General features: G+C 71.4%; 60 protein-coding genes (1 of these 60 only partly in view). 24 read left to right on the top strand and 36 right to left on the bottom strand.

Going from position 1 to position 53,351, the window contains the following annotated elements; genetic code table 11:
• The 3 genes in view from SVTN_RS31500 to SVTN_RS31490 are tightly spaced (at most 28 nt apart) and all read right to left on the bottom strand, a layout consistent with a single transcriptional unit that may run on beyond the window.
• A protein-coding gene (locus tag SVTN_RS31500) for a 2-phosphosulfolactate phosphatase (protein ID WP_041132143.1) crosses the window boundary here: on the bottom strand, window positions 1-130 show its 5' end (the start). Its footprint begins 599 nt before the window's first position; the window shows 130 of its 729 coding nt (coding positions 1-130); its start codon is at window positions 128-130; the stop codon falls past the left edge of the window.
• A gap of 28 nt (window positions 131-158) precedes the next feature.
• On the bottom strand, window positions 159-1,796 hold the full coding sequence (locus SVTN_RS31495; protein ID WP_041134429.1) for an ABC-F family ATP-binding cassette domain-containing protein: 1,638 nt from the start codon (window positions 1,794-1,796) through the stop codon (window positions 159-161).
• Between the two features lie 13 nt (window positions 1,797-1,809).
• Window positions 1,810-2,259 carry a hypothetical protein gene (locus SVTN_RS31490; RefSeq protein WP_052499398.1) on the bottom strand — a complete coding sequence of 150 codons (450 nt, stop codon included), beginning with the start codon at window positions 2,257-2,259 and terminating at the stop codon, window positions 1,810-1,812.
• A 70-nt stretch (window positions 2,260-2,329) separates the two neighbouring features.
• Between SVTN_RS31490 and SVTN_RS31485 the strand changes: the two genes are divergently transcribed.
• The gene (locus SVTN_RS31485; RefSeq protein ID WP_041132142.1) at window positions 2,330-3,292 is read left to right on the top strand and encodes an FAD-dependent oxidoreductase; all 963 of its coding nucleotides are present in this window, start codon (window positions 2,330-2,332) and stop codon (window positions 3,290-3,292) included.
• An 82-nt stretch (window positions 3,293-3,374) separates the two neighbouring features.
• Here the strand turns inward: SVTN_RS31485 and SVTN_RS31480 are convergent, their stop codons facing one another.
• The 3 genes from SVTN_RS31480 to SVTN_RS31470 form a co-directional block, all read right to left on the bottom strand.
• Window positions 3,375-3,677: a hypothetical protein gene (locus tag SVTN_RS31480; protein ID WP_041132141.1), complete on the bottom strand. Its 303-nt coding sequence runs from the start codon at window positions 3,675-3,677 to the stop codon at window positions 3,375-3,377.
• 118 nt (window positions 3,678-3,795) lie between these two features.
• Window positions 3,796-5,103, bottom strand: a complete 1,308-nt coding sequence (locus tag SVTN_RS31475; RefSeq protein ID WP_041132140.1) for a M14 family metallopeptidase — start codon at window positions 5,101-5,103, stop codon at window positions 3,796-3,798.
• Entirely contained in the window at window positions 5,100-7,118 is a 2,019-nt protein-coding gene (locus SVTN_RS31470) for a Xaa-Pro dipeptidyl-peptidase (RefSeq protein WP_078908575.1), read from the bottom strand. The genes SVTN_RS31475 and SVTN_RS31470 overlap by 4 nt, the downstream gene beginning before the upstream one ends.
• Window positions 7,119-7,331: 213 nt before the next feature.
• On the opposite strand from SVTN_RS31470, the gene SVTN_RS31465 reads away from it, so the two are divergent.
• Complete coding sequence (locus tag SVTN_RS31465) at window positions 7,332-8,870, top strand: M1 family metallopeptidase (RefSeq protein WP_041132139.1); 1,539 nt, start codon at window positions 7,332-7,334, stop codon at window positions 8,868-8,870.
• Between the two features lie 346 nt (window positions 8,871-9,216).
• Here the strand turns inward: SVTN_RS31465 and SVTN_RS31460 are convergent, their stop codons facing one another.
• Complete coding sequence (locus SVTN_RS31460; RefSeq protein WP_245727698.1) at window positions 9,217-10,107, bottom strand: oxygenase MpaB family protein; 891 nt, start codon at window positions 10,105-10,107, stop codon at window positions 9,217-9,219.
• 97 nt (window positions 10,108-10,204) lie between these two features.
• Window positions 10,205-10,690: a F0F1 ATP synthase subunit B family protein gene (locus SVTN_RS31455; RefSeq protein ID WP_041132138.1), complete on the bottom strand. Its 486-nt coding sequence runs from the start codon at window positions 10,688-10,690 to the stop codon at window positions 10,205-10,207.
• A 125-nt stretch (window positions 10,691-10,815) separates the two neighbouring features.
• Between SVTN_RS31455 and sph the strand changes: the two genes are divergently transcribed.
• Window positions 10,816-11,844, top strand: coding sequence for a sphingomyelin phosphodiesterase (gene sph / locus SVTN_RS31450; protein ID WP_078908573.1), 1,029 nt, complete (start codon window positions 10,816-10,818; stop codon window positions 11,842-11,844).
• 13 nt (window positions 11,845-11,857) lie between these two features.
• Here sph and SVTN_RS31445 read toward each other — a convergent pair whose 3' ends face one another.
• Window positions 11,858-12,355, bottom strand: coding sequence for a hypothetical protein (locus SVTN_RS31445; protein WP_041132136.1), 498 nt, complete (start codon window positions 12,353-12,355; stop codon window positions 11,858-11,860).
• Window positions 12,356-12,450: 95 nt separating this feature from the next.
• Complete coding sequence (locus tag SVTN_RS31440; protein ID WP_041132135.1) at window positions 12,451-12,933, bottom strand: macro domain-containing protein; 483 nt, start codon at window positions 12,931-12,933, stop codon at window positions 12,451-12,453.
• A gap of 84 nt (window positions 12,934-13,017) precedes the next feature.
• Between SVTN_RS31440 and SVTN_RS31435 the strand changes: the two genes are divergently transcribed.
• The 3 genes from SVTN_RS31435 to SVTN_RS31425 all read left to right on the top strand — a co-directional run bounded on the left by SVTN_RS31435 (window position 13,018) and on the right by SVTN_RS31425 (window position 14,611).
• Complete coding sequence (locus SVTN_RS31435) at window positions 13,018-13,227, top strand: helix-turn-helix domain-containing protein (protein WP_030315760.1); 210 nt, start codon at window positions 13,018-13,020, stop codon at window positions 13,225-13,227.
• A complete protein-coding gene (locus tag SVTN_RS31430) occupies window positions 13,227-13,781 on the top strand; it encodes a Clp protease N-terminal domain-containing protein (RefSeq protein ID WP_041132134.1) in 555 nt (184 codons plus the stop codon). The genes SVTN_RS31435 and SVTN_RS31430 overlap by 1 nt, the downstream gene beginning before the upstream one ends.
• Before the next feature lie 95 nt (window positions 13,782-13,876).
• The gene (locus tag SVTN_RS31425) at window positions 13,877-14,611 is read left to right on the top strand and encodes a MerR family transcriptional regulator (protein WP_041132133.1); all 735 of its coding nucleotides are present in this window, start codon (window positions 13,877-13,879) and stop codon (window positions 14,609-14,611) included.
• On the opposite strand, the gene SVTN_RS31420 is transcribed toward SVTN_RS31425, so the two are convergent.
• From SVTN_RS31420 to SVTN_RS31405, 4 genes are read right to left on the bottom strand one after another with little or no spacing between them, the layout of a single operon-like run.
• The gene (locus tag SVTN_RS31420) at window positions 14,598-16,772 is read right to left on the bottom strand and encodes a 3-hydroxyacyl-CoA dehydrogenase NAD-binding domain-containing protein (RefSeq protein WP_041132132.1); all 2,175 of its coding nucleotides are present in this window, start codon (window positions 16,770-16,772) and stop codon (window positions 14,598-14,600) included. The genes SVTN_RS31425 and SVTN_RS31420 overlap by 14 nt on opposite strands.
• A gap of 33 nt (window positions 16,773-16,805) precedes the next feature.
• Window positions 16,806-18,020, bottom strand: a complete 1,215-nt coding sequence (locus SVTN_RS31415; RefSeq protein ID WP_041132131.1) for an acetyl-CoA C-acetyltransferase — start codon at window positions 18,018-18,020, stop codon at window positions 16,806-16,808.
• A 46-nt stretch (window positions 18,021-18,066) separates the two neighbouring features.
• Window positions 18,067-19,227: an acyl-CoA dehydrogenase family protein gene (locus tag SVTN_RS31410; RefSeq protein WP_041132130.1), complete on the bottom strand. Its 1,161-nt coding sequence runs from the start codon at window positions 19,225-19,227 to the stop codon at window positions 18,067-18,069.
• A complete protein-coding gene (locus SVTN_RS31405) occupies window positions 19,224-20,369 on the bottom strand; it encodes a CaiB/BaiF CoA transferase family protein (RefSeq protein WP_041132129.1) in 1,146 nt (381 codons plus the stop codon). Before SVTN_RS31405 ends, SVTN_RS31410 begins: the two co-directional genes overlap by 4 nt.
• Window positions 20,370-20,571: 202 nt before the next feature.
• Between SVTN_RS31405 and SVTN_RS31400 the strand changes: the two genes are divergently transcribed.
• Complete coding sequence (locus SVTN_RS31400; RefSeq protein WP_425429025.1) at window positions 20,572-21,777, top strand: saccharopine dehydrogenase family protein; 1,206 nt, start codon at window positions 20,572-20,574, stop codon at window positions 21,775-21,777.
• Between the two features lie 2 nt (window positions 21,778-21,779).
• Here the strand turns inward: SVTN_RS31400 and SVTN_RS41195 are convergent, their stop codons facing one another.
• The 4 genes from SVTN_RS41195 to SVTN_RS31385 form a co-directional block, all read right to left on the bottom strand.
• Window positions 21,780-22,091 carry a DUF6191 domain-containing protein gene (locus SVTN_RS41195; RefSeq protein ID WP_159026516.1) on the bottom strand — a complete coding sequence of 104 codons (312 nt, stop codon included), beginning with the start codon at window positions 22,089-22,091 and terminating at the stop codon, window positions 21,780-21,782.
• Between the two features lie 72 nt (window positions 22,092-22,163).
• The gene (locus tag SVTN_RS31390) at window positions 22,164-22,529 is read right to left on the bottom strand and encodes a VOC family protein (RefSeq protein ID WP_041132127.1); all 366 of its coding nucleotides are present in this window, start codon (window positions 22,527-22,529) and stop codon (window positions 22,164-22,166) included.
• Window positions 22,526-22,660: a morphogenic membrane protein MmpA gene (gene mmpA / locus SVTN_RS46240; RefSeq protein WP_281192586.1), complete on the bottom strand. Its 135-nt coding sequence runs from the start codon at window positions 22,658-22,660 to the stop codon at window positions 22,526-22,528. Before mmpA ends, SVTN_RS31390 begins: the two co-directional genes overlap by 4 nt.
• Before the next feature lie 49 nt (window positions 22,661-22,709).
• Window positions 22,710-23,405 carry an endonuclease V gene (locus tag SVTN_RS31385; RefSeq protein WP_041132126.1) on the bottom strand — a complete coding sequence of 232 codons (696 nt, stop codon included), beginning with the start codon at window positions 23,403-23,405 and terminating at the stop codon, window positions 22,710-22,712.
• A 103-nt stretch (window positions 23,406-23,508) separates the two neighbouring features.
• Between SVTN_RS31385 and SVTN_RS31380 the strand changes: the two genes are divergently transcribed.
• Window positions 23,509-23,808 (top strand): YciI family protein, encoded by a 300-nt coding sequence (locus SVTN_RS31380; RefSeq protein ID WP_041132125.1) that lies wholly within the window; start codon window positions 23,509-23,511, stop codon window positions 23,806-23,808.
• Between the two features lie 21 nt (window positions 23,809-23,829).
• Here the strand turns inward: SVTN_RS31380 and SVTN_RS31375 are convergent, their stop codons facing one another.
• Window positions 23,830-24,906 carry a WD40/YVTN/BNR-like repeat-containing protein gene (locus SVTN_RS31375; protein WP_245727966.1) on the bottom strand — a complete coding sequence of 359 codons (1,077 nt, stop codon included), beginning with the start codon at window positions 24,904-24,906 and terminating at the stop codon, window positions 23,830-23,832.
• 84 nt (window positions 24,907-24,990) lie between these two features.
• Here SVTN_RS31375 and SVTN_RS31370 point away from each other — a divergent pair, with 84 nt between their 5' ends.
• The 3 genes from SVTN_RS31370 to SVTN_RS31360 all read left to right on the top strand — a co-directional run bounded on the left by SVTN_RS31370 (window position 24,991) and on the right by SVTN_RS31360 (window position 27,962).
• A complete protein-coding gene (locus SVTN_RS31370) occupies window positions 24,991-25,476 on the top strand; it encodes a (4Fe-4S)-binding protein (protein ID WP_041132124.1) in 486 nt (161 codons plus the stop codon).
• A 155-nt stretch (window positions 25,477-25,631) separates the two neighbouring features.
• Window positions 25,632-26,048 carry a spore wall synthesis regulator SsgD gene (gene ssgD, locus SVTN_RS31365; RefSeq protein WP_041132123.1) on the top strand — a complete coding sequence of 139 codons (417 nt, stop codon included), beginning with the start codon at window positions 25,632-25,634 and terminating at the stop codon, window positions 26,046-26,048.
• Window positions 26,049-26,315: 267 nt separating this feature from the next.
• The gene (locus SVTN_RS31360) at window positions 26,316-27,962 is read left to right on the top strand and encodes an ABC-F family ATP-binding cassette domain-containing protein (RefSeq protein WP_041132122.1); all 1,647 of its coding nucleotides are present in this window, start codon (window positions 26,316-26,318) and stop codon (window positions 27,960-27,962) included.
• Window positions 27,963-28,056: 94 nt separating this feature from the next.
• Here the strand turns inward: SVTN_RS31360 and SVTN_RS31355 are convergent, their stop codons facing one another.
• The gene (locus SVTN_RS31355; RefSeq protein WP_245727696.1) at window positions 28,057-28,530 is read right to left on the bottom strand and encodes an ATP-binding protein; all 474 of its coding nucleotides are present in this window, start codon (window positions 28,528-28,530) and stop codon (window positions 28,057-28,059) included.
• A 180-nt stretch (window positions 28,531-28,710) separates the two neighbouring features.
• Here SVTN_RS31355 and SVTN_RS31350 point away from each other — a divergent pair, with 180 nt between their 5' ends.
• From SVTN_RS31350 to SVTN_RS31340, 3 genes are all read left to right on the top strand, one after another.
• Complete coding sequence (locus SVTN_RS31350) at window positions 28,711-29,562, top strand: helix-turn-helix domain-containing protein (protein WP_041132120.1); 852 nt, start codon at window positions 28,711-28,713, stop codon at window positions 29,560-29,562.
• A gap of 13 nt (window positions 29,563-29,575) precedes the next feature.
• Window positions 29,576-29,812, top strand: a complete 237-nt coding sequence (locus SVTN_RS31345; RefSeq protein WP_052499396.1) for a hypothetical protein — start codon at window positions 29,576-29,578, stop codon at window positions 29,810-29,812.
• Window positions 29,813-30,039: 227 nt separating this feature from the next.
• Window positions 30,040-31,014, top strand: coding sequence for an acyl-ACP desaturase (locus tag SVTN_RS31340; RefSeq protein WP_041132119.1), 975 nt, complete (start codon window positions 30,040-30,042; stop codon window positions 31,012-31,014).
• A 24-nt stretch (window positions 31,015-31,038) separates the two neighbouring features.
• On the opposite strand, the gene SVTN_RS31335 is transcribed toward SVTN_RS31340, so the two are convergent.
• On the bottom strand, window positions 31,039-31,296 hold the full coding sequence (locus SVTN_RS31335) for a WhiB family transcriptional regulator (RefSeq protein ID WP_052499395.1): 258 nt from the start codon (window positions 31,294-31,296) through the stop codon (window positions 31,039-31,041).
• Window positions 31,297-31,401: 105 nt separating this feature from the next.
• Between SVTN_RS31335 and SVTN_RS31330 the strand changes: the two genes are divergently transcribed.
• On the top strand, window positions 31,402-32,262 hold the full coding sequence (locus SVTN_RS31330) for a hypothetical protein (protein WP_041132118.1): 861 nt from the start codon (window positions 31,402-31,404) through the stop codon (window positions 32,260-32,262).
• Here SVTN_RS31330 and SVTN_RS31325 read toward each other — a convergent pair.
• The 6 genes from SVTN_RS31325 to SVTN_RS31300 form a co-directional block, all read right to left on the bottom strand.
• Complete coding sequence (locus SVTN_RS31325) at window positions 32,252-33,334, bottom strand: LLM class flavin-dependent oxidoreductase (RefSeq protein ID WP_041132117.1); 1,083 nt, start codon at window positions 33,332-33,334, stop codon at window positions 32,252-32,254. The genes SVTN_RS31330 and SVTN_RS31325 overlap by 11 nt on opposite strands.
• Window positions 33,335-33,337: 3 nt before the next feature.
• Window positions 33,338-34,201, bottom strand: a complete 864-nt coding sequence (locus SVTN_RS31320) for an ABC transporter substrate-binding protein (RefSeq protein WP_041132116.1) — start codon at window positions 34,199-34,201, stop codon at window positions 33,338-33,340.
• On the bottom strand, window positions 34,198-34,944 hold the full coding sequence (locus SVTN_RS31315) for an ABC transporter ATP-binding protein (protein ID WP_052499394.1): 747 nt from the start codon (window positions 34,942-34,944) through the stop codon (window positions 34,198-34,200). The genes SVTN_RS31320 and SVTN_RS31315 overlap by 4 nt, the downstream gene beginning before the upstream one ends.
• On the bottom strand, window positions 34,941-35,786 hold the full coding sequence (locus SVTN_RS31310) for an ABC transporter permease (RefSeq protein ID WP_041132115.1): 846 nt from the start codon (window positions 35,784-35,786) through the stop codon (window positions 34,941-34,943). Before SVTN_RS31310 ends, SVTN_RS31315 begins: the two co-directional genes overlap by 4 nt.
• Window positions 35,783-36,811 (bottom strand): ABC transporter substrate-binding protein, encoded by a 1,029-nt coding sequence (locus SVTN_RS31305; protein WP_041132114.1) that lies wholly within the window; start codon window positions 36,809-36,811, stop codon window positions 35,783-35,785. The genes SVTN_RS31310 and SVTN_RS31305 overlap by 4 nt, the downstream gene beginning before the upstream one ends.
• A gap of 148 nt (window positions 36,812-36,959) precedes the next feature.
• Complete coding sequence (locus tag SVTN_RS31300) at window positions 36,960-37,985, bottom strand: ABC transporter substrate-binding protein (RefSeq protein WP_041132113.1); 1,026 nt, start codon at window positions 37,983-37,985, stop codon at window positions 36,960-36,962.
• Window positions 37,986-38,488: 503 nt separating this feature from the next.
• Between SVTN_RS31300 and SVTN_RS31295 the strand changes: the two genes are divergently transcribed.
• Together SVTN_RS31295 and SVTN_RS31290 are read left to right on the top strand one after the other, a co-directional pair.
• Window positions 38,489-39,283 carry an IclR family transcriptional regulator gene (locus SVTN_RS31295; protein ID WP_041132112.1) on the top strand — a complete coding sequence of 265 codons (795 nt, stop codon included), beginning with the start codon at window positions 38,489-38,491 and terminating at the stop codon, window positions 39,281-39,283.
• A 52-nt stretch (window positions 39,284-39,335) separates the two neighbouring features.
• Window positions 39,336-40,007 (top strand): TetR/AcrR family transcriptional regulator, encoded by a 672-nt coding sequence (locus SVTN_RS31290; protein WP_041132111.1) that lies wholly within the window; start codon window positions 39,336-39,338, stop codon window positions 40,005-40,007.
• Window positions 40,008-40,325: 318 nt separating this feature from the next.
• Here SVTN_RS31290 and SVTN_RS31285 read toward each other — a convergent pair whose 3' ends face one another.
• The 3 genes from SVTN_RS31285 to SVTN_RS31270 form a co-directional block, all read right to left on the bottom strand.
• Complete coding sequence (locus tag SVTN_RS31285; RefSeq protein ID WP_041132110.1) at window positions 40,326-41,234, bottom strand: alpha/beta fold hydrolase; 909 nt, start codon at window positions 41,232-41,234, stop codon at window positions 40,326-40,328.
• 119 nt (window positions 41,235-41,353) lie between these two features.
• Window positions 41,354-42,382 (bottom strand): non-homologous end-joining DNA ligase, encoded by a 1,029-nt coding sequence (ligD, locus tag SVTN_RS31280; RefSeq protein WP_041132109.1) that lies wholly within the window; start codon window positions 42,380-42,382, stop codon window positions 41,354-41,356.
• A gap of 603 nt (window positions 42,383-42,985) precedes the next feature.
• Entirely contained in the window at window positions 42,986-43,210 is a 225-nt protein-coding gene (locus tag SVTN_RS31270) for a DUF7848 domain-containing protein (RefSeq protein ID WP_245727694.1), read from the bottom strand.
• A gap of 377 nt (window positions 43,211-43,587) precedes the next feature.
• Between SVTN_RS31270 and SVTN_RS31265 the strand changes: the two genes are divergently transcribed.
• Window positions 43,588-44,334, top strand: coding sequence for a DUF6879 family protein (locus SVTN_RS31265; protein WP_041132107.1), 747 nt, complete (start codon window positions 43,588-43,590; stop codon window positions 44,332-44,334).
• Between the two features lie 26 nt (window positions 44,335-44,360).
• On the top strand, window positions 44,361-45,209 hold the full coding sequence (locus SVTN_RS31260) for a helix-turn-helix domain-containing protein (RefSeq protein WP_041132106.1): 849 nt from the start codon (window positions 44,361-44,363) through the stop codon (window positions 45,207-45,209).
• Window positions 45,210-45,884: 675 nt separating this feature from the next.
• On the opposite strand, the gene SVTN_RS44410 is transcribed toward SVTN_RS31260, so the two are convergent.
• The 3 genes from SVTN_RS44410 to SVTN_RS31245 all read right to left on the bottom strand — a co-directional run bounded on the left by SVTN_RS44410 (window position 45,885) and on the right by SVTN_RS31245 (window position 48,043).
• Complete coding sequence (locus SVTN_RS44410; protein WP_159026515.1) at window positions 45,885-46,250, bottom strand: hypothetical protein; 366 nt, start codon at window positions 46,248-46,250, stop codon at window positions 45,885-45,887.
• A gap of 204 nt (window positions 46,251-46,454) precedes the next feature.
• Window positions 46,455-47,396, bottom strand: coding sequence for a hypothetical protein (locus tag SVTN_RS31250; protein WP_159026514.1), 942 nt, complete (start codon window positions 47,394-47,396; stop codon window positions 46,455-46,457).
• 77 nt (window positions 47,397-47,473) lie between these two features.
• Window positions 47,474-48,043 carry a hypothetical protein gene (locus SVTN_RS31245; protein ID WP_041132103.1) on the bottom strand — a complete coding sequence of 190 codons (570 nt, stop codon included), beginning with the start codon at window positions 48,041-48,043 and terminating at the stop codon, window positions 47,474-47,476.
• Between the two features lie 53 nt (window positions 48,044-48,096).
• Between SVTN_RS31245 and SVTN_RS31240 the strand changes: the two genes are divergently transcribed.
• From SVTN_RS31240 to SVTN_RS31225, 4 genes are all read left to right on the top strand, one after another.
• A complete protein-coding gene (locus tag SVTN_RS31240) occupies window positions 48,097-48,933 on the top strand; it encodes a hypothetical protein (protein ID WP_159026513.1) in 837 nt (278 codons plus the stop codon).
• A gap of 7 nt (window positions 48,934-48,940) precedes the next feature.
• The gene (locus SVTN_RS31235) at window positions 48,941-49,774 is read left to right on the top strand and encodes a hypothetical protein (protein WP_041132101.1); all 834 of its coding nucleotides are present in this window, start codon (window positions 48,941-48,943) and stop codon (window positions 49,772-49,774) included.
• A gap of 267 nt (window positions 49,775-50,041) precedes the next feature.
• On the top strand, window positions 50,042-50,353 hold the full coding sequence (locus SVTN_RS31230) for a DUF732 domain-containing protein (protein WP_041132100.1): 312 nt from the start codon (window positions 50,042-50,044) through the stop codon (window positions 50,351-50,353).
• Between the two features lie 12 nt (window positions 50,354-50,365).
• Window positions 50,366-50,722 carry a hypothetical protein gene (locus SVTN_RS31225; RefSeq protein WP_041132099.1) on the top strand — a complete coding sequence of 119 codons (357 nt, stop codon included), beginning with the start codon at window positions 50,366-50,368 and terminating at the stop codon, window positions 50,720-50,722.
• On the opposite strand, the gene SVTN_RS43350 is transcribed toward SVTN_RS31225, so the two are convergent.
• Window positions 50,712-51,535 (bottom strand): IS5 family transposase gene (locus SVTN_RS43350; protein ID WP_167352217.1). Its coding sequence is split into 2 segments (ribosomal slippage): window positions 50,712-51,181 and window positions 51,181-51,535, totalling 825 coding nucleotides; the frame shifts between segments, so codons are not numbered across the junction. The genes SVTN_RS31225 and SVTN_RS43350 overlap by 11 nt on opposite strands.
• A gap of 403 nt (window positions 51,536-51,938) precedes the next feature.
• Here SVTN_RS43350 and SVTN_RS31210 point away from each other — a divergent pair.
• A complete protein-coding gene (locus tag SVTN_RS31210) occupies window positions 51,939-52,496 on the top strand; it encodes a GNAT family N-acetyltransferase (protein WP_041132096.1) in 558 nt (185 codons plus the stop codon).
• Between the two features lie 14 nt (window positions 52,497-52,510).
• On the opposite strand, the gene SVTN_RS44405 is transcribed toward SVTN_RS31210, so the two are convergent.
• Window positions 52,511-52,666: a hypothetical protein gene (locus SVTN_RS44405; RefSeq protein WP_159026512.1), complete on the bottom strand. Its 156-nt coding sequence runs from the start codon at window positions 52,664-52,666 to the stop codon at window positions 52,511-52,513.
• Window positions 52,667-52,699: 33 nt separating this feature from the next.
• Window positions 52,700-52,951 carry a hypothetical protein gene (locus SVTN_RS31205; protein ID WP_041132095.1) on the bottom strand — a complete coding sequence of 84 codons (252 nt, stop codon included), beginning with the start codon at window positions 52,949-52,951 and terminating at the stop codon, window positions 52,700-52,702.
• Window positions 52,952-53,351: the final 400 nt, after the last annotated feature.

Below are 53,351 nucleotides of genomic sequence, written 5' to 3'. Positions count from 1 at the left end.
CGGCGGTGCCGCCCTCGACGGCGACGCCGACGGCCGTGGTGAAGGACAGCACGTCGACCACGACCACGCAGGCGGCCGCCGGGGCGAGGGCCCGCGCCTCGACGGGCCCCCAGCCGAAGGAGACCGTCACCGCGGACCGCGTACGGACGCGTCCGTGCTCACAGCTCGGTCACCTTGCCGTCGGCGACCTCGATGCGGCGGGTGGTGCGGACCGCGTCGAGCATGCGCCGGTCGTGGGTGACGAGCAGCAGCGTGCCGGTGTACGAGTCGAGGGCGGACTCCAGCTGCTCGATGGCCGGCAGGTCCAGGTGGTTGGTCGGCTCGTCGAGGACGAGGAGGTTCACGCCCCGGCCCTGGAGCAGGGCGAGCGCGGCGCGCGTCCGCTCGCCCGGGGAGAGCGTGGTGGCGGGCCGCAGCACGTGGACGGCCTTCAGGCCGAACTTGGCGAGCAGCGTGCGGACCTCGGCGGGCTCGGTGTCGGGCACGGCCGCGCAGAACGCCTCCAGGAGCGTCTCCGTGCCGTGGAACAGCTTCCGGGCCTGGTCGACCTCGCCGACGACGACGCCCGAGCCGAGGACCGCGTCGCCGGAGTCCAGCGGGAGACGGCCGAGGAGGGCGGCGAGCAGGGTCGACTTCCCGGCGCCGTTGGCCCCGGTGACGGCGACCCGGTCGGCCCAGTCGATCTGGAGGGTGACGGGGCCGAAGGAGAAGTCGCCGCGGCGCACCTCGGCCTCGCGCAGGGTCGCGACGACCGAGCCCGAGCGGGGCGCGGCGGCGATCTCCATGCGCAGCTCCCACTCCTTGCGGGGCTCCTCGACGACGTCGAGGCGCTCGATCATGCGCTGGGTCTGCCGGGCCTTCGCGGCCTGCTTCTCGCTGGCCTCGCTGCGGGCGTTGCGGCCAAGCTTGTCGCTGTCGGTGGCCTTGCGGCGGGCGTTCTTGACGCCCTGCGTCATCCAGGACCGCTGCATGTGGCCGCGCGCCTCCAGGGCGGCCTTCTTGCCGGCGTACTCCTCGTACTCCTCGCGCGCGTGCCGCCGGGCGGTGTCCCGCTCCTCCAGGTACGCCTCGTAACCGCCGCCGTACAGGGTGATCTGCTGCTGGGCGAGGTCGAGTTCGAGGACCTTGGTGACGGTGCGGGTGAGGAACTCGCGGTCGTGGCTGACGACGACCGTACCGGCGCGCAGCCCCTTCACGAAGGCCTCCAGGCGCTCCAGGCCTTCGAGGTCGAGGTCGTTGGTGGGCTCGTCGAGCAGGAAGACGTCGTAGCGGGAGAGGAGCAGCGAGGCGAGGCCTGCACGGGCGGCCTGGCCGCCGGAGAGGGCGGTCATCGGCTGGTCGAGGCCGACGGTGAGGCCGAGGGAGTCGGCGACCTCCTCGGCGCGCTCGTCGAGGTCGGCGCCGCCGAGGTTCAGCCAGCGTTCCAGGGTGGTCGCGTACGCGTCGTCGGCGCCGGGCGTGCCGTCGACGAGCCCCTGGGTGGCCTCGTCCATGGCGGCCTGGGCGGCGGCGACGCCGGTGCGGCGGGCGAGGAACTCCCGCACGGTCTCCCCCGCGCGCCGCTCGGGCTCCTGCGGGAGGTGGCCGACGGCGGCGGTCGGCGGGGAGAGCCGCAGCTCGCCCTCCTCCGGGGTGTCGAGCCCGGCGAGCAGCCGCAGCAGGGTCGACTTGCCGGCGCCGTTGACGCCGACGAGGCCGATGACGTCGCCGGGGGCGACGACGAGGTCGAGCCCGGCGAAGAGGGTGCGTTCGCCGTGGCCGGCGGCGAGGTCCTTGGCGACGAGGGTTGCAGTCATCAGGGAACGAATCCTAGGCGACGCGGCGACACGCCGAGGATTCGAGGAGCCGGAGCAGTACGGAGCGGTAGCTCGCGCCGTGGAAGCGGTACGGGCCGACGCCGGGGTAGCCCTCGCGTACGAGGTCGACGGCGGGGCCGGTCTGCCAGGCGAAGTCGCGCCAGACGACGTCCCCGCCCTCGCGTGCGACGACGGCGGTGACCGCGCCGCAGCCGGGGTCCTCGCAGTCGGGGCAGGAGTGGATCACCTGGCGGGTGCCGTCGGCGAGGAGCAGGCGGTGGGCGTGCTCGGGGCGGACGGTGGGCGGGAGGTCCGCCGCGAGGGGCGAGACGGTGTCGTGTCCGTCGGTCTCGTCGAGCCGGTGGAGCAGCGGCCTGCCGTCGACGAGGAAGTCGTGGTGGGGGCGGTCGCCGCCGGACGGGGCGGCGGGGACGAGGTCGAGGGTCGTGTACGGAACCGGCATGACTCCAGTGTTTCCGCCTTCCGTGGCCGCACCGTCCCGGAAATGTCATGGTCCCGGTACGGTCCCGGGCATGAAGAACGACGTGATCGTGGTGGGGGGCGGGGTCGTCGGCCTGGCGACGGCGACGCGGCTGGCGGAGCGCGGGCGTCGGGTACGGATCTGGTCCCGGGACGACCCGCAGGCGACGACCTCGGCGGTGGCGGGCGCCCTGTGGTGGCCGTACCGGATCGAACCGGCTGCCGAGGTCGGCGCCTGGGCGCTGAACTCCCTGCGGGTGTACGAGGAGCTGGCCGTCGATCCGGAGCGGACCGGGGTCGCGTTCGTGGCCGGGGTCCACGCGGACACGGCCCTCGACGGTCTCGGCCCGTGGGCCAAGGAGGTCGAGGGGCTGCGGCAGTTGCCGCCGGAGGAGGTTCCGGGGCCGTACCGCACGGGGCTCGCGGCGCGCCTGCCGCTGATCGACATGCCGGTCCATCTGACCTTCCTGCGGAGCCGTTTCGAGTCCATGGGCGGGATCTTCGAGCGGCACGGGATAAGCGACTTCGAGGAGGCGACGACGCAGGCGCGGGTGGTGGTCGACTGCACGGGGCTCGCGGCGCGGGAGCTCGTACCGGATCCCGGGCTGCGGCCGGTGCGGGGGCAGTTGGTCCTGGTGGAGAACCCGGGGATCGAGGAGTGGTTCACGGCGGCGGACGAGTCGGCGGGCGAGACCACGTACTACTTCCCGCACGAGGACCGGCTGGTGCTCGGCGGGACGGCGGAGGAGGGCGACGAGCGGCTCGCGCCGGATCCGGAGACGGCGGCGGCGATCGTGGCGCGGTGCGCGCGGGTGCGGCCGGAGATCGCGGGCGCCCGGGTCCTCGGCCATCGGGTGGGCCTGCGGCCCGCGCGGGCCGGCGGGGTGCGGATCGAGGCGGTGACGCCGCCGGGCGGCGGACGGCTCGTCCACAACTACGGGCACGGCGGCGCGGGGGTGACGGTCGCCTGGGGCTGTGCGGATGCGGCGGCGGAGCTGGCGACGGCGATGCTCTGACGACCGCGGGGCAGGACCGGGACGCCTGCGGGGCGGTTGCCGTCCTTTCGGATGGCAACCGCCCCGCGCGACGTACCGCTTCCTACTTCCAGAGCGGCGGCCTGCTGTTGTTGTCCGCGTCGGCGCACTGCTTGGCCCGGTGCTCCAGGGCGTCGGCATGGGCGAGGGCCTTGCGGGCCTCGGCCGGGGCACCGTCCCTCTTGAGTCGGGCGGCGCGGTCGCGCTCCTTGCGGGCGTCCGCCCGCAGCTTGGTGACGTTGCAGGTGACGGTCTTGGCGGCGGCCGGCTCGGCGGTCGCCGTCTGTCCGAGCAGCACGCCCCCGGCGAGCAGCGTCGTGGCGAGCAGGGCCGTCAGGGTACGGCGTGCGGGCTTGGTGTGGCGCATGGTGGTTCTCCAACTCCAGGGCTTCGTGGGCCCGTTCGAGGCATGGTCAGTACCAGCAGGTAACTTTACCTCGGCAAACATCGGAATCACGCCGCGCCGGACCGGGGGCACCCGATCGTCAACACTCCTCCACAGGACTCCCACTGACGAGGTGATAGGTCGCCCGCGCGTCCAGGAGCAGCGGGACGAGGGCGCGCTGGGACTGGCGCAGCGGCACGAAGACACCCGCGCCCTCCGCCCTCACGGTCACGCCGTGCAGGGCGAGTTCGTCGCCCACCTCGGCGTACTGAGCGGCGTCCAGGCGGTAGCCGCAGGGCGGGTCGATGAGGATCTCCGCCGGCTCGGCCGGATCGTTGTCGGCGCCGCCGAGGTAGACCGGACCCCGGTCGGCGAGGCCGGCGCCGCGGGCGAGGGCGGTGGCCGCCGTGAGCGGCCCGCGCCGCTCGTCGAGGTAGGCGAAGGCCCCCTTCAGGGCGGCGTGCTGGGTGGCGACGCGACGCCGGTGGTTGAGGGCCGGGTCGTCCTTCTCGGCCTGGTCGAAGGCGTTCACACGGGTCTCGACGAGCAGTCCGACGGAGTGCTTGATGCCGGCCGTGTTGCGCAGGATCCGCTCCTGGCCGTCACCGGCGACCTGCTTGACCGGCTCCCCCGTGAGCGGGTCGGTCCAGATGCCGTAGATGCCGCTGCTGTACCCGGCGAGCCCGGCGGCGGGCCGGACGTAGGACTCCGAGAGCCTCCGGGACTCGTCGTGGACGTGCGGGTCGGCGTCGAGGCTGCGGGGCCAGAGGGCGAGCAGGTCCTTGTCGTAGTAGCGGGGGGTGGCGCCGTACTCGTGGAGGTCGTAGACGAGTGCGGGCTTCCGGTCGCGGATGACGGCGGCGATCGCGCGCGCCTCGGCGGTCCGCAGGGCGAGGTGGTCGCGGTTGACGTCGACGCCGTCGCCGTTGCCGCGGGTGTCGGCCTCCCGGCCGTCGGGGTTCGCGGTGGGGACGACGAGGAGGGTGGTGCGGGCGAGGAAGCGCAGGGTCTCCTTGTCCCGGGCGTACGCGAGGTCGCGCACCGTGCTCAGACAGGCCTCCCGGCCGGCCGGCTCGTCGCCGTGCTGGCTGCAGACGAGCAGGACGGTCGTGCTGCCCGCGCCGAGGGTGGCGAGCCGCAGCGGGCGGCCCTGACCGGTGACGCCGATCTCGCGCAGCGCCACCCGGTCGCTCCCCCGCTGGACGGCCGCGAGGAACTCCCCCTCCTCGGCCTCGGTGGTCCACCGGGCGCCCCGGCTCTCCTCGAAGCCGGTGCGCGGGAGGGCCTGCGCGGGCGCGCTGTCCGCCGCCTTGGCGGGGACGGTGACGAGCGGCAGGGCGAGGGCGGCGGCGCCCACCACGAGGGCGAGCGCCCGCCGGGAACTCCGCTGACGGGCAAGGGGGTTCATCGGTCCTCCCCGGGCAGGCGCGGTCCGGTGACGGCGGCCGGCGGGACGGGGCCGGTCAGGGACGGGACATGGGTGGGCGGGGGCAGGGCCGGGGCCGGTCCCGTCGTCGCCCGGTCGAACGCCCCGGCGCCCCCGACGAGGGGCAGCTTCGCCCAAGTGCGGGCGAGGTCGAGGGTGAGGGTCGGGGTGGTCGACGGAGAGTCGAGGAGGTCCTTGTCGGTGCCTCCGACGATCAGGGCGAGCCGGTGGCCGGCCGGGACGACGTGGTCGGTCGGGGCGAGGTTCAGGGTCAGGGTGTACGCCCTGCCGGGGATCAGCGGGTGCTCCTCGCGCGGGTCGGCCCAGGTGCCGAGGTCGGCCCAGCCCCGGCTGACGACGTTGTACGTGACGTCCGTCGTGCGGGCGGCGGTCTCCTTGAAGCAGGCGCTGTCGCCCGCCGTGCTCGCGCCCCAGCAGCTGCGGTCGGTGAGGGTGGTGATGCCCTCGCCGGCGGCCCCGTAGTCCCGGATCGTGTCGGGTCCGAGGTCGACGAGGACGGCGGAGAGGTGCGCGGTGGAGGTGGTGGGGGTCGCGGTGACCGTCACCTTCGAGGAGCCGGAGATCCGCAGGTCCCGGGAGAGCGGGCGGGTGACGAACCCGGCCTTCTCAGGGGTGGCGTCGTCGATCCGGGCCGCCCAGTCCAGCTCGCCCAGGGCCGGGTCGTCGGTGAAGGTCGCGGTGGAGCCGGGGGCGGCGGAGGCGCGGCCGAGGACACCGGGTCCTGCGGCGGCTCCGGGGGCGGGGCGCAGGGTGGTGGTCGCGGTGGCGCGCGCCGGCCACTGCCGGTCGGTGGTCCAGACGTCCGGGGCGCGCTCGACGTCGGCGACGGGCTCGCGGTCGACGCCGTTGTCGTAGCCGAGGAGGTAGTGGTCGAACCAGCGGTGCAGGGTGCGGACCCAGTCGGCGCGCCGGAAGTCGAAGGGGTCGACGTGGCCGGTCTGGGAGAGCCAGATCTTCCGCTCGACGCCGTGGGCGGCGAGCGCGTCCCACCACTGGCCGAAGTGACCGGCGCGGACGTTGAGGTCCTGCTGCCCGTGGACGACGAAGACGCTGGCCCTGACCTTGCCGGCGTCCTTCACGTAGTCGCGCTCGGTCCAGGCCGGGGTCCAGTCGCCGCTGTAAGGGGTGCTCGCGGTGATCCGGTCCTGGACGGCGCCGCAGCGGCCCTGTGCCTCGGGGCTGTTCACGTACTCGGAGAGCCAGCTCGGGTTGGAGTTGTAGAGCGGGGCGCCCTGCGAGTGGTAGTAGTCGTACCAGGAGGAGATGGCGGCGATCGGAACGATCGTTTTCAGCCCTTCGACGCCGGTGGCGGCGACGCCGTTGGCGATGGTGCCGTCCCAGCTCTTGCCGATCATGCCGACGTTCCCGGTGGACCAGCCGGTGGCGCGGGCCGGGGTCGCGCCGGTGCGGGAGGTGTAGCCGCGGGCGCGGCCGTTCAGCCAGTCGACGACGGCCTTCGCGGACTGGACGTCGGAGCGGCCGCCGACGTCGTCGCAGCCGTCGGAGCGGTTGGTGCCGGCGAGGTCGACGGCGACGAAGGCGTAGCCGCGCGGGACGAAGTAGTTGTCGTAGAAGAGCGGGAGCTGGACGGGGTTCCCGTCGGCGTCGTAGGTCTTCTTCTGACTCTCGTTGCCGCGTCCGCAGCAGGCGTAGTACGGGCTGGCGTCCATGATGACCGGGATCTTCCGGCCGGCCGCCGCGGGCTCGCGGGGGCGCACGATGTCGACGGCGACCCGGTCGGTGCGTCCGTCGCCGTCGCCGTCGAGGCCGGTGTCCACCCAGACGGACTCGCGGACGGCGTCAGCGTACGAGTGGACCGGGCGGGACTCGCGCGCGAAGGGCGCGGCGGGCGAGGCCGGTTCCGGCTGGGCGCCGGCGGGGGTGACGAGGCTTGCGAACAGGGCGGCCGTGGCCGCGGACACGAGGGTTCCGTACGTCAGTCGGGCTCCGCGGGTTCTCCGCTTTCGCATCGGCATGCGCCGGAACGTACCCCGGTCAACTCCCGCGCAAAAGAGTGCTGGAGGCATTCGGGTGCGATTCGGGTGGCGGACGGTACATGTCGGCCGAATGGCGATCGTGTGACAGGGGGTCCTCTGGACGTGACGGTGCGTCGGGGGCTGAATAAGGTCCGAACTAAGGACCGACGACCACCCGTGCGTCTTACGTTTCTTATGACTTGGGGAGCACCTGTGCACCGCAGACTCATCGTTCCGAGCGCCCTCGCGGCCTCCCTGCTGCTGGCGATCCCGGCATCGGCCGCCTCCTTCACCCCGGGCGCCCCGGGCATCGGCGACTCCTACTACCCCGCCAGCGGCAACGGCGGCTACGACGTCTCGCACTACGACCTGCGCCTGAAGTACCAGCCGACGACGGACCTCCTGGAGGGCACGGCGACGATCCTCGCCACCGCCAAGCAGGACCTGTCCCGCTTCAACCTGGACCTCGGTCTGAAGGTCAGTGAGATCCGGGTGAACGGCCGCCTGGCGAAGTTCACCACCTCGGGCGACCACGAGCTGGAGGTCACCCCGGCGAGCCCGCTGGCGAAGAACACGCCGGTCACGGTCGTCGTCCGCTACGCGGGCAAGCCCTCCGAGTTCAAGATCGACGGCTGGTCGGCCTGGGCCCGCACCCCGGACGGCGGTGTCGCCGCGCAGGAGCCGGACTCGGCCGTCTGGTGGTTCCCGTCCAACGACCACCCGCTGGACAAGGCCACCTTCGACGTGTCGGTCCTGGTGCCGGACGGCGTCCAGGCCATCAGCAACGGCGTGCTGCAGTCGCAGTCCTCGCGGCTCGGCTGGACCCGGTTCAACTGGCGCTCCAACAAGCCGCAGGCGACGTACCTGGCGACGCTCGCCGTCGGCAAGTTCGACATCACGACGGACAAGACGGCGAACGGGCTGCCCGTCCTCAACGCGTACAGCAAGGACCTCGGCGACAACGCGGGCTCGGCGCGCGCCTCGATCGAGCGCACGACCGAGGTGGCGGAGTGGCTGGAGTCGGTCTTCGGGCCGTACCCCTTCAACTCCCTCGGCGGCTACGTGCCCAATGTGACCAGCGGTTTCGCCCTGGAGACGCAGACCCGCCCGTTCTACAGCCCGCGGCAGTTCGCCAACGGCGCGAACGTGTCGGTGGTCGTCCACGAGCTGGCGCACCAGTGGTACGGCGACAGCGTGTCCGTCAAGGACTGGAAGGACATCTGGGTCAACGAGGGCTTCGCCCGCTACAGCCAGTGGCTGTGGTCGGAGAAGGAGGGCGAGGGCACGGCCCAGGAACTGGCGGACTACGCGTACGCCACGCGGGCGGCCGACGACCCGTTCTGGACGGTGAAGCCGGGTGACCCGGGCGCCGACAACCAGTTCCACATCGCCGTCTACGACCGGGGCGCGCTGGCGCTCCAGGCGCTGCGCAACGAGGTGGGCGACGAGACGTTCTTCGCGATCCTGAAGGGCTGGCCGCAGGAGAACGCCTACGGCAACGCGCACGTCTCGGACTTCGTGACGTACGCGGAGCGGGTCTCCGGCAAGCCGCTGGCCGGCCTCTTCGACACCTGGCTGTACCAGCCGTCGAAGCCGGCCGCCTCCGCGGCGACCGCGGCCGGTCTGTCCGCGCCCGCCGCGGCACCGTCGGGCCGTACCGCCGCGAAGCCGGCGAAGCCCGCGCAGCCGAAGTCGTGGAAGAAGATCGCGGAGACGAACACGATCCACGAGAACGAGGCGCCCGGGCACTGATCCGGCACGCGTGCCCCCCGTCCACCCCCGTGTGGGCAATCGTCCCGCTGGGGCGGGACGGGTGGGCACACGGGACGGCGCCCATAGCGGCGCCTCCGCGTCCCGCGCCTGGACCCGCACCACCAGGGCGCCGTCACCTTCGGTGCGGGTTCAAGCTCGGGAGCCTCTGGCGCCGGCAAGGGCGCCGTCCGTTGTGCCCACCCGTCCCGCCCCGCGGGACGATTGCCCACAACGGGGGCGGGGGCACTGCCCCGGCGGGCGCGGCCCACAACGGGGTGGGCGCCGTCCGGGTGGGTGGGCACCGCCCCGGCGGATCGCAGGCCCACAACGGGCGGGGGCGCGGGCCCTACTGCTTGGCGCGGCGGGCGGTCTCGCGGGCCTTCCTGGCCAGGGGGAGGTAGCGCAGGCGCTCGGGGAGGGCGGGGACCACGGCCCGGACGGTCCGGGCGAAGCGGCGCAGGGCGCGCTCCTGCGCGTCCGTCCACTCCAGGCCGATGGCCTCCCGGGCGTCCGGCGGCATCAGGCCGACGGTGAGGAAGGCGCGCAGCCGCAGGAAGGGGCGGCGCAGGACGGGCCAGAGGAGGCGGAGGGCGAGCCGGAGCGGCAGCGGACCCCGGTCCGGGGCGGGCAGCGGCAGGTCGGTGTCGAGCAGCTCCCGTACGACGGTGGTGGCCTCGATCTCCTCGGCGAGGACCTTCCGGTAGTACGGCCAGAACGCCTCGATCGTCTGCGGCATGTCCCGGTCGTGGATGCCGAGGATCCGGCCGACCTGGAGCCACTCGGCGTACAGCTGCCGTTCCTGCGCCTCGGTGAGGGGGCGGGCGAGGAGGCGGAGCCCGTGCTGATAGATGGGGAAGCCGGTCGCGTGCACCCAGGAGTAGTAGGCCGGGGTGAGGGCGTGGTAGCGGCGGCCGTGGGCGTCGGTGCCCTGGATCGTCTTGTGCAGCTCCCGGAGGCGGCGGCCTTCCCGCGCGGCCTCCTCGCCGCCGTAGATCCACAGCTGGAGCGAGCGCAGGGAGCGCTCGCCGCGGCCCCAGGGGTCGGTGCGGAAGACGGAGTGGTCGTCGACGCCGGCGCCGATCGCGGGGTGGGCGACCTGCAGGGTGAGGGCGGCGGGCAGCATCAGGAGCGCCCGGACGTCCCCCGCGACGCTCCACAGCACTCCGCCGACGGGCGGCGGCAGGGGCTCGTGACCGGCCGGGGCCCGGTCGAGCGGCTTCACACGGTCCATGGCCATGGCCTTCTCCTCATGTGTCCAGGCTGCCACGCACGACGAAGGGGCCGTCGCCGGGGTGCTGCGACCCGGGCGACGGCCCCTTGCAAGAAGTACGAGGTCAGGCGCGGTCGGCGCCGACCGGCTCGCCGACGATGCGGGCGGCGAGGGCGTGGGCCCAGGCGTCGACGTCGGCGGTGAGCTCGCGCTCGGCGGCGGCGCGCTCCTCGGCGATCTTGGCGTGACCGGCGGCGAGGATCGCGTCGCGCTCGGCCTGGCCCTCGGCGCGGGCGGCGGCGATGGCGGCCGAGCCCTCCTCGGTGGCGGCGGAGCGGATGCGGGCGGCCTCGTGGCGGGCCTCGGCGAGCTCCGCCTCGTACTGCTCGCGGATCGCGGTGGCCTCGGAGCGCAGGTCGTCGGCGCGCTCGGTGCCGCCCTCGATGGCGTCGTCGCGCTCGTCGAGGGTGCGCTTGATCTTGGGAAGGATGCCCTTCGCCAGGATGAGGAAGGTGAGCCCGAACAGCACCGCGCCGAGGATGAGCTCGGCCCAGACGGGGTTGAGCGGACCGAGGTCGGTCTTGAAGACAGTGGAGTTCGCGAGGGTCATGCGCGCATTCTACCTGCTCCAAAACACGACAAATCAGACACCGGAACGAGAGTTGGCGTGATCTTGCGAGCTCGGCCAGATTCCCGGCATCCAAAGGCTACCGGAAGGTAACCCTGGCTGATTGTATGTGCGGCGCCAGCCCAACCCCCCACGTACTCACGGGAGTTCACGTGTCGTTCGCCGCGCTCCGCCGCGCCCCCGGCGCCGCCCTTTCGCTCGCGCTCGCCGCCGCCACCCTGGTGACGGCCGCCCCGGCCGCGTCCGCCGCCACCACCGCCGAGGCCCCGCGCCTGAAGGTGCTGACGTACAACACGTTCCTGATGTCCAAGACTCTGTACCCGAACTGGGGCCAGGACCACCGGGCCAAGGCGATCCCCGCCGCCCCCTTCTTCCAGGGGCAGGACGTCGTCGTGCTCCAGGAGGCCTTCGACAACTCCGCCTCGGACGCCCTCAAGGCGAACGCGGCCGCGCAGTACCCGTACCAGACCCCCGTCGTGGGCCGCAGCAAGACCGGCTGGGACGCCACCGGCGGGTCCTACTCCTCGACCACGCCCGAGGACGGCGGGGTGACGATCCTCAGCAAGTGGCCGATCGTCCGCAAGGAGCAGTACGTCTACAAGGACGCCTGCGGCGCCGACTGGTACGCGAACAAGGGCTTCGCCTACGTCGTCCTGAACGTGAACGGCAGCCTCGTCCACGTCCTCGGCACGCACGCGAACTCGACCGACCCGGGCTGCTCGGCGGGCGAGGCCGCGCAGAAGCGCAGCCTCCAGTTCAAGGCGATCGACGCGTTCCTCGACGCCAAGAACATCCCGGCGAACGAGCAGGTCATCGTCGCCGGTGACATGAACGTCGACTCGCACACCCCCGAGTACGGCACGATGCTCGCCGACGCGGGTCTGGTGGGGGCCGACGCCCGCACCGGCCACCCGTACTCCTTCGACACCCAGCTGAACTCGATCGCGAACTACCGCTACCCGACCGACCCGCGCGAGGACCTCGACTACGTCCTCTACCGGTCCGGGAACGCCCGGCCCGCCGGCTGGACCAACAACGTGGTCCTGGAGCAGAGCGCGCCGTGGACGGTCTCCAGCTGGGGCACGTCGTACACCTACACCAACCTCTCCGACCACTACCCCGTCACCGCGTACTGACCGGACCGCCCCCTCAGTAGGGGTACGTACCGAAGACGCCGTAGAGCCAGACACCGAGCACCGCGGCGACGCAGAGCAGGACGAACCAGGAACCCGGGCTGGTGTGCCGCTCCCTGCGGGGGCGGCGGCCGGGGCGGGCGGCACGAGCCGCCCGCCCCGGCCTTTCCCGCTTCTCCGGCCTGCCCGCCCGGGAGGGTCCCGACCCCGGTCCGGGCTCGGCGGCCGCGGCGACGTCGGCGAGCAGCCGGCGGCAGACGGCGGCGAGCTCCGCCGTCCCGGCCGTCAGGTCGACGACCACCTCCGTACGGGCCGGGGCGGTCGTCCCCCCGTCCAGGATCCGCCCGGCCCGCAGCAGGGCCCGGTCCTTGCCCCCGGTCGGGGCGAGACTGATCCAGCGGCGCACGTGCTCGCCCCGGATCACCACCCCGCCGCCCCGCTCCCGGTAGACGGTGTGCTCCCGCCACAGGATTCCGGCCAACTCCTCGGCCGTCTCCCTGAGTTGCACGTACATCTCTCTCCCCTGTGTTCCTGTGCCCCCGATGCGAACAGCCGTCGACTCTAGCCCGCCCGGCCGAACACCCTTACGACACCCCGCCCCCGCGCCCGTCATCCGCCGAAGTCGTACACGGTGACCGGTATCCCCCGCGCCGTCAGCCGCTCCCGGACCAAGGGCTCCACTCGGCCCCAGGTGCCCCCGGCGAGTCCGCAGCCGATCCGGGGCATGTGGACCGAGGCCCCCAGCTCGACGGCCTTGTCCGCCAGCAGGCCGAGAGCCGTGTCGATCGCCTCGTACCGCACGGGGACCCCACTGCTCCGGCCGGTGCGGATGCCCCGCTGACCCACCAGGTTCGCCACCCAGAGGTACGGCGAGACCTGCACGAACTGGGCCGCGCCGAGCCCGAAGTCGTTCCCCGCCCGCTCCCGGTGCCAGCGGCGGAAGGCCGCCTCGGGCTCCGGCCAGCGGCGCGAGACGGCGAGCACGAAGCCCTTGCCCCAGCCGCCCAGGTCGTTGCAGACGTGGGCGATGATCCGGACGCCCTTCCCCCGGGGTGCGGTGGCGTCCCCGCGTACGTATTCGATCACGGTCATGCGGTCACCGTACGAGGCGGCACCGACAGTTGGGCATGTCAACTGAGGTTGACATGCCTCCAGATGTCAACCTACATTGACAGCATGACCGATGCGACCGATCTCGCCGCACGGGCCGGCGACCGCGACCCCCGGGTCGGGCTGCGGGCCGTCTCCGCCCTGCGGCGCCTCCTTGAACAGCTGGAGGCCGTCCAGGTGCGCAGCGCGCGCAACCAGGGATGGTCGTGGCAGGAGATCGCGACCGAGCTGGGTGTCAGCCGGCAGGCCGTCCACAAGAAGTACGGGAGGCAGTGATGTTCGAACGGTTCACGAAGGCGGCGCGCGCCACGGTGAAGGAGGCGGCCGCGCACGCGGAGCGGGACGGCGCGGCCGTCGTCACCCCGGAGCACCTCCTCCTGGCCCTGCTCGACCGCGAGGACACCCGCGCGGCGGCGGTGCTCGGGCGGCTGTGCCCGCCGGAGCGCCGCCCGTCCCTGCTCGCCGCGCTCTCCGACGCGCGGCGCCGGGCCGGACTGTCCCGGGCGGACGCGGAGGCCCTGGCCGACCTCGGCATCGACGTCGGCGCGATCGTCGAGCGCGTCGAGGAGACCCACGGCGCGGGCGCGCTGGCCGGTGACCGCAAGGACGCCGGGTGGTGGTCGGGCCGCCTCACCTTCTCCCGCGAGGCGAAGACCGTCCTGGAGAAGTCGCTCCGCGTGGCCGTGGCCCGCAAGGACCGCGAGATCGGCGACGAGCACCTCCTCCTGGCCCTCACCGTCCTCGGCGGCGTCGTCGCGGAGGCGCTGGCCGACCACGGCGTCACCTTCGCCTCCGTCGACACGGGCCTGTCCTCCCCCACGCCCCTCTGATCCCCGGCCCGCCGGACGCCCGGCGGGCCGCCGACCGGTGGGACGAGCCCTTCAGGGGCTTTTACAGTCGTGGTGAGACAGCAATACTGTTGAACATGGAGCAGCTGAGCGACGTGCAGGAGCCCGTCTACACCGTGGACGAGCTGGCCGCGCGGGCCGGGGTCACGGTGCGGACCGTGCGGTTCTACGGGACCCGGGGGCTGCTGCCGCCGCCCGTCATCGGCGCCCGCCGGGTGGGGCGCTACGGGCAGGGCCATCTGTCGCGGCTCGCGCTGATCGAGGAGCTCCAGCGGCAGGGCATGACGCTGGCGGCGATCGAGCGGTATCTGGAGCAGCTGCCGGACGACCTCAGCGCACAGGATCTGGCCGTCCACCGGGCCCTGGTGGCCTCGTGGGCTCCCGAGTCAGCCGAGACGATCACCCGGCGCGATCTCGAGCGGCGTGCCGGGCGGGAGCTGACCGAGCGGGACGTGGACCGGCTGGCCGCGATGGGCGTGCTCGACCGGACCGAGGAAGCCGACACGTACCGGCTCGACGGGGCGCTGCTGCGGCTCGGGGTCGAGCTGCTCGACGTGCCCATCGAGCACGAGACGATCCTCGCCTCCCGGACCGTGCTCCTGGAGCACGCGCGCGCGGCCGCCCAGGAGCTCTCCCGGCTCTTCCGGGACGAGGTGTGGAGTCCGTACCGGGAGAGCGGGGAGGACCCGGACCACCTGAGCGCGATGAAGTCGCTCTCGGCGCACATGCAGCCGATGGTGGTCCAGGCCCTCCTCACCGCTTTTCAGCGCTCGCTGAGCGAGGAGCTGAGGACCGCTTTCAGGAGTCGGTGAAGGTCTCGCCGCGCTCGGCCTTCTCCACCAGGAGGGCCGGCGGGGCGAACCGCTCGCCGTACGTCTCCGCCAGTTCCCGGGTGCGCGCCACGAAGCCGGGCAGCCCTCCCTCGTAGCCGTTGACGTACTGGAGGATGCCGCCGGTCCAGGCCGGGAAGCCGATGCCCATGATGGAGCCGATGTTGGCGTCGGCGACCGAGGTCAGGACGCCCTCCTCCAGGAGCCGGACGGTGTCAAGGGCCTCGGAGAACAGCATCCGCTCCTGCATGTCGCGGAACGGGATCTCGTACCCCGGCTTGGTGAAGTGCTCGCGCAGGCCCGGCCACAGCTTGCCGCGCTTGCCGTCCTCGCCGTACTCGTAGAAGCCCGCGCCGCCGCTGCGGCCGGGGCGGCCGAACTCGTCGACCATGCGGTCGATGACGGCCTCGCCCGGGTGGGTGACCCAGGTGCCGCCCTCCTCCTCGACCGCCTTCTTCGTCTCGTTGCGGATCTTGCGCGGCAGCGTGAGGGTCAGCTCGTCCATGAGGGAGAGGACCTTCGCCGGGTAGCCGGCCTGGGCGGCGGCCTGCTCGATCGAGGCGGGCTCGATGCCCTCGCCGACCATGGCGACGCCCTCGTTGATGAAGTGGCCGATCACCCGCGAGGTGAAGAAGCCGCGCGAGTCGTTGACGACGATCGGCGTCTTGTTGATCTGGCGGACCAGGTCGAAGGCGCGGGCCAGGGCCTCGTCGCCGGTGCGCTCGCCCTTGATGATCTCGACGAGCGGCATCTTGTCGACGGGCGAGAAGAAGTGCAGGCCGATGAAGTCGGTCTGGCGCTCGACGCCCTCGGCGAGGACCGAGATCGGGAGGGTGGAGGTGTTGGAGCAGAGCAGGGCGTCAGGGGCGACGACGTGCTGGATCTCCTGGAAGACCTTGTGCTTGAGCGCCGTGTCCTCGAAGACCGCCTCGATGACCGCGTCGCAGCCGGCCAGGTCCGCCACCTCGGCGGTGGGCGTGATGCGGGCGAGGAGGGCGTCGGCCTTCTCCTGCGTGGTGCGGCCCCGGGAGACGGCCTTGGCGCAGAGCTTCTCGGAGTACGCCTTGCCCTTCGCGGCCGACTCGGCGGAGACGTCCTTGAGGACGACCTCGATGCCGGCGCGGGCGCAGGAGTACGCGATGCCGGCGCCCATCATGCCCGCGCCGAGCACGGCGACCTTGCGGACCTGACGCTTCTCCACGTCCTTCGGGCGGCTCGCGCCCGAGTTCACCGCCTGGAGGTCGAAGAAGAACGCCTGGATCATGTTCTTCGCGGTCTGGCCGATGACCAGCTCGGTGAAGTAGCGGGACTCGATGGTGATCGCGGTCTCGAAGTCGACCTGGGAGCCCTCGACGGCGGCGGCCATGATGGCCTTCGGGGCCGGGTAGGGCGCGCCGTTCAGCTGCTTGCGCAGGTTGGCCGGGAAGGCCGGCAGGTTCGCGGCGAACTTCGGGTTCGACGGGGTGCCGCCGGGGATGCGGTGGCCGGGGACGTCCCAGGGCTGGTGGGACTCCGGGTGCGCGTCGATGAAGGCGATGGCCTTGGCCATCATCTCCTCGGGGGTGGCGGCGATCTCGTGGACGAGGCCGTTGTCCAGGGCGCGCTTCGGGGCGTACTGGGTGCCCTGGAGCAGCACCTTGAGGAGGGCGTCGGTGATGCCCATGAGGCGTACGGTGCGGGCGACGCCGCCACCGCCCGGCAGCAGGCCGAGGGTGACCTCGGGCAGGCCGATCTTGGAGCCGGGGGCGTCGAGGGCGACGCGGTGGTGGGAGGCGAGCGCGATCTCGTAGCCGCCGCCGAGCGCGGCGCCGTTGATGGCGGCGACGACGGGCTTGCCGAGGGTCTCGATGCGGCGCAGCGCGTTCTTGATCTCGATGGCGCTGTCGAAGATGTCCTGGGCGTGCTCGGGGCCCGCCTTGATCATGTCCTTGAGGTCGCCGCCCGCGAAGAAGGTCTTCTTCGCGGAGGTGTAGATGATGCCGCGGATGGAGTCCTTCTCGGCCTCCACGCGGTCGGCGATCGCCTTGATCGAGGCCCGGAAGGCCTGGTTCATGGTGTTGGCGGACTGGTTGGGGTCGTCGAGGACGAGGGTGACGATCCCGGTCTCGTCCTGCTCCCAGCGGATGGTGGTGCTCTCGGTCATCGGGTTCTCTCCGTAAGGGTTCGGACGGGACGGTCAGACGCGCTCGACGACGGTGGCGATGCCCATGCCGCCGCCCACGCAGAGGGTGGCGAGGCCGTAGCGCTTGTCCTGGCGCTCCAGCTCGTCGACGAGGGTGCCGAGGATCATGCCGCCGGTGGCGCCGAGCGGGTGGCCGAGCGCGATGGCGCCGCCGTTGACGTTGACCTTGTCCAGGGAGAGGCCCATGTCCTTGACGAAGCGGAGGACGACGGCCGCGAAGGCCTCGTTGATCTCGACGAGGTCGATGTCGTCGATGGTGAGGCCGGCCTTGGCGAGGGCCTTGCGGGTGGCCGGGGCCGGGCCGGTGAGCATGATGGTCGGCTCGGAACCGGAGACGGCGGCCGAGACGATCCGGGCGCGCGGCGTGAGCCCGTACCGCTCGCCGACCTCCTTGGAGCCGACGGCCAGGAGCGAGGCGCCGTCGACGATGCCGGAGGAGTTGCCGGCGTGGTGGACGTGGTCGATCTCCTCGACCCAGTGGTACTTCTGCAGGGCGACCGCGTCGAAGCCGCCGAGTTCGCCGATGTCGGCGAAGGAGGGCTTGAGGCGGGCGAGGGTGTCGGCGGTGGTGCCGGGGCGGATGAACTCGTCGTGGTCGAGGACGGTGAGCCCGGCGCGGTCCTTGACGGGGACGATCGAGCGGGCGAAGCGGCCGTCCTTGACGGCGGCGGCGGCGCGCTCCTGGGAGAGGGCGGCGTACTCGTCGACGTCGCGGCGGGAGAAGCCCTCGATGGTGGCGATGAGGTCGGCGCCGATGCCCTGGGGGACGAAGTTGGTCTCCAGGTTGGTCATCGGGTCGGCGAACCAGGCGCCGCCGTCGGAGGCCATCGGGACGCGGGACATGGACTCGACGCCGCCGGCGAGGACGAGGTCCTCCCAGCCGGAGCGGACCTTCATCGCGGCCATGTTGACCGCTTCGAGGCCGGAGGCGCAGAAGCGGTTCTCCTGGACGCCGGCGACGGTGTCGGGCAGGCCGGCGGCGATGGCGGCGATCCGGGCGATGTCGGAGCCCTGGTCGCCGACCGGGCCGACGACGCCGAGGACGATGTCGTCGATGGCGGCCGGGTCGAGCCCGGGGTTGCGGGCCTGGATCTCCCGGATGAGGCCGACGACCAGGTCGATGGGCTTGGTGCCGTGCAGGGAGCCGTTGGCCTTGCCGCGTCCGCGCGGGGTGCGGATCGCGTCGTACACGTACGCTTCGGTGCTCACGGGAAGCCTTTCGCGGTGAGGGTTCTTCGAGGGGTGCGGGACGGGGTCAGCCGAGGAGGGAGCGGCCGATGATCTCCTTCATGATCTCCGTCGTACCGCCGTAGATGGTCTGGATCCGGCCGTCGGTAAAGGCGCGGGCGACCGGGAATTCGCTCATGTAGCCGTATCCGCCGTGCAGTTGCAGGCACCGGTCGGCGACGCGCTTCTGGAGCTCGGTCGCCCACCACTTGGCCATGGAGGCGTTGACGGGGTCGAGCCCGAGGCCGGTCGGGGCGCCCTCCTCGACGTGCTGTGCGATACATCGGTCCACGAAGGTGCGGGTGACGGCGCACTCGGTGGCCATCTCCGCGATCTCGAAGCGCACGTGCTGGAGCTTGGCGAGCGGCCGGCCGAAGGCCTCGCGCTCCTTCACGTAGCGGGTGGTGAGCTCCAGGAGGTGCTCGGCGCCGGCGATGCCCGCGACGGCGATGGCGAGGCGCTCCTGGGCGAGGTTGGTCATGAGGTGGACGAAGGCGCCGTTGAGCTCGCCGAGCAGGTTCTCCTTGGGGACGCGGACGTCCTTGAAGAACAGTTCGGCGGTGTCCTGGGACTTCTGGCCGATCTTGTCGAGGTTCCGGCCGCGCTCGAAGCCCTCCATGCCGCGCTCGACGACGAGGAGGGAGAGGCCGTGGGCGCCGCCCTCGGGCGTCGTCTTCGCGACGACGATCACCAGGTCGGCGAGGATGCCGTTGGAGATGAAGGTCTTGGAGCCGTTGAGGATCCAGTGGTCGCCGCGGTCCTCGGCGGTGGTGCGGATGCCCTGGAGGTCGGAACCGGCGCCGGGCTCGGTCATCGCGATGGCGGTGACGATCTCGCCGGAGCAGAAGCCGGGCAGCCAGCGGCGGCGCTGCTCGTCGGTGGCGAGCTTGGTGAGGTAGGGGCCGATGATGTCGTTGTGCAGGCCGATGGCGAGTCCGGGGGCGGCCGCCTTGGTGAACTCCTCGGCGAGGACGGAGGCGTACCGGAAGTCGGGGTTGCCGCCGCCGCCGTGCTCCTCCTCGACGGCGAGGCCGAGGAGGCCCTGCCGGCCGGCGGCGAGCCAGGCCTCGCGGGAGACGATGCCGTCCTTCTCCCACTGCTCGTAGTGGGGCAGCACCTCCTTCTCCAGGAAGGTGCGCACGACTGCGCGGAAGGCCTCGTGGTCCTCGGTGTAGAGCTGACGCTTCATGCTTCGGGCTCCTGAGTTTTCAGGGTGGGTACGGCCCAGTCGCGGGCGACCTCGGCGGTGTCGGCACCGGGCAGGGCGGGGCCCGTGCGGAGGGTGCCGGGGGTGACGGAGAAGCGGGGCGCGGGGGCGGGCTGGGCGATCCCGTCCCGCTCGGTGAAGGTGGCGCGGGCGGCCAGGTGCGGGTGGCCGGGTGCCTCGCGGAGGGAGAGCACGGGGGCGACGCAGGCGTCGCTGCCGTCGAAGACGGCGGTCCACTCCTCGCGGGTACGGCTCCGGAAGCGGTCGGCGACGGCCTTGCGCAGCTCGGGCCAGCGGGCGAAGTCACGGCGGGCTGGGGCGACCTCCTCGACGCCGAGGAGGCGGACGAACTCCGCGTAGAACTGCTCCTCCAGGGCGCCGACCGCCATGTGGCCGCCGTCGGAGGTCTCGTACACGCCGTAGAACGGGCAGCCGCCGTCGAGCAGGTTGACGCCCCGGCGGTCCTGCCAGCCGCCGGCCGCGAGCATGCCGTGGATCATGGTGGTGAGGTGCGCGGTGCCGTCGACGATGGCGGCGTCGACGACCTGGCCCTCGCCGTGCGTCCGGGCGTGCTGGAGGGCGGCGAGGACGCCGATGACGAGGTAGAGGGAGCCGCCCGCGTAGTCGCCGACGAGGTTGGCGGGGATGGTGGGCGGGCCGTCCGGGTCGGGGCCGATCATGCCGAGGGCGCCGGTGATCGCGATGTACCCGATGTCGTGTCCGGCGGTCGGGGCGAGCGGTCCGTCCTGGCCCCAACCGGTCATCCGGCCGTAGACGAGGCGCGGGTTGCGGGCGAGGCAGGCCTCGGGGCCGACGCCGAGGCGTTCGGCGACGCCGGGCCGGTAGCCCTCGACGAGGATGTCGGCCCGCTCGACGAGGTCGAGCACGGTGGCGGGGCCGTCCTCGGCCTTGAGGTCGACGAGGACGGAGCGCTTGTTGCGGTTGGTGAGGTCGCGGGCGGGGTCGATGCCGAGGCCGGCGCCGCCGGGGCGGTCGACGCGGACGACGTCGGCGCCGAGGTCGGCGAGGAGCATGGCGGCGAAGGGGCCGGGGCCGATCCCGGCGAGTTCGACCACGCGCACCCCCGTGAGGGGGCCGTTGCGGGCGGTGTGCGTCGTGCTCATCGAGCCCCCAGGAGTGTGTGACACCAATGATGTAACACCGGAGATGCTAGGAACGTGTTCCACTCGGCACAAGCCCCCAAGCCGAGCAAGCGCTTGGAAATTCCGGAGGCCGGGGCACGGGCGGGGGCCTGCCCGGGGTCCGCTATCCTCCGCCGACGACAACCGCGCGCGGCGGCGCGGTACGGCCGAGACGAGGGGCTTGATGGAGACAGGGGCGGGCGTGGGGCGCGAGACCGGAGCCAGACCGTACGACGTGGTCCTCTTCGGGGCGACCGGCTTCGTGGGCGAGCTCACCGCGGAGTATCTGGCCGAACACGCCCCGGCGGAGTGCCGCTGGGCGCTCGCCGGGCGCAGCCTCGGCAAGCTGGAGGCGCTGCGGGACCGGCTCGCCGCCGGGCGGCCGCACCTCGCCGCCCTGCCGCTGGTCGTCGCGGACTCGGCCGACCCCGGCTCGCTGCGCGAACTCGCCGAGTCCGCACGGGTGGTGGCGACCACGGTCGGCCCGTACGTCTGGCACGGCGAGGGTCTGGTCGCGGCCTGCGCGGAGGCGGGCACGGACTATCTGGACCTGACGGGCGAGGCCGAGTTCGTGGACCTCATGTTCGTACGGCACGACGCGCGGGCCCGGGAGACCGGCGCCCGGATCGTGCACGCCTGCGGCTTCGACTCCGTCCCGCACGACCTGGGCGTGTACTTCACCGTCCGGCAGCTGCCGGAGGACGTGCCCCTGCGGGTCGACGGCTTCGTCCGGGCCGGGGCCGCGTTCTCCGGAGGGACCTTCGCCTCGGCGCTGACCGCGTTCGGCCGGGGCCGGGAGATACTGCGGGCGGCGCACGAACGGCGCCTGCACGAACCGCGGTTGGTGGGACGCAGGGCCCGCGCGCCGCTCGGCGGGCCCCGGTTCAGCCGGGAGACGGGCACCTGGGCGCTGCCGCTGCCGACGCTCGACCCGCAGGTGGTGACCCGCTCGGCGGCCGCCCTCGAACGGTACGGGCCGGACTTCCGCTACCGGCACTACGCCTCCGTGAAGACCCTCCCGATGGCCGTCGGAGGCACCGCCGTCATCGGCGCGAGCGTCGCCGCCGCCCAACTCCCGCCCGTCCGCTCCTGGCTGATGGGGCGTTACGGATCGGGCGAGGGCCCGTCGGCCGAGCGGCGCGCCCGCAGCTGGTTCTCGGTCCGGTTCGTCGGCGAGGGCGGTGGGCGGCGGGTCTTCACCGAGGTGTCGGGCGGCGACCCGGGCTACGACGAGACGGCGAAGATGCTCGCCGAGTCGGCCCTCTGCCTCGCCTTCGACCCCCTGCCGAAGACCGCCGGCCAGGTGACGACGGCGGCGGCGATGGGCGACGCCCTGACCGCCCGCCTCCAGGCGGCCGGCATCCGCTTCCGGGTGGCGCACCGGGGATAGGACTACTCCGCGCGGCCGGGCCGGATCACGGCGGTGCCCGCGTCCAGGTCGACGCCCGTACGGGGCGGGGCGCCGTCCTGGACGTCGTGGCGGATCAGCCGCTCCTCCTCGCGCTGCTCGATCTGGACGCGCTTGTTCGCGTTCAGGAAGGCGAGCAGTTCGTCGGTGGCGGTGACCCCGGCACCGGTCGGCGTGTCCTTGGCGCGTGCGGCGAGGAGGCGCCGCACCCACTTCGGCCGGCCCGTCCGCAGGACCACGTGCCGGGCCGCGCCGAGGAGGAACGGCACCATGACGACCACCGCCATGACCATCATGCTCACCATCATCACCATGTCCGCCCAACGGCCGGCGGCACGGGAGCGTTCCCTCCCCGCCGGTCCCGCGGGTCAGGGCCGTACGAGTCGGAAGGGGTGGCCCGCCGGGTCCGCGTAGACACGCGCGTCGCCGGTCTCCCCGGCGAGCGGTACGGCTCCGAGCGCCAGGACGGCCTCGTGGGCGGCGGCCAGGTCGTCGACCCGCACGTCGAGGAGGAACTGCTGCTCGGGCGCGCCCCAGACGGGCGGGTGGTGGTCGGCGACGCCCTGGAAGGCGAGGACCGGGCCGTTCTCGCCGCGCAGCACGGCGGAGCCTTCACCGACGGCCCAGCGGGGGTCTGGGCTCTCGATCTCGCCTCCGACCAACCGGCGGTAGAACTCGGCGAGTTCGCGGGCGTCGGGGCAGTCGAGGACGACGCACCGCAGCTGCCCGATCATCCGAGCGTCCAGCTGGTGAGGACGTACAGGATGGCGCAGGTCCAGGCCAGGGCGAGCACTCCGGCGGTGGCGAGGACCAGGGTCAGGCCGCGCCCGGTCGAACGCGGCGGAGCGGAAAGGGGAGTTGTCATGAACCCCACTCTGCCGGGCCGGGCGGCGGGCCGGTATCCGTACGCGTACTCAGACGTACCCGAGTGCCTCCTTGAGGGCCCTGCGGCAGAGGGAGTCGGCGTGCCGGGTGGTCTCCGGGATCCGGTAGCGCGGGGCGAGGCGGAGGGTGTGGGCGCAGGCGTTGGCGAGGGAGACGCGGTGGCCGACCGAGACGAACACGGGCTTCACCCCGGCCTGGGTGCGCAGGGCCCGGCCCACCTCCTCGCCCTCGGCCAGGAGCGGGGCCGCGTCGCCGCGCGCGGGTCCCGGCTGCTCGTACGCGAAGGTGAAGGGGTTCTTGGCGACGCCGATGGACGCCCGCCCGGTAAGCACCCCGAGGTGGCTGGCGAGCCCGAAGCGGCGGGGGTGGGCGAGGCCGTAGCCGTCGCAGACCAACAGGCCCGGGTCGGCGGTCAGCCTGTCGAGCGCGGCGAGCACGGTCGGGATCTCCCGGAAGGCGAGGAGCCCGGGGACGTACGGGAAGGAGACCCGGCCGACCGCCGTGGCCTCCTCCACCACGTCCAGGGTCCGCGCGTCGAGCACGACGGCCGCGGCGGCGACGAGGTCCCGCTCGTCGTCGTAGGCCACGTCGAGGCCGGTGACGTGGCCCTCGCCGACCGCCGGTCCCTCCTCGTCGCGCACGAGCCGCCCGCGCAGTTCCTGCTGGACGGCCCGGGCGGCGCTCTCGTCGGCGGGCCAGCCCGCCGGAATCTCGATGATCGTCATGATGCGGGCCACCCTACGGCGGGGGCCCGCCCGTGGTCGGCGGTCGGTTCCGGGACGGGCGTACGCCGAACGGGCGCTCGGCCGGCCGGGTAGCCTGGCGATCATGTTCGTACTGGAATTGACCTACACCGCGCCCGTCGAGCGGGTGGACGCACTTCTCGACGCGCACGTCGAGTGGCTGGACGCGCAGTACGCCGCCGGCGTGTTCCTGGCGTCGGGCCGGAAGAACCCCCGCGACGGCGGAATCATCCTGGCCTCCGGGGTCGACCGCGCGGAGATCGAGAAGATCACGGCGGCCGACCCGTTCAGCGTCGAGGGCGTGTGCGCGTACCGGATCACGGAGTTCTACCCGACCAAGACGGCCGACGGGATCGCCGCGTACCGGGAAGAGCTGCCCTCCTAGCCCTCGGTCAGTCCTTCTCGGTCAGTCCTCGGTGGCGAGGCGGGCGATGCGGCCCTTCTCGCCGGAGGCCCAGCAGGAGCCGTCCGCGGTGCAGTCGACCGTGTCGTACGAGCCGGTGTCGACCGTGCGCCAGGTGCGGCCGCCGTCGGTGGTGAGGTCGGTGCCGGTCGGGCCGACGGCGAGCGCGGCGGTCCTGCTGTGCGGGAGCCAGGCGACGCCGGAGCGGTAGGCGGGCGGCGGCGTGGCCGAGGGACGCCAGGTGCGGCCCCCGTCGGTGCTGACCGCGCCGGCCCGCGGGGACGGCTGGTCCTTGCGGTAGTCGCCGCCGACGGCGATGCCGTGGGTGCGGTCGCGGAAGGCGAGCCCGAAGACGCCGCGGGCCGGATCGCCGACCGGGATCGGCGTGTCGGTCGCGGTCCAGTTCAGTCCGCGGTCGGCGGAGTGGAGCACGCGCGCGGTGGCCCCGCCGCCCGTCGCGATCCACACGTCCCGGGGCCCGGCCGACACGAGGCACTGGCCGCTCGCGGCGAAGCCCGCCTCGCCGGGGAGCGCGTCCGGCATCCCGGCGCTCGGCAGGACCTCCCAGGAGCGGCCGCCGTCGCGGGTGGAGAGGATGCGGTACTTCCCGTCGACCGGGTCACTCATGGCGAGTCCGTGCCGGTGGTCGAAGAAGGTCATGCAGTCGTAGAAGGCCCGCGCGTCGGTGTTGCGGAAGGACTCGGTCCAGGTGGCGCCGCCGTCCTCGGTGCGCAGCACCCGGGAGGCCTCGCCCTCCCCGATGGCGAGGACGACGGCCCGGCGGGCGTCGAAGGCCTCGACGTCGCGGAACTCCAGGTCGCCCGCACCGGCCGGCGACACGTTGCGCCAGCTCCGGCCGCCGTCGGTGGTGAGCAGCACCGTGCCCTTCGAGCCGGCGGCCCACGCGGTCCTGCGGTCGACCGGCGCGAGCCCCCGGAAACGGGCGTCGGTGCCGGTCGGTGTCAGCTGCCAGCCGGCCGCTGCCGTGGGGGTCTCCCCGGCCCGCGCCGGGGCGGCCAGGGTCAGCGCGAGCGCCGCCCCGATCAGCCCCACCGACATCATTCGTCTCGTCTTCCCCATGGACGTCATGGCGCCGGAAGCTAGTGCCCCGGGCCGCTCCGCGTCCAGGGTGCGTCCCCGGCCGGGCGTTCCTAGGCTGGTCGCATGGCAGACCGTACGACCGACCGTACGAGCGAGCGCACGAGCGACGAGAAGCCGAGGCTCAAGGAGTACGAGGGCGAGGGCATCACCGTCACGTTCGAGCCGCGCCGCTGTCTGCACGCGGCCGAGTGCGTCCACGGCCTGCCGGAGGTCTTCGACGTGTCCCGGCGCCCGTGGGTACTGCCCGACGCCGCCGAGCCCGACCGGGTCGCGGAGGTCGTGCGGTGCTGCCCGTCCGGGGCGCTCCAGTACCACCACCGCGCCGAGGACGCCGTGTCCGAGCCCCCGGACTCCCCCACCACGGTGCGCCGCACGCACGCCGGGCAGCTGGTGATACGGGGCGACCTCGTCGTGACCGGCGCGTACGGGGACCGCCACGAGACCCGGGTGATGCTCTGCGGCTGCGGGGCCTCCGGAAACCAGCCGTACTGCGACCACTCGGGCCCCTGCGCGGAACCGGACGACGAGGACGTCCCCGAGCAGCGGTGACGACCTCCGCGCCGGACGACCGTGAAACCCCGGTGACACAGGTCACGTGGGGGCCCAGTGCACGTTCCGGCCGTCCCGCTCGTCTAGAGGGGTGTCAGGTGCCCTGGTGTCGGGGAGACGCACAGGATCCGAAGCCCGCGTGAGAGGAGCCGGTCTTGTCCGCCGTCATCGAGCAGGCCGTGCAGGCCCGTCTGGTCGCGTCCGCGCCCCGGATGGAGACCGTCCCCGCCACCCTGCGGTACGACCGCGAGGATCCGTACGCCGTGAGCATGGCGTTCCCGCCGCCGGCCACCCTGGAGGGCGTCGAGGTCTCCTGGGCCTTCGCGCGCGAGCTGCTCGTCCAGGGGGTCGAGCGCCCGGCCGGGGTCGGGGACGTGCGCCTGCGTCCGTACGGGTACGACCGCACGGTGGTCGAGTTCCACGCCCCGGAGGGGGTGGCCATGGTCCACGTCCGGACCTCCGAGCTGCGCCGCTTCCTGGAGCGCTCGCAGCATCTGGTGCCGGCGGGACGCGAGCACCAGTACCTGGACTGGGACCAGGGCCTGGCGGAGCTGCTCCGCGACCGCCCGTAGACCGCCCGTACACCGCCCGTGGCGGAATCCGCGTTAAATCGTTTGCCGCCCCTCCGGCCCGGGGCGTACGGTCGGTCCTGACCTTGTCGTCACCCGATCGGAGAAGGACGTTGCTCGTCTGAGGTTGCGAGACACCGAGCCGCGCGTGCCCCCTGTGCCGCGTGTGCCGTTCTCGACCTCGGCGTACGAGCCGTTCTCCACACTGCCCGCGCCCCGGTGTCTCCCGCGTTGCTCCTTTTTCCACGCTTACGCGACCCGGAGGCCTGCATGGCGCATCACCACCCCACTTTCATCACCTGTTCCTCCCTCTCCTTCTCCTGGCCGGACGGCACCGAGGTCTTCGACGACTTCCGGCTCTCCGTCGGCCCCGGCCGCACCGGCCTCGTCGGGCTCAACGGCTCCGGCAAGTCCACGCTCCTGAAGCTGGTGGCGGGCGAACTGACCCCGCAGGACGGCACGGTCCGGGTCACCGGCGAGCTCGGCTACCTTCCGCAGAACCTGGTCCTGGACACCGCACGACGGGTGGACGAGATCCTCGGCATCGCCGCGAAGCGGGCCGCCCTGCACGCCATCGAGGCGGGCGACCCCGCGGAGGAGCACTTCACCGCGATCGGCGACGACTGGGACGTGGAGGAGCGGGCCCGGGCCGTCCTCGACCAGCTCGGGCTCGACCATGTCGGCCTGGACCGGACCGTCGGCGAGATCTCCGGCGGCGAGTCCGTGCTGCTGCGCCTCGCCGCGCTGCTGCTCGCCCGACCTGACGTACTCCTGCTCGACGAGCCCACCAACAACCTGGACCTGCACGCCCGCGCGCGCCTCTACGAGGCGGTGGAGAAGTTCTCCGGGGTCCTGGTCGTGGTCAGCCATGACCGTGAACTCCTGGAGCGGGTCGACCAGATCGCCGACCTGCGCGACGGCGAGGTCGACTGGTACGGCGGCAACTGGTCCGCGTACGAGACGGCGCTCGCCGCCGAACAGGAGGCGGCGGAGCGGATGGTGCGGGTCGCCGAGGCCGACGTACAGCGACAGAAGCGCGAACTGTCCGAGACCCAGATGAAGTTGTCCCGCCGCAAGCGGTACGGCCAGAAGAGCTTCGAGAACAGGGTCGCGTCGAAGCTCGTGGCCAACAGCAACAAGAGGAACGCCCAGGTCACGGCCGGCAAGCAGCGCACGCTGCACGCGGAGCGACTCTCGGAGGCCAAGGAGCGGCTCGACGCGGCGGTCGAGGCGGTACGGGACGACGACGAGATCCGCGTCGAGCTGCCCCGCACCTCGGTGCCGCCCGGCCGCGAGGTGCTCTACCTGCGGGAGCTCGAACTGCGGTACGGGGCCCGGGTCGGCGGCGAGTTCGACCTGCGGGGCCCGGAGCGGATCGCCCTGGTCGGCCGGAACGGCGCCGGGAAGACGACGCTGCTCCGGACGATCGCCGGGGAGCTGGAGCCGCTGTCGGGCGAGGTCGAGAGGAAGGTGCCGCTTCGCTTCCTGCCGCAGCGGCTCGACGTGCTCGACGACGAGCTGAGCGTGGTGGACAACGTGGCCCGTGTCGCGCCCGCGGCGACGCCGAACACGATCAGGGCCCGGCTCGCCCGGTTCCTGTTCCGGGGGGCGCGGGCGGATCAGCCCGTCGGCACCCTGTCGGGCGGGGAGCGGTTCCGGGCGACCCTGGCCGCACTGCTCCTCGCGGAGCCGGCTCCGCAGCTGTTGATGCTGGACGAGCCGACGAACAATCTGGACATGGCGTCGGTGCGGAAGCTGACGGCGGCCCTCGACGCCTACGAGGGGGCGCTGATCGTGGCGAGCCACGACGTGGCGTTCCTGGAGTCGCTGGGGATCACGCGCTGGCTGCTGCTCGACGGTGAGCTGCGGCCGACGACGGCGGAGGAGGTCAGGGGGACGGCCCCGACCCCGGCCTGATCCGAAGGACTGCCGAGGGAGAAGAACCAGCGGTGGAGAAGGACCGGTGGCGGAGGAGGACCGGTGGCGGAGGAGGACTAAGGGTGGAGAAGGTCTAGTGGTGGAGTAACGCCCAGGACTTGGTGCCTCCGCCGGGGGTGAGGACGGGGGCGAGTCCCCAGTCCCCGCCGTGCTCGTCGACCGCCGCGGCCAGCAGCCACATGCTGCGGCTGCGGCGGTCGCGGCATTCCTCGGCCGCGTGGGGCGAGGAATGGGCCGGATGCTGGTCGTAGAGGACGATCCGCAGGGCCTCGAACTGCCAGCGGACGCGCAGGATCATCTCCCGGTCGGGGGTGAACCGATAGGCGGCGGCGACGAGTTCGGAGGCGGCGAGGACGGCGGGCTCGCAGAGGTGGGAGAGGCCGTGCCCGGTGAGGAGCGAGCGGACCGCCTCGCGCGCGAGTTTCGCGCAGTAGGCGCCGCCCGGGAGCAGCATCGAGTAGCTGAGGTTCTCCGTGGCGGGAGGTACGGGCCCGGCCGCGGCGGCGGTCGGGAGGCAACGCAGGGCGCCCTTCATCGGTTTGCTCACATTTCCTGGTGCATGGGGGGTACACGCACACGGGCACGGTAGCCCCGTGTGAGACTTGCGCTACCGACCGTAGCGCACGACCGGAGCACGGTGCTACTACTTGCGGGTAGTCGTGTCATTCCGGCCAAAACGACGGCCCGGTCCGAGCCACGGCGTCACGGAGCAAAAGGGAGATCGAGCGTGCCACCCAGGAGCAGCCCGACCGCGCGACAGCAGCGCCTCGGGAGCGAACTGCGCAGACTGCGCGAACAGTCGGGGATGTCGGCCCAGCAGGCCGCCGCCCTCCTGGGCGTCGACCGCACCCGCATCCCGAACATCGAGTCGGGCCGCTTCGGGATCAGCGCCGAACGCGTCCGCACCCTCGCCTTCAACTACGGCTGCCCGGACACCGGACTCGTCGACCTCCTCGCCGGCATGGCCCACGAGCGGGACCGGGGCTGGTGGGAGGAGCACCGCGGACTGCTGCCGCCCGCACTCCTCGACATCGCCGAACTGGAGTTCCACGCCTCGGAGTTGACCACCTCCGTCACCACCCACATCCCCGGCCTCCTGCAGACCGAGGAGCATGCCCGGGCGGTCTTCGACACCGCCGTGCCCCCACTGCCGGGACCCGACCTGGAGGCCCGGCTCGCCCTGCGGCTGCGCCGCCAGGAGATCCTGGACCGGGACCGGCCGGTGCCCTACGAGGCCGTGATCCACGAGGCGGCGCTGCGCATGCAGTTCGGCGGACCGAAGGTCGCGCGGGCCCAGCTGGAGCACATCCTGAACCACACCGAGCGGGACACCGTCTCCGTACGCGTGATCCCTTTCGCCGCGGGGGGTTTCCCCGGGGCGGGCCAGTCGTTCACCTACGTAGCCGCGCCGGTGCCGCAGCTCGACACCGTGCAGCTCGACTCCTCCCACGGCTCGCTCCTGCTCAACACCGACATGCAACTGCGTCGGTACCGCGGCCTGCTGGACCGACTGCGCGGGCTCGCGCTGTCCGCGACCGAATCACGCGCGTTCGTCCGCGCCATATCCCAGGATCTGTGAAGGGCCCCACACCATGAACGTCACGACCGACACCCCCACCGCCCCGTCCGCCCCCACCGCCGTCGCGATCGACTGGAACGAGGCCTTCTGCAGCGAGGGCGCCAACTGCTTCCGCTTCGGCCTCGACGACTCCGGCCGGGCCTACATCGGGTCGACGCTCTCCCCCGGCGAGTACGTCAGCGACTCCGTGGAGGCGCTGCGGGCGTTGATCGCCGCGGTGAAGGCGGGCGCCGCCGACCACCTGCTCTGAGCGGCCGGGCATCTGCGCTGCGTAATCGACCGCTTGGCCGGTGACCGCCGACCCGGACGTGACCTGCGTCTCCGGCACCCCGCCGGAGCAGCACACATAACGGAACGTAACCGGACATCGCCGGGACGGGCTTGGCCGACGCTCTTACGGAGGCTTAACCTACGGTCTCGTAACCTACGAATCCGTAGGTAATCCCGTATGCCCTTCTCCGTCCCCAGGAGTTCCCCGTGACGCTCACCTCTCCCCCCCTCGGCAGCTCGGCAGGGTGGACCGACGCACGGCTGCTCTACGCGCTCGAAGAGGTCGTGGAGAAGGAGCTCAACCGGCACCTCAAGGTCACCAAGGACTGGATGCCGCACGAGTACGTGCCGTGGTCCGACGCCCGGAACTTCCCCGGCTTCTTCGAGGACGGCGAGGCCTGGGACCCGTCGCAGTCCAAGGTCACCGAGATCGGCAAGATCGCCCTCGTCGTCAACCTGCTCACCGAGGACAACCTCCCGAGCTACCACCACGAGATCGCCAGCCTCTTCGGCCGCGACGGCGCCTGGGGCACCTGGGTGCACCGCTGGACCGCCGAGGAGGGCCGGCACGGCATCGTGATGCGCGACTACCTGCTCGCCTCGCGCGCCGTCGACCCGGACAAGCTGGAGCAGTTCCGGATGGCGCACATGAGCGAGGGCTTCGAGTCCGACAACCGGCACTCGATGCTGCACTCCGTCGCGTACGTGGCCTTCCAGGAGCTCGCCACCCGCATCTCGCACCGCAACACCGGCCACCAGTCCGGCGACCCGGTCTGCGACCGGATGCTCGCGCGCATCGCGACCGACGAGAACCTGCACATGGTCTTCTACCGCAACCTGCTGGGCGCGGCCTTCGAGCTCGCCCCCGACCTGACCATGCAGGCCGTGCGGGACGTCGTGGTCAACTTCCGGATGCCCGGACACGGCATGCCGGGCTTCGAGCGGGCGGCCGCGCAGATGGCGATCGGCGAGATCTACAACATGCGCATCCACCACGACGACGTCCTCCAGCCCGTCCTGCGCTTCCTCAAGGTCCTCCAGATCGAGGGCCTCGGCCCGGACGGCCTGCGTGCCCAGGAGGAGCTGGGGCTCTACATGAACGGCCTGGACAGCGAGGCCAGCAAGTTCGACGAGAAGCTCGCCGCCCGCAAGGCGCGGATGGCCGCGCGCGCGGCCGGCTGAGGCACCGGTCCTCGCGGGGGCGGCTCAGCGGCCCTGCCGCTTGAGCCGCCCCCGCTCCTTCTCGGAGAGCCCGCCCCAGACCCCGAACCGCTCGTCGTGGGTCAGCGCGTACTCCAGGCACGCCAGGCGCCCCTCGCACGCCCCGCACAGCTGCTTGGCCTCGCGCGTCGAGGACCCCGGGGCCGGGAAGAAGAACTCCGGCCCGGCCTGGGCGCACAGGGCGTTCTCGCGCCAGCTCATGTCGGGCTCCGGTGCGGTCAGTACGGTCGTGTAGGTCTGCATGCCGTACACCTTGCCGAGGGGCCGTAAACGCGCCATCAACGTTCGATCAATGCGGCGCGCCGAAAGGCTTTGCCACCGGGCCCGCCCCCGACGAGGATCGCGGTCGTGCAGAAGACCGCCCTCGCGCCCTACGCCCGCCTGCCCCGCGCCCACCACGGCCGGCACGTCCTGACCAGCACCGTCGACGTCTCCGGCACCGCCCACCGGCTGCTCGCGGAGCACCCCTCGAAGGCCGGGCGTGACCCGCGTCCCTTCGACGCGGTCGTGGTCTCCGTCCACGACGGCGGTGCCGTGGAAATCACCGACCTGAGCGGCGTACGCACACGGTGGCCGCACCTGGACCGCTTGCCGGACGGCGGGTTCGTCCTCGCCTCGTCCCGCGCCCGCCGGGGCGACAAGGGGCCTCAAGTGCAGGTCTTCGACGTACGCGGCCGCGAGACCACCTCCTTCACCGTCGGGGACGCGATCGAGCACATGCTCGTCGACGAGGCCGGCGAACTCTGGGTCGGGCACTTCGACGAGAACCCGGACGGCATCCGCCGCTGGAGCGCCACGGGGCAGCTCCGCTGGGCGTCCGAGGATGTCCCCGGCGCCGGATGGATCATGGACTGCTACGCCCTGAACGTGTCCGGCGCCGTCGCCTGGGCCTGCCCCTACACCGACTTCCCGCTGCTCGAGATCAGGCCGGGCCTGCCCATGAAGGTGCGGTCCAACACCGTGCGGGGTGCCCATGCGGTCGCCGTCCACGAGGGGTGGGTCGCCTTCGTCGGCGGTTACGGCGAGGAGCGGGACCGGATCGTGTACGGAGGGCTCACCGAGACCTCGGTCGAGGTGGGCGGGACCGGCGTGCTCACCTCGTCCGACGGTGCTCCCCTCGGCCGGCGGCGGGTCGTCGGGCGAGGGAGCAGGGTCTACGTCCAGGCCGAGCCGTTCACGGAGTGGGGCGTGTTCGACCTCAGTGGGTGACGCCCAGGGCCGGGAGCACCGTTTCGGCCACCCGGTACGCCTCCTCCAGGAGCGGGTTCCCGGACAGGATGAACGTGTCCACTCCCAGGTCCTGGTACTCCTTGAGGCGCTCCACGACCTGGGTCGTGGAGCCGACGACGGCCGTGCCGGGCCCGGGGCGGAACAGGCTCATGCCGGGCCACAGGTTCGGGTGGGTCTCCAGCTCGCGGGCCCGGGCCGGGACCCTGCCGCCGTGCTGGCGGAACTGGCGCTGCCAGCCGACGCCGTCCTCGCCCGCGCGCTCCCCGAGCTGCCGGGCGTACGTCGCCTCGCTGGTGACGTCCAGGAGCCGGTCGGCCGCGGCCCAGGCCTCGTCCTCGGTGTCGCGGACGATGAGGTGGAGGCGGAGGCCGATGCGGAGGGTCCGCCCGTGGGCGGCGGCCCGGGCCCGGACGTGGTCCAGCTTCTCCTTCAGCAGGTGCGGGGGTTCGCCCCAGGTGAGGTAGACGTCGACGTGCTCGGCGGCCATCTCGATGCCGGGCTCCGAGGAACCGCCGAACCAGAGCGGGACGTGCGGCGCCTGGACGGGGCGCAGGTCGCGGAAGGAGGCTCCGGCGCCCTTGAGGTCGTAGAACCTCCCCTTGTGGTCGAAGACCTCGCCGGCCGTGAGCCGCTTGACGATCGACCAGTACTCGGCACTGAGTTCGTACCGCTCGTCGTGCTCGACGTGCAGGCCGTACTCCCGCAGGGAGTTCGTCGATCCGTTGACGACGTTGAACCGGAGCCGGCCGCCGAAGAGGTTGTCGAAGCTCAGCGCCATCTTGGCCAGCAGGGTGGGTGAGATCAGCCCCGGGTGGACGGCGAGCAGCGGCTTGAAGCGGGTGCTGGTGGAGGCCGCGAGCGCGGAGCCGAGCGGCCACACGTCGTACAGGTCGGTGGCGAGCAGCGCGCCGGTGAAGCCGAGGCGTTCGACCGTCCCGGCGAGCTGGGTGAGATAGCCGAGGTCGACGGGGCGGCGGCCCTCCGGCTCCCACGGGTAGGCGCCTTCGCGCGGGATGATGTACCAGAGGACCTCGGGGGCCGGGTTCGTCATCGGTCAGGCCTTCCGGGGCAGGGCGTCGGCGACGGTGATCGCGCGGTCGACGAAGCCGGTGCGGTGGAAGATGTCGGCGGCCTGCTGCTGCTCGGCGATGAACTCCTCCGTGACCTCCTCGATGGTCCAGGGCAGGGCCTTGAGCGCGGTCTCCCAGTCCTCGACCGTGCCGCCCTGGTCGGCGGCGGCGATCTCGGCGGCCTCGCGCGGGTGCGCGGCAGCCCACTCGTCGGCCCTCCGCAGCGCGCGGGTGAGCGCCTCGACGAGCTCGGGCCGCTGCTCGGCCAGGTCGCGGCGGGTGAAGAAGACGGACCGGTCGCTGATGACCTCGCCGGTGGGGATCAGGACGCGCAGGCCGCCGGTGCGGCGGGCGGCGGCGAGTTCGGCGCCCTGCGCGACCCAGGCGGTGATCTCGCCGGCGCGGAGCTTCGCCTCGCTGCCGGAGTCGCCGCGTACGGGGGTGATGTCGGTGGCGTACGAGAGTCCGGCGTCGTCCAGGGCCTTGGCGACGAGGTGCGTCTGCCAGGAGCCGACGGCGAGGTGGACGGTGCCGCCCTTGAGGTCGGCGACGGTGCGGACCGGGCTGTCCTCGGGGACGAGGAGGGCGCCGTGGTCGGGGCGGGGCGCGGAGACGGCCGTGTAGACGATGTCGTGACCGGCGGCCTGCGCGGTGACCGGCGGGGTGGAGCCGGTGCCGCCGAAGTCGATGGTGCCGTCGGCGAGATGGGCGCCGGTGCGGACCCCGTCGGTGTACGGGTGCCAGCTCACGGTCTCGCCGAGGGCGGCGAGCTCCTCCTCCGCGTAGCCGAGGCGGGAGAGGTGGTAGAGGGACGGGTTGCTGCGGTGGACGCCGATGACGACGGTCATGCGGAGGCTCCTTCGAGGGGGACGGATGCGGGGACGGGATTGTCCGTGGAGGTGTGGACGCCGAGGTCGGCGAGGAGGCGGCGGCGCAGGGCCACGAAGGCCGGGTCGCCGGGGTCGCGGGGGCCGGGGACGGTCACGGGTTCGTCGGTGACGAGCCGGCCGTCGCGCAGTACGGCGACCCGGTCGGCGAGGCGTACGGCCTCGTCGACGTCGTGGGTGACGAGCAGGACGGCCGGCCGGTGGATCCGGCGGAGTTCGCCGACCAGGTCCTGCATGCGGAGCCGGGTCAGCGCGTCGAGCGCGGCGAACGGCTCGTCGAGCAGCAGGAGTTCGGGCTCACGGACCAGCGCCCTGGCCAGGGCGACGCGCTGGGCCTCGCCGCCGGAGAGGGTCGCCGGCCAGGCGTCGGCGTGCCGCTCAAGACCGACCTCGGCGAGCGCCCGCAGCCCGGTCGCCCGGGTTTCCGCGCCGCGCGGCAGCCCGACGGTGACGTTGGCGAGGACCTTCTTCGAGGGGATGAGCCGGGGCTCCTGGAAGACGATGGTGCGGGCGGCGGGCACGAGGGCCTCTCCCGCGTCGGCTCCGTCGAGGGCGCCGAGGATGCGCAGCAGGGTGGTCTTGCCGCTGCCGCTCGCACCGAGCAGGGCCACGAACTCGCCGCGCCCGATGGTGAGGTCGAGGCCGTCGATGACGGCGCGGTCACCGAAGACCCGGCGCAGTCCCCGTACGCGTACGGCGGTCATGTCGTCCCTCCCGGTCCGGCGGTGCGCCAGGGCATGAGGATCCGCTCCAGGCCGCGGACGAACACGTCGGCGGCGAGGCCGAGGAGTCCGTAGACGAGGATGCAGACGGCGAGGATGTCGGTGCGGGCGTAGCTCTGGGCCTGGGACATCAGATAGCCGATGCCCTCGGTGGCGTTGATCTCCTCGGCGGCGATCAGCGCGATGACGCTCAGCGTCATGGAGAGCCGCAGTCCGGCGAGGAGCGAGGGGAGGGCGCCGGGCAGCACGACCTGGCGGACGATCGCGAACCGGCCGAGACCGAAGCTGCGCATGGCCTCGACGAGTTTGCGGTCCGTGTTGCGGACGCCGCCGGTGGTGGAGACGTACATGGGGAAGGTGGTGGCGACGGCGATGAGCAGGATCTTCGCGGTCTCGTTGATCCCGAACCAGACCATGAAGAGGGGGACGAGGGAGAGGAAGGGGATGGTGCGCAGGGTCTGGAGGGAGGAGTCGAGGAGCTCGTCGCCGAGCCGGGTGAAGCCGGTCGTGATGCCGAGGACGAGTCCGGCGGCGAGGCCGATGACGAGGCCGAGTCCGGAGCGGGTGAGGGAGGTGGCGAGCGCGTCGGGCAGCTGCCCGTTTCCCCACAACTCCCCTACCGCGTCGATGACTTGTGCGGGCGAGGCGAGGACGTCGGGGGTGAGGAGACCGGTGGCGGAGGATGCCCACCAGAGGGCGAGCAGGGCGAACGGGCCGAGCGCGCGGACGGTGACGGCGTAGGTACGGGAGCGGGCGCGGCGGACGGGGGGACGCGGCGCGACGAGCCCCTCCGTCCGCTCCCGTTCCTCGGTGGCGGCCGTCATGACAGCTTCTCGACGTCGAGGAGGTGGGCGGCGATGTCGACCTTCGTCGGGGTGACCTTCTGGTCGGCGTAGAACCGGGCGACGGTCTCGAAGCGCTCGATGTCCTCCGGGCCGATGGGATCGACCGTGCCGCCCTTGGCGGTGAAGTCGATCTGGACCTCCTTGGCCTTGCCGTTGACGGCGGTGGGACCGGCGTCGGTGAAGACGTTGAGGTAGGCGGCCGGGTCCTTCTTCTCCTCGGCGCTGTGCTCGTGGAGGTAGTCGTAGAGCGCCTTGACGATCTCGGGGTGTTCCTTGGCGAACTCCGAACGGACGGCGTTGAGGCTGTAGTTGTCGGATCCGATGGCGGTCCCGTCGGCGACGAAGTGGGCCTTGCCGGAGCCGATCTCGGCGACGGCGTAGGTGGACCAGACGGCCCAGGCGTCGACCTGTCCGGCGTTGAAGACGGCGGCGGTCTGGTCGGGGCGCAGATAGACGCGCTCGACCTTGTCGGCGGGGATCCCGGCCTTGGCGAGGGCCTTGAGGAGCAGGTACTCGCCGGTGCCGCCCTTGTTGACGGCGACCTTGCGGCCGACGAGGTCCCGGACGGAGGTGATGTCCGAGCCCTCGCGGACGAGGATGCCCTCGCCGACGGGGTCGGGGTCGGTGGCGGTGAAGAAGGCGAAGCCGGGGCTCTGGGCGAGGGAGGTGATGCCGGAGGTGATGGAGCCGGTCGCGATGTCGAGCTGGTCGGCGTTCATCGCCTGGGCGGCCGGGGCGAAGGGGCCGGCGCTGCCGGTCCAGGCCACCTTGGCGCCGACGGCGGCGAGGGCCTTGTCGAGGCTGCCGTCCTTCTTGCCGCGGGCGAGGACGCCGGCGTTGCCGGGGTCGGGGATGCGCACGGTGACCGTCGCCTCCCCGCCCTTCTTCCCCTTCGGGTCGCCGCCGTCGTCCGCGGCGCCGCAGGCGGTGACGGTGGAGAGGGCGGCGAGGGCGGCGAGGGCCGCGAGGGCCGCCCGAGCGGCGAACGGGGTGAGTGGGCGCATGGCGGTCTTCCTCCGGAAGGGGGTGAGGCGGGGCGGGGCGCGGGAAGCGCGGGGGTACGGGGCGGGTGCGACGGGGATGCGCGGCGGGCGCGACGGAGGTACGGGGCGGGTGCGGCGGGGGTACGGGGCGGGCTGACGGACCCCGGTCTTACGGGACCGGCTGCGCGGTCGGCTTCGGCGCGGCGGACGCCGCCAGTTGGTGGGCGCGGCGCAGGGGCTCCGGGGCGGCCCAGGCCCGTACGTCGACGGCTTCGGGCAGGAAGCCGTGGGCGCGCAGGGCCTCCTCCTGCCGGGCGAGCAGGTCGAGCCGGGTGCCGGACAGGTCCGGGTGGAGGGTGCGGTGGGTGCCGGGCCGGTAGGCGCCGGCGACGCCCTCGGTGCCCGCCCCGGTCTCGGCGCCGAGGATGCGGGCGACCTCGTCGGGCTCGCCGGCGGCCCAGTCGGCGGCGCGGAGCAGTACGGCGAGGAAACGCGCCACGAGCTCGGGGTGTTCGTCCAGGAGGTCCTGGTGGACGGTGAGGGGGCGCGGGGTTCCGTTGTTGACGCGGTGCGCGGGGTCGGGCAGGTCGTCGAGCTCGACGGCCACCTCGGCGCCGGCACGTCGGGCCGCCTCGACGGCGAGCGCACCCTTCACGTAGACGGCGTCGACCTCGCCCCGGCGCAGGGCGTCGAGCTCGGCGGCCCACTGGCCCTGACGGCCGTCGGCCGGTACGTCGACGAGGTCGGCGTCGCCGAGTCCGTACCCCGCCGAGGCGAGCACGCCCTCGAAGCCGCGCAGGGCCATCGCCCGCCAGAAGTCGATGGGCACGGAGTGGCGCGGCACGGCGAGCCGCAGTCCGCGCAGGGCGGCGGCCCCGCGGACCGGGGAGCCGGGGGCGACGAGCACCGCCTGGCGCTCCTCGATCCAGGTGAGCCCGACGAGCCGGGTGCGCTCGCCGCGCGAACGGGCCCACAGCGCGGGCACGTTGCCGCCCTCGCGGAAGAGTCCTGGCAGGGCGTGGGTGTAGTGGGTGGCGCGGTCGGCGCCGGGTTCGGCGTCCTGGAGCGAGCGGACGGCGATGCCGTCGGGGGCGAACTCCTCCGCCAGCCAGCCGCGGTCGGCGGCGACGCCGGTGGCGGTGGGGACGGGGCAGCGGGTGAACCAGAGCGTGTCGGGCACGCGGGCGTACGTCATGGAGGGTGTCCCGGGGTGTGAAGGGTCGGGAGAGGGCGGCGGGCGGCTCGACGGCTCCGGCCGCGGCCGTGGGTGAAAGGGAGGAGAAGGGGAGGTCGGACCGGGTGGTCACAGGCGCGTGGCGCCCTCGACGTCGACGTCGACGTCACGGAGGACCGGGGCCCCGGCGGGCACGGCCGGGGAGAGTCGACGGCGCGGCGGCGGATCGGTGACTGCGGCGTCAGCGACAGCCGGTGCCGGTGACGCGGGCCAGGTCGATGTGGCGGCGCCGGGTGAGGGCGAGCGGTACGTGTCGTGCGTTCATCGCCGGCCTGCTCCTTCCGACTCGCTGCCGCCGTGGTGTGTTGGCCGGAACCTTGCCACGCCTGTTCCGTCGCCCACAACTCGGCTCCCACGATGTGGGATTGCTTGTGAACACAGTGTTTCCGACCTCGCCCGAGGCCCGAATCGGCTCCCGCCATGTGGGAGCGTGGGAGCCCGATCACCCACGGGGAGCGAACCCTATGACGACCGAGGCCGGCACCGTCCGACCCCCGGCGGGCGCCCAGGCGGTCCGCCGCGCACTGGACGTGCTGCACTGTTTCCACGACAACGGGCCCGACCTGAGCGCCTCCGACCTCGCGCGCCGGCTCGGCCTCTCCACCTCGACGGCGCACCGGCTGGCCCGCACCCTGGTCAGCGCGGGCTTCCTGGAGCAGGACGCCAGGACCGCCCGCTACCGGCTCGGTCCGGCGATGACGGAGCTGGGCCGTCTCTCGTACCACCAGCGGGGGCTGCACCTGGCCGCGCCCGAGCTGTCCGATCTGGCCGAACGGACGGGCGCGACGGCCGATTTGGCGCTTCGGAGCGGCCCGCACGCGGTGATCGTGGCGGGCGGTTCGGTGACGCCGAAGGTGGGGCTGCGCCGGCCGCTGCACTCGACGGCGCTCGGGAAGGTGCTGCTCGCCTGGCCCCGGGCGGGCGAGGGCGGCCCGCGCTCGCTGCCGCCGCTGTACGCGTTCACGGAGCGGACGATCGTCGAACCGCCGGCCCTGGCGGCCGAGTTGGCGCGGGTACGGGAGGCGGGGTACGCCCTCAACGACGGCGAGTCGGCCCACGGGGTGCGGACGGTGGCCGTGCCGATCCTGGAGCGGACGGGGCACGCCCGGTTCGCGCTCGCGGTCCGCGCGACCCCCGAGCTGATCACGGACGCGCGGCTCGACTGGTACGTGGCCCAGGCGCGGGCCTGCGCGCGAGCCCTCGAGGTGCTGCTGCTGACCCCCGGGGAGCGGCGGGACCCTGGAGAGCGGGCGGGGTAGCCCCCGAAGCGGGGAGATTTCCGCACGGTCGTGCGTTCAGTACGATGGGGGCATGAGCGGCAGCACCCCAAGCGGCACCGGGACCAAGACCGACGGACGCGTCGAGCGGGGCAACCAGACCCGGCGCCTCGTCCTCGGCCGGACGATGGACATCGCCTCGGTCGAGGGACTCGAAGGGCTGTCCCTGGGACGCATCGCGACCGAGCTGGAGCTGAGCAAGAGCGGTGTCTTCGCCCTCTTCGGCTCCAAGGAGGAGCTCCAGCTCGCCACCGTCAGGGCCGCCGTCGCCGTCTTCGCCGACCGTGTCGTCGCCCCGCTGAACGACCTGCCGCCGGGCGCGCGGCGGGTGCGCGAGCTGTGCCGGAACTGGCTCGCGTACTCCTCGGAGCGGGTCTTCGCGGGCGGCTGCTTCTTCTACGCGGTCTCGGCCGAGTTCGACGCCCGTACGGGTCCGGTCCACGACGCCGTCGCCCGGACCCGCCGCGACTGGGCGGCGTACGTGGAGGGGGCCCTGACGGAGGCGCGCGCCGCCGGGGAGTTCGCCGAGGACCTGGACGTGGAGCAGCTGGCCTTCGAGGTGATCGCCCTCATGGAGGCGGCCAACGCCCAGTCCGTGCTGTTCGGCGACCCCGGCACGTACGCCCGCGCCGAGCGGGGCATCACGGCCCGGCTGCTCGCCTCGGCCACGGAGAAGGGCCGGGAGGCACTGGCCGACGAGGCCTGAGTCGAGCCGCACCGCCCGAGCCCCCACCATCTGAGCCGCGAGCCGGGCTGGGCCCGTCGCACCGGGGCGGTCCCGCCCGACCGGCACCGCCCCAAGGCTCCTTCCTCTCACGTCCCCGCGCCCGCCGCACCCCGGGCCGCCCGCCCGGCTACGGCGCACTCGCCGACCGGGTGAAGGCCAGGTGTCGCGCGTCCGTGCGCTCCCGGGCGCGCCCGCATGGTGTGCGGGTCGGCCGGAACCGTCGGCACTCCCGCCCCGGTCCGGTCCGCCTGCTGAGAGGAGCGCGCATGTCCGTCCCGGGCAACAACTCGGCCACGATCACCACCCCGTTGGGCTGACCCCCTGGCGTGTCCCGACCGCCGGTTCCGCCACGAGGCCGGAGCCGGCGGTGGCGAACTCCACCGCCTCGGCCACCACTTCCGGGTCCGTGAGGATACGGCGGTGACCGAGGCCCCGGGTGACGACGAGCCGGGCCCGCTCGCCGTGGGCCCGGGCGAGGAACCGTGCCTGGGCCAGGGGCACCATGTCGTCGCCCTCGTCGTGGAACAGCAGGACGGGCGCGCCGAGTTCCTCCGGCGCGTGGTCGGCGCCGAAGCGGTCCCAGACGCCGGGCTCGCCGGGGGCGAGGTGCCCCTCGACGTACCCGCGCATGGCCCGCACCACCCGGTCGTCCAGCCCGAGTCCGGCCCGGAAGCCCTCCATGAGCATGGCGAAGGAGCCGACGCCGCCGAGGCCCACGAAGCGGGCCGTACGGACTCCGTCGCGGAGGGCGAAGAGCGAGGCGAGGACGCCGAAGGAGTGGGCGACGACGGCCTCGAAGTCGCCGTGCCGGGCGTGCAGCTCCCGGATGATCTCCCGGTATTCGACGATGTTGGTGGCCCTGCCGGAGGACTCGCCGTGGCCGGGACCGTCGAAGGCGACCGGGCTGTAGCCGCGCGCGAGGAGCTCCTCGGCGAAGGCGCCGAGCCGCGAGGCGCGGGAGGACCAGCCGTGGACGAGGAGGACGGGCCGCCGGCCGTCGCCCCAGGCGTACGTGACGACCTCCTTGCCCCGGACGCGGAGGGTGCCGGTGCGGGCGGCGGCGAGGACCGCCTGTTCCCCGGGTCGCACCTTCGCCCTGCCGAGGGGGCGGACGAAGAGGTGGAAGGCCCAGCGGCCGGCCGGGCCCGGGGCGACGCGTGCCGTGGTGTTCAGGGCGGTGCGGATGAGCGGAGCCATCGGGTACATGCCGGATCTCCTCGGTCGTCCTGGGTGCACAAAAAATGCTAGCACGACCGTTCGTGTTGTTTTAGGGTGAGCAGTGAGGGCCGGGACGCCCACCCGGAAGCGCCCCGACCCTCGGCTCCCTACTCCTCCGGCGTCCCCTTCCTCGCCCGGCTCGGCTGGACCCGCTTCGGTTCGCCCGGCATCTTCGGGTACTCCGGCGGGTACGGCAGATCGCCCAGACCGCGTTCCGCCTCGTCCCGCCGGGCCAGCTCGAGCAGCGACTCCAGGCCGAAGCGCTCGTCGTCCATGTCCGCGTGGACGTCACCGACCTCGGCATACCGGGCCGGCATCGTCCTGATGTCGAAGTCCTGCGGCACGACCTCGTCGATCTCCTCCCAGCGCAGCGGCGCCGAGACGGGCGCGTGCGGGCGGGGGCGTACGGAGTAGGCGGAGGCCATCGTGCGGTCCCGGGCCGCCTGGTTGTAGTCGACGAAGATCCGCCTGCCGCGCCCCTCCTTCCACCACTCGGTCGTGACCCGCTCCGGCATCCGCCGCTCCAGCTCCCGGCCGCAGGCGATCACCGCCCGCCTGACCTGGGTGAACGTCCACGCAGGGACGATCGGCACGAAGACGTGGAGGCCCCGCCCGCCCGAGGTCTTCGGCCAGCCGCGCAGTCCGTGCTCGTCGAGGACCGCGCGCAGTTCGTGGGCGGCGCGGACGGCGTCGGCGTAGTCCGTGCCGGGCTGCGGGTCGAGGTCGATGCGGAGCTCGTCGGGGTGGTCGGTGTCGTCCCGGCGCACCGGCCAGGGGTGGAAGGTGACGGCGCCGAGGTTGGCCGCCCAGAGCACGGCCGCCGGCTCGGTGGGGCACATCTCCTCGGCCGAGCGGCCACTGGGGAAGGTGATGCGGGCGGTCGGGATCCAGTCGGGCAGGTACTTCGGGGCGTGCTTCTGGAAGAAGGACCCGCCGGCGACCCCGTCGGGGTAGCGCTCCAGGGTGGTGGGGCGGTTCCGCAGGGCGCGGGTGACGCCGTCGCCCACGGCCAGGTAGTACCGGACCAGGTCCATCTTGGTGTAGCCGGGCTCGGGGAAGTACACCTTGTCGGGGTGGGAGACCCGCACGGCCCGGCCGCCGACCTCGACTTCCACCGCCGCCGCCTCGCCTGCCATGCCGGTCAGCCTAGGGCTCGCCGACAACTCCCGCATACCGGACAATCACCCCATGGATCTTCCGGTGATGCCGCCCGTGAAACCCATGCTCGCCAAGACCGTGAAGCGCATCCCGCCCGGGATGCAGTACGAGGCGAAGTGGATGCAGATTGTTCCTGACCTGCACAAATAGCACAGTGGGATGCCCCTCAAGGCACATCCAGGGCACATCCCACAGAGGCGAGAGGCAACGCAGCCACAGAACGCGCAAGACTTGCCCCAAGACCAGCGCAAAGCAGTGATCACCATGAACACCAGCGACACAGATACAAGACCCGCAGGAAGGATCCGCTACGCCGTCGCCCGCGTCGCGTGGTCAGGCATCCCGAACGTGATGCACCACTTCGGCAGCATGTTCACCGACCCCGACGGCGTCCCAGCGCCCTGGCCGACCGACGGCATGATCTTTCGCGCCGTCGACACCCCCTGTATCGGCTGGCGCGGCGCATCGACCCGCACTGCGGCCATCGCCACGGCCCCGGGGAGTCCTGCTGGGACCCGGACGTCGGGTAAGGCCGACGGCGGCGAGCCCCGCCCGCCGCCCACAGCGGGGCGGGGGGGACCTCAGCCTTGCCTGGTCACTCGGGCATGGTCGGTGAACACCCGGCGGAAGAGATCATGTCCGGTGAGGCCCGTGTGTTGCAGCGCCCAGTCCTGCGCGGTCTCCTGCTCGTCCTGGGGACCAGACATCTCGCCGCAGTCAGCCGTCGAGCAGAACGCCTCGTACGTGATTCCGCCCTCGGGCGCATGCCTGATCGTGTGCAGCATGAACCGCAGAACTCGGGTCACGACACGCCCCCTCGATGCGGGTGGCTTCGCACCGTCCGGGCAGCGGCGAAGCGAGCCGACGCGTCACCGCGTCTGCGTGCGGCCTCAAGCGCCCCCATTGCTTCGGCGCACTCGGCGCAGCCTTCCACCGGATTCGCCGCGTACAGCCAGTCGTCCAACGGCAGCTCAATGGGTGCCGTGGAGTATCGCGTGGGCTCACTCATGAACGAGACGCTAGGGACGGCGGCCCAGGGCGACCACGCCATGTTCCCCAATGTTCTCGCCCGCTGGAGGGCTGGTCTCTGATGTTCTCGCGTGACTCCCGAAACGCTGTGCCACGGAGACTGGGGCTCGTGAATGCTGTGGGGGACCAGCTCCGGAGGGGAAGGACGCGATCGATGGCGCGGCAACTGCGGTTCAACGGCACGGGCTCGGGTGGCGGGGGCTGCCCTTCGATCCACGAGGACCTGAACAGTGGCGAGATCATCGTCCACGGGCCGCCCCTCACTGACCAGGACGACATCAGCCAGCTCCAGCACCTCAACGACGGCGAGATCGCGGTCGTCGTACCGCGCGAACTACTCGTCGACTTCGGGCCCAAGGAAGTGACCCGAATGCCCCGCATCATCGACCTGGACGCGTTCGGGAAGCTCTTCGAGACCTTCGAGCACACCGCGTGGCGGCTGGAGACCCGCAGGCGGTTCGCGTCCGACGAAGCCACTGATACCTGGGCGCAGTTCACCGCCGGCCAGTCGGTCGAGTGGGACTACGAGGACGAGTGGTGCATGAACGTCCGTGCCCAGACCGCCCAGGGCAAGCGGTTCGAGCGGGTACGGATCATCGACAACCCGCCCACCCCGGGCCAGCTCTACCTCCTCGACAACGCCAAGCGGAACTGCGCCGTCGGCGAGGACATCCGCAACCTGTGGCGCACCGATGCCGACCGGCTGCGGCTGCCCGCCGAAGACTTCTGGATCTTCGACTCGCGGCTGGTCGCCCTGCTCAACTTCAACGACTCCGACAACCTGGTCGACGTCGAGCTGATCACCGAACCCGTCGAGGTCAACCGCTACGCCCAAGTCCGGGACGCGGCCTGGCACTACGCGGTCCCTTACGAGAGGTTCACGGCGGACGTGACTGCTTAGGATTGAGCACGAAGTAGCGTTGACCGGTGAGCACAGACTTCCAGCAGGCGAGGGCTGCCCTCGGGGCGAGACTCCGCGACCTCCGCATGTCCGCCCCTCAAGGTCGGCTCACCGGCACGGCGCTGGCCCAGCGTCTCGGCTGGCCGCACTCCAAGGTCTACAAGCTGGAGGGCGGACGCCAGACCGCGACCGCCGAGGACCTGACCGCGTGGACTGAGGCGACCGGGCAGCCGGAGGTCGCCGACGAACTGCTGTCCCGTCTGAAGGGGATGGAGTCCCAGATCCGTTCGTGGCAGCGTCAGCTGTCCTCCGGGCACAAGCCGGTCCAGGATGCGCTCACCGCCGAGCATGATCGGACCACCACTCTGAGGATCTGGGAGAACTGCCTCATCGCAGGCATGCTCCAGACCCCGGACTATGCGCGTGCGGTCTTCACCCGACATGCGGATTTCATGCAGTCGCCCCGGGACACAGAAGCCGCCGTACGTGCCCGGATCCGCCGCCAGGAAGCGCTCTACACCTCAGGCAAGCGGTACAAGATCATGATGTGGGAGGGCGCGCTGCGTGCCCTCGTGTGCCCGCCCTCCGTGCTCGCCGCTCAGCTTGACCGGCTCCTCGGCGTCATCGGGCTGGACACGGTCGACGTCGGCATCGTGCCATTCGACGCAGCCTTGAAGATCCAGCCGGCCACCGGATTCTGGATCTACGACAAGCGGCTCGTGATCGTCGAAGACTGGCACGCGGAACTGTGGATCGACGACCACGACGCCATCGCCACCTACATGCGAGCCTGGCGGACTCTGAAGGAGTCGGCCGTGTTCGGCGCCGACGCCCAGCGAGTCATCCACGAGGCGCGGCGACGTACAGCTGTCTGATGGCGGGCTGCTACGGATCCCGAAGCGGTCGATCCCGTCCCGCCGCTGGGCCCTCGCATCTACGATCAGCGCAGACAGAGCTTCGAAGGAGGGGACTGGTGAGGGGACGCAGGGAACTGCCTGTCAGTGAGGCAGACGGTCCGGAGGATGCCGCCAAGTACATGCGAGAGTGCTACTGGGATGAGCTGAAGGAGGCGCAGAAGCGGTACGCCCTGGAACGTGAGAGCGCCGCAGCCCTGCACTGGGAAAGGGCTGAGGCGTGCATCGCACGCTTGGACCTGGATGGCGCCACCGACGCATTCCGCCTCGCTCACGATCCCCTCCCAGCAAGAAGGGCAGCCTTGGAGTGGCAGGAACGGGAGATCATCAAGATCCACAGGGAGTCAGCGGTCCTGGTACGTCCGAGCGCGGCTGATAACCGGTCACACTTCCATCGTGACCCCGACTGCGGGCTCATCAGCGGTGCTGGCAGGAAGCCGCACCAGGCGAGCTGGATGCTGCTCGGTGACGCTCAAGCAACGGGCTACTATCCGTGCAGCCGGTGCTGACTCGGTCAACATCATCCCGAATTTTGACGCCGGGGAGAAAAACGGTCGAGGCCGGGGTCGACCGTGCGCAGAGGGGAGGCGTCGGCACCCCACCCCCCCCTGAGCCCGCACCTTGCTACCGGGCGAGTCAGCCACGATTGGAGTCATATCCCCACCGCCGCCGGCCGTCCTTACCCATGAAGCATTTAGCAGGACGGCCGTCTTCGGCCGTCCCGAGAGCGCCGACGGGCGAGCAGGCATAACCGAACTGAACCCTCGCTTCTGTCTCGGTCTCTTCTTCCTTTTCCTCGTCCTCTGGGTAGTTGGGTGGAGCGGTGGCGGTCTCTGTCGTCACCGTTACGTCGTCGGGTACCGGGTACAGCTCGTCAACGTTGCCGAACTTCGGGGCAAAGTGAGAGAAGAAAAGAACGATAGCGACGAGGATGCCGACGCAGCCTATGCAGCCGCCAGCTACCCCAGCATCGGCCTTGCTCGATCTTCTGGATCTGCTCATGTTGCTGCTCCCCTGCCGCCCGGCACACCGTTCGGTCGAGGATAGGGCTCTGTGTCCGGCAACGAGAGCGGGAGTGTGGGCGTCTGTTCGGCGTGGATGGCCGAAGCTGAGAGCGTCAGAGCTGTCGGCCATGTACTGACCTTGGCTCCAATGGCGTGCACCTATTCGGTTGTCATTCCTCGGCTCGATGCCGGGTCGGGCCGGCTACGCCAAGACGTCGATATGGCGTGCACACGCATCCTGGATGGCCTGGAGGTCAGCACGCGCCCGGGCGGCGCCTCCGGGATAGTCCGCATCGATTCCGGCCAGGACATTCCTGTCCAGTTCGGCTACTACCTCGTCGGCCAGGAACGGCAAGCCGATGGAGCGGTAGCCGGTGTCCACGGTTGTTGAGAGGTCACGCTTGAGAGCGTCCCAGCTCCGTCGGGCCGCCATCTGCTTGTCGGCCTGCTTGTCGTCCGCTCTCCGCGGCGACCGAGCAAGATTCAGTGTGTCCAGGTCGCGAAGCAGACTCTGCACGTCGGTGTGGATCTGCGTGCAGAGCTTCCGTGTGCGAGCCGAGGTCTTATGGGTAACTACGGCCATCGCGACAAGGAGCGTCAGGGCGATGGAGAGCAGCGGCGCAGGGTAGGTGGCGCTGAAGCGTGCGTTCAGAAATGCAGCGATAGCGAGGATCCCCGCCGCGTTCGCGATGGTCCGCGAGATGGCGGCCCTCCGAACGCGACCGGCGAGTCGCTGAAGGAGAAAATCCTTCGGCTCCATCCATCGCATGACGAAAGGGAGCCCGAGGTAGATCAGCATCAGCGACATAGCTGCCGGGCTGAAGTCGATTGGCTGAGCCGTCCCCTTGGCGACCTTGACCGCGACCGCAATGGGCGTACCGAGGGTGAAGAGGGCCATCCCGGATAGGGCCACGACGATCTTGAATAGTCCGTCGCGCAGCGGGTTCTCCTCCAGGAAGCGCTTCAGGGGCGTCATCCCGGAGATCGCGAGGACGCCACCTACAAGGAAGAGAACCAGGCCGAGGGTGCGGTCGTCGCCATCGGTGAGATTGTTGCCGTAGGCGTTGATCAGGATGCCGATGGGGATGCAGGCGAGCCTCCAGTAGGCACGCACGCCATGAGCCGTCATTTGCCAAAGCGTCATGAGCGCAACTGTGTGGCCAGGCATCAGCCGACGGAGGTGATTTGAGTTAGACGTGAGGGTTTGGAGTCGGGACGCTGTCACGGCGCCGGGCCCTTCGTCGTCCATGTGTGCGCGAATCCGCGGTGGTCGTGTCGGCAAGTGCCGCACTCGGCGCACCGGCAGTCGTCGGTGTCGATGCAGGGCTCCTCGCTGCCGAGGACGGGGGTGCCGGTGCGGGTGTAGCCGTCGGCGTCATGGTGGGCGGGGGCCAGGGGCAGGGCCACTCGGGCACGTCCTCGCGTCGCTGGTAACAGAAGTGCTTCGGTACTCAGGTGCCGCACACCTGACTTCACCCCCGCCTTCCTCGCCGTCGGTAAGCCCTTGCTCTCCCGCCACACCAGGTAGTGCCGGGCGGCGGCGTCCTCGTTGTCGTTGAGGCAGCCGCCGGCGCACGGGTCGAAGATCGAATGGATCCCGGGCGGGCACTCGGATCCGTCCAGAGGCGGAGTGGACAGGTCCACGCCGCGGTAGATGCCGGTGTCGGTGCGGTCGCGGGGGAGGAGGCCGTGGTACGGGCAGGTGGTGTCGCGGTCCCAGCGGTAGACGGCGCCGCCTTCCTGTACCCGGACGCAGCGGCATCCCCGGACGCCGTAGGGGGTGTCGGTCACATGTTCCTCCTTCGGGGGGGTGGGGGCTCGGGCGCGTTCGGCATGATGTGCTGGTGAATGCGTTCAGGGTGTTCTTCGAGGGCCACGCCGCCTTCTTCGCTGTCGTGGTGCCGATCGCTGCGATCGCCGGCTCGTACTTCGCTGGTGTGCGAGGTGCGAAGATCCAGGCACGCGGAGGCCAAGATCAGGCTTCAGCAGCCCGAGATGCGGCGGAGATTGCTGCCGAGGCCCAGCGGGTGGCCGCTCTGTGGACGGTGCGGCAGGTTCAGGTTGCCGAGTTCATCCAGAGTGCCCGCGAGGTCAGCATGTCCGCGGATGGGTTCTATAAGAACTACTCCGTTGAAGACCAACAGAGCCGACGTGATCGCGTGTCGGCCGCCGCCAAGACGATGAGCCTGACGGAGGCTGAGATTCAGCTCATCGCCCCGGCGGCAGTCGTGGACGCGTCGTTCAATGTTGCTCGGGCGGCCACAAACGCCTATGTGTGTGCCTTGATGGATGGCCCGACCGTCCGCGCCAGGAGTGCATTGAAGCGCATCGCCTATGGCGATGGCGAACATGAAGTGAAGCGTGCAGCTCTGGCGGCCATCAGGGTTCTTGACGACGAAAGTTCGAGCCACGCCGACCGACAGGAGGCAGTTTCAGCGGTACCCGGCTTGGCCGAGGAACACGTTCTCCGCCTGGGAGACCGTCGCCGTGGTGCTCCCGTGCGTAGGCTTGAAGAGAGGAGAAGAGAACATCAGGAAGCATTCAAAGACAGCATGGCCGCCCTCGTTTCCGCCGCCCGGGAGATGCTGAAGTCCGAGGAGGACGTTGCCCCTACGGTGCCGGAGCAGCGCCGACGATGGAGGCTTCGTAACTCCGTTGCGTCCACCGCAGGTTCGGCATGATGGTCCGGTGAACGCGTTCAGGCAGTACTTCGAGGACAACCCCGAGATCTTCGCCGCCCTGGTGGCCGCCATCGCCATCGTCGGCGGCCTCCTCGGCAGCATCATCGGCGCGAAGATTCAGGCGAACGGCGGCAGGGACCAGGCCGCGGCGGCCCGTGAGGCGGCGCAGATCGCGGCCGAGGCTCAGCGAGTGGCCAATCTGTGGACAGTGAGGCAGGTGCAACTTGCCGACTTCGTGCACGGAGTACGCGAAGTCCAGAGAATTCAAGCGCGCTTCTACATCGAGGATTCTTCCGACGGTGCGTTGACTGCGCAGTTGGACGATGCTGAGCAGGTAGTAAGCAGAAGGGCGGCAGAGATTTCTCTGGTTGCTCCCGCAGCTGTTGTAGCGGCGGCGGCAGAAGTGAGAGAGGGGCTCATGGATGAATCCGTCAACGCCTTTGCGGTGGGGTCCGTCTTCTATGTTCGCCACCTTCTCGATCTGCGAGCTATCAGCGATGACTCATGGGAGGTTGCTGCCGCGGAACAGGCCATTGAAGCGGTAGAGGAGTATCTCCGGTCCAGAGACCAGGATGACGCGAGTGTGAGGGCCACCGCCCAACGACGCGCATACGATGCCGTTCGTGAAGTGACAGGACTCCCTGGCGTGCTGGTGGCGGACGTTCTGCCGGCATTGACAACCCGAGTCAGCGAAATGGCTGTAGAAAGAAACCGATGTCGCCAGAATATTGAGGGCAAGGTGGATCGATTCATTGCCGTTGCCCGGGAGATGCTGAGGTCCGAGGACGATGTCGCCCCGGCGGCGCCGGAGCAGCGCCGGCGATGGTGGCGGGCGGCGTAGGTCGCGACGGAACCTGTGGTGCGCGCCCGCGTGGTCCCAGTAGGATTGGCGTCAGTCCACGCCGATATGGCGTGCGTGGGCGAGGCCGGCGCCCAGGGGTATCCCCGGGGACAGTACCGTCGGGCCGCTCCATTCTTTTTGCTGCGGAAATTCGTGACTTCGTTTGAAGCGCAGCAGTCTCTGTAAGAAAACTTCCGCTGGCGGAAATGCATCCATGCGTGGACAATCTTCCCGTAAGGGGTCCTTGCGTGGAAGAAGGCGCTCCAAATGAACCGTCTCGGAGCCAGCATCGCCCTCGTCGTATCAGCGGGCGTTCTCGCGGCCGGCTGTGGCAGCAGCGGGGGCAACTCTGAACCGAAGAAGCAGGCGACAGCCCAGAGTAAGGCGGAACAGCAGAACGCCGCCTTCCTCGCGCTGCTCGACAAGCATGGAGTGCTCTCGGTGAAGTCTGACGCCGAGTTGGTGGAGATCGGCAGGTCGGCCTGCGAGACTGCTGACCTCCTTCCGGAACATGCAGAGGGTCTTGCCGGGCAACTCCGCTTTAAGACGTCGTTTCTTATGGCTGTCAGAGCGGCATGAGAGCCTCCTGGCATGAGCTACGACCTTGCTGTCTGGGAAGGCGAGAGGCCGGCGGATGACAAGACCGCCGGCCGGGTCTTCGACGACCTGTACGCCCGCTACATCGACAGCGAGGTGGAAGAGCCTCCGTCCGAGCGCATCGCGGCCTACGTGGCCGCGTTGCTTGATCGGTGGTGCGACATCACCGAGGACGAGGAGGACACCTCCCCCTGGTCGACCGGGCCGCTGATCGGCGAGGCCAGCGGTCCGCTGATCTACTTCCCCATGCGGTGGAGCATGGCCAAGGAGGCGTCGGCCTACGCGGCGGCCGTAGCGGAGTCCATGGGCCTGATCTGCTTCGACGTACAGCAGAACCGGCTCAGGCCTTGAGAAGGCTGGCCAAGCGGCGGTAGCCGATGAGGGCTGAGGCTATGCCGACGAAGGCGAGGAAGTGCTCGGCCTTCCGTTCATAGCGCCGGTGAAGCCTTCGACAACCGGCCAGCCAGGACACGGTTCTCTCGACCACCCACCGATGCCGGCCCAGCCGCTGCGAGGACTCGACACCCTTGCGGGCAATGCGATGGCGGATACCGCGCTCGCGAAGCCATCGGCGCAGGTGGTCGTAGTCATAGCCCTTGTCCGCATGCAGCTTCGTCGGCCGCCGACGCCGGGGACCACGGCGGGACCGGATCGGTGGGATGCCGCGCACAAGCGGCTCCAGGCCCAGACTGTCGTGCATGTTCGCCCCGGAGATGCCCAGGGACAGCGGCAGTCCGTTCCGGTCGGTGATCATCAGGTGGATCTTCGATCCCAACTTGCCGCGGTCGGTCGGATTCGGTCCCGTCAGCGGCCCCCTTTTGCAGCCCGCAGGCTGACCGAGTCGATCGCGCACCGCGACCAGTCCAGCTCGCCCCGCGCTCCGAGCTCGTCAAGGATCACGCGGTAGAGCCTTGCCCAGACCCGGTCCTGGCTCCACTGAGCGAACCGGCGGTAGACCGTTTGCCAGGCCGGGCCGAACACCGGCGGCAGCTGCCGCCAGGTGCAGCCCGACGTCGCCACGAAGATGATCGCCGCCAGGGCTTCACGGTCACCTGCCCGGCGCCGGCCACCGCCCTGCGGGCGTATCGCCACCGTCGGTGGCACCACCCGCCGGAACAGCACCCACAACTCGTCCGGAACCAGTCGCTTCACGAGATCCGTCATGCACGGATCAACGAACGATCACGCCATAAGAAACGACGTCTAAGGACGAGTCCTTGAGCGTGGAGGAGTCCCAGACCGTGCTTCAGGCTGCGGTGAAGACCTTCTGCCCTGAGGCTGTTGAGCCTGACCCGACGTAATGGCGGCGATCTTCGCCCGCATCGCTTCGGCCTCCTCGCCCTCCCGGCGGATGAAATCGGGGTCGCGGAGCCGCTCCACCGCGGCCCGGATCTTCACCCAGCGCTCCCCGCAGTACTGGCACGAGGGGCGCATCGGGTAGGAGTGCCCCGAGCACGGCAGGACCAGGCGCCGCAGCTCTTCCCACTCGTCATCCATCGGTGACCTCCGTCCAGTCCACGAATATCCTCAGAGGGCACACCGCGCGGCTTGATCTGAGGGGAACTCTGTGACCACGCACGTCATCCGCCCCGCCCGAACCGGGGACGGCGACACCATCCGCCGCCTGATGCCGCTGGCCTTCGACGACGCCGCCATGGCGAACGCGCTGGCAGATGGGGTCGAGAGGAACAACGGAGAGATTCGCCACGCCTACGGCCCCATCGACGTGCTGATATGCGAAAGCGAGGATCAGCGCGTCGGCATGTTGCTTGCCCAGCCTCCGATTGATCTCCTTGAACGTTTTGCCTTCTCGCCCATACAGTTGGTGACTGTCGCTCAGCAATTGGTGAGCGTCGAGATCGTCGCCGTGGACCCCGCCCATCGGCGTCAGGGCATCGGCAGGGCGCTCATGGAGGAGTTCGAAACCATTGCCCGTGCGCGGGGCGCTGCCAAGCTGTCCCTCAGCTTCCCGGAGAAGGATCCCGATCTCGCCTCCTGGTATGCCAAGCAGGGCTACCAGATCATTGAGGCCCGAGCTGAGTTCGACCTGGAGATAGGCGGCATGATCTTGCCCGTCAGCGACGGCGACTCCGGCCACATCCTGGCGTTCAAGGATCTTGGGTAGTCTCTCGCGGATCTTCACCGTGCTCCCTCCTTCAGCCAGCCGTGGGCGACGGCGATAGTGACGATGAACGCCCAGTCGGCGTCCCCGCGGCCGTAGGACCAGCCGCAGGGGCAGGTGGCCACGTACCGCCACCTGCCCTGGAACGCGACGCCGCTGATACGGGGCTTCACGGGCCGATCGATTCGACGCCGCACGCGACTAGGTCACGCGCCATGTTGCACGGGACGGCGTTGCCCACCATCCGTACCCGGTCCCGTTTCGAGCCCCCACCGGTACGCGCCGAGGAACGCCATCGCCGACGCGTACTTGTGCGCCTGGAGCATCCGGAAGCCGCAGTCCTCGACGCGCAGGGTGGGCTCGACCAGGCCGTGATGGTTGCCCGATGCGCACACCGTGGCGAGGGGCTCGGCGATGAACGGCGGGACGACGATGCTGGTGGTCTCGCGGGTTGTCACTATCCGGGCCGGGTCAACCGCTTATCTGCGATTTGCGTCGACACCCCTACCCCTCCTGACACGGGCGTCCGTGGGTGTAGGTGTCACCGTCGCCGTGTATTGCCGAGGGCCGGGTGCAGGGGTCCGCCGGCGGTGACGGTGACGGTTGCCGCCATCGTCGCCGCCGCGACGCCAAAGCGTGCCGCGGCCACGACACACCAACGCCATGGACAGGGCCTCGGCGTAGTCGCGTTGCGTCCGGTTTGTGATCATCCGAGGCCGAGGAGTGCGAGGGGCCATCGGGGATCGCGGGCGTTGCGTCGCAAGCCCGCGACGCAACGTTGGAGCACAACGGTCCCTTAAAGCGGGTCGCCGCAACTCCTACAGGCGTCTTCGCCATCGTCGTACATTACGCCGCAGC

Origin of the sequence: Streptomyces vietnamensis (assembly GCF_000830005.1) — a bacterium.
Lineage (GTDB): Bacteria > Actinomycetota > Actinomycetes > Streptomycetales > Streptomycetaceae > Streptomyces > Streptomyces vietnamensis.
The sequence above is the reverse complement of the archived record's forward strand: the minus strand, read 5'-3'. Positions and strand labels throughout refer to the sequence as shown.

Bases quoted from the DNA above. Each gene is read 5' to 3' on its own strand.
- SVTN_RS31495 (WP_041134429.1), bottom strand. From the start codon at position 1,796: ATGACTGCAACCCTCGTCGCCAAGGACCTCGCCGCCGGCCACGGCGAA.
- SVTN_RS31490 (WP_052499398.1), bottom strand. From the start codon at position 2,259: ATGCCGGTTCCGTACACGACCCTCGACCTCGTCCCCGCCGCCCCGTCC.
- SVTN_RS31485 (WP_041132142.1), top strand. From the start codon at position 2,330: ATGAAGAACGACGTGATCGTGGTGGGGGGCGGGGTCGTCGGCCTGGCG.
- SVTN_RS31480 (WP_041132141.1), bottom strand. From the start codon at position 3,677: ATGCGCCACACCAAGCCCGCACGCCGTACCCTGACGGCCCTGCTCGCC.
- SVTN_RS31475 (WP_041132140.1), bottom strand. From the start codon at position 5,103: ATGAACCCCCTTGCCCGTCAGCGGAGTTCCCGGCGGGCGCTCGCCCTC.
- SVTN_RS31470 (WP_078908575.1), bottom strand. From the start codon at position 7,118: ATGCCGATGCGAAAGCGGAGAACCCGCGGAGCCCGACTGACGTACGGA.
- SVTN_RS31460 (WP_245727698.1), bottom strand. From the start codon at position 10,107: ATGGCCATGGACCGTGTGAAGCCGCTCGACCGGGCCCCGGCCGGTCAC.
- SVTN_RS31455 (WP_041132138.1), bottom strand. From the start codon at position 10,690: ATGACCCTCGCGAACTCCACTGTCTTCAAGACCGACCTCGGTCCGCTC.
- sph (WP_078908573.1), top strand. From the start codon at position 10,816: ATGTGCGGCGCCAGCCCAACCCCCCACGTACTCACGGGAGTTCACGTG.
- SVTN_RS31445 (WP_041132136.1), bottom strand. From the start codon at position 12,355: ATGTACGTGCAACTCAGGGAGACGGCCGAGGAGTTGGCCGGAATCCTG.
- SVTN_RS31440 (WP_041132135.1), bottom strand. From the start codon at position 12,933: ATGACCGTGATCGAATACGTACGCGGGGACGCCACCGCACCCCGGGGG.
- SVTN_RS31435 (WP_030315760.1), top strand. From the start codon at position 13,018: ATGACCGATGCGACCGATCTCGCCGCACGGGCCGGCGACCGCGACCCC.
- SVTN_RS31430 (WP_041132134.1), top strand. From the start codon at position 13,227: ATGTTCGAACGGTTCACGAAGGCGGCGCGCGCCACGGTGAAGGAGGCG.
- SVTN_RS31425 (WP_041132133.1), top strand. From the start codon at position 13,877: ATGGAGCAGCTGAGCGACGTGCAGGAGCCCGTCTACACCGTGGACGAG.
- SVTN_RS31420 (WP_041132132.1), bottom strand. From the start codon at position 16,772: ATGACCGAGAGCACCACCATCCGCTGGGAGCAGGACGAGACCGGGATC.
- SVTN_RS31410 (WP_041132130.1), bottom strand. From the start codon at position 19,227: ATGAAGCGTCAGCTCTACACCGAGGACCACGAGGCCTTCCGCGCAGTC.
- SVTN_RS31405 (WP_041132129.1), bottom strand. From the start codon at position 20,369: ATGAGCACGACGCACACCGCCCGCAACGGCCCCCTCACGGGGGTGCGC.
- SVTN_RS31400 (WP_425429025.1), top strand. From the start codon at position 20,572: ATGGAGACAGGGGCGGGCGTGGGGCGCGAGACCGGAGCCAGACCGTAC.
- SVTN_RS41195 (WP_159026516.1), bottom strand. From the start codon at position 22,091: ATGATGGTCATGGCGGTGGTCGTCATGGTGCCGTTCCTCCTCGGCGCG.
- SVTN_RS31390 (WP_041132127.1), bottom strand. From the start codon at position 22,529: ATGATCGGGCAGCTGCGGTGCGTCGTCCTCGACTGCCCCGACGCCCGC.
- mmpA (WP_281192586.1), bottom strand. From the start codon at position 22,660: ATGACAACTCCCCTTTCCGCTCCGCCGCGTTCGACCGGGCGCGGCCTG.
- SVTN_RS31385 (WP_041132126.1), bottom strand. From the start codon at position 23,405: ATGACGATCATCGAGATTCCGGCGGGCTGGCCCGCCGACGAGAGCGCC.
- SVTN_RS31380 (WP_041132125.1), top strand. From the start codon at position 23,509: ATGTTCGTACTGGAATTGACCTACACCGCGCCCGTCGAGCGGGTGGAC.
- SVTN_RS31375 (WP_245727966.1), bottom strand. From the start codon at position 24,906: ATGGGGAAGACGAGACGAATGATGTCGGTGGGGCTGATCGGGGCGGCG.
- SVTN_RS31370 (WP_041132124.1), top strand. From the start codon at position 24,991: ATGGCAGACCGTACGACCGACCGTACGAGCGAGCGCACGAGCGACGAG.
- SVTN_RS31360 (WP_041132122.1), top strand. From the start codon at position 26,316: ATGGCGCATCACCACCCCACTTTCATCACCTGTTCCTCCCTCTCCTTC.
- SVTN_RS31345 (WP_052499396.1), top strand. From the start codon at position 29,576: ATGAACGTCACGACCGACACCCCCACCGCCCCGTCCGCCCCCACCGCC.
- SVTN_RS31335 (WP_052499395.1), bottom strand. From the start codon at position 31,296: ATGCAGACCTACACGACCGTACTGACCGCACCGGAGCCCGACATGAGC.
- SVTN_RS31325 (WP_041132117.1), bottom strand. From the start codon at position 33,334: ATGACGAACCCGGCCCCCGAGGTCCTCTGGTACATCATCCCGCGCGAA.
- SVTN_RS31320 (WP_041132116.1), bottom strand. From the start codon at position 34,201: ATGACCGTCGTCATCGGCGTCCACCGCAGCAACCCGTCCCTCTACCAC.
- SVTN_RS31315 (WP_052499394.1), bottom strand. From the start codon at position 34,944: ATGACCGCCGTACGCGTACGGGGACTGCGCCGGGTCTTCGGTGACCGC.
- SVTN_RS31310 (WP_041132115.1), bottom strand. From the start codon at position 35,786: ATGACGGCCGCCACCGAGGAACGGGAGCGGACGGAGGGGCTCGTCGCG.
- SVTN_RS31305 (WP_041132114.1), bottom strand. From the start codon at position 36,811: ATGCGCCCACTCACCCCGTTCGCCGCTCGGGCGGCCCTCGCGGCCCTC.
- SVTN_RS31300 (WP_041132113.1), bottom strand. From the start codon at position 37,985: ATGACGTACGCCCGCGTGCCCGACACGCTCTGGTTCACCCGCTGCCCC.
- SVTN_RS31295 (WP_041132112.1), top strand. From the start codon at position 38,489: ATGACGACCGAGGCCGGCACCGTCCGACCCCCGGCGGGCGCCCAGGCG.
- SVTN_RS31290 (WP_041132111.1), top strand. From the start codon at position 39,336: ATGAGCGGCAGCACCCCAAGCGGCACCGGGACCAAGACCGACGGACGC.
- SVTN_RS31285 (WP_041132110.1), bottom strand. From the start codon at position 41,234: ATGTACCCGATGGCTCCGCTCATCCGCACCGCCCTGAACACCACGGCA.
- ligD (WP_041132109.1), bottom strand. From the start codon at position 42,382: ATGGCAGGCGAGGCGGCGGCGGTGGAAGTCGAGGTCGGCGGCCGGGCC.
- SVTN_RS31265 (WP_041132107.1), top strand. From the start codon at position 43,588: ATGGCGCGGCAACTGCGGTTCAACGGCACGGGCTCGGGTGGCGGGGGC.
- SVTN_RS44410 (WP_159026515.1), bottom strand. From the start codon at position 46,250: ATGAGCAGATCCAGAAGATCGAGCAAGGCCGATGCTGGGGTAGCTGGC.
- SVTN_RS31250 (WP_159026514.1), bottom strand. From the start codon at position 47,396: ATGACGCTTTGGCAAATGACGGCTCATGGCGTGCGTGCCTACTGGAGG.
- SVTN_RS31230 (WP_041132100.1), top strand. From the start codon at position 50,042: ATGAACCGTCTCGGAGCCAGCATCGCCCTCGTCGTATCAGCGGGCGTT.
- SVTN_RS31225 (WP_041132099.1), top strand. From the start codon at position 50,366: ATGAGCTACGACCTTGCTGTCTGGGAAGGCGAGAGGCCGGCGGATGAC.